This window comes from Vibrio phycocola, from assembly GCF_054404255.1.
In genome coordinates this window covers 57,672-115,342 of the sequence record NZ_JBTAMQ010000001.1, presented here as the reverse complement: position 1 = coordinate 115,342, position 57,671 = coordinate 57,672, and the positions used below count along the sequence as shown (strand labels likewise).

The following is a 57,671-nucleotide window of genomic DNA, read 5'->3' as shown; positions in this document are numbered from 1 at the left end:
CATCATCGGTCACTCCGGGACCAAACAACATCATGGTTATGACATCTGGCGTTAACTTTGGTGTTAGAAAAAGTATGCCCCTACTTACCGGTATCTGCGTCGGCTTTACGATTATGCTGCTTTTAGTCGGATTCGGATTTTCAACGCTGTTTGACCTGTTCCCTCAGTTACACTTTATTATTAAATGCGTCGGCGTCTTATATTTATTATACCTCGCCTACCTTATTGCTCGTTCTGCAGAAGACATTGATTCTGACAACCAGAGCGAACCATTTTCATTTATGAAAGGGGTACTATTTCAATGGGTTAATGCCAAAGCTTGGGTAGTCGCAACGGGTGCGATCGCTGCTTTCACCACTGTCGGTACGAGCTTTTACAGTCAAAATATTATAATAGCGACAACTTTTTTTATTGCCTCATTTCCGTGTGTAGGGTTGTGGCTCGCCTTCGGTGCCTTACTTAAAAATGTTCTAAACGATCCAAAACGTCGCAAGTGGTTTAACCTTTCGATGTCAGGGCTACTCGTACTCTCAGTGGTCCCCGTCGTGTTCGAAATTATAAAGCATATTGATTATTAACAATTCGTCTCAAAACCGGTAGAACAGGAGTCAGACTCATGCTTACAGACATCGTTGGAGAACTTTTTCTTGGCTTAGCCAAATTTATTATTAGAATCTTTAGCGAAGTGGTGATTGAAATATTCATTAAAGGCTTAGGGTATTTGGCGTGTAAGCCATTCAAGAAAAATGCGACCATTACTGATAATACTATTGTACTTGTTGGCTTCGCACTGTGGATTGGTATTATAGGTGTTACCTACCTCATTATTACAAACTGGACATGATGGGATTCAGTATATAGGCAGCGCATTGGCAGTCTCAACATTAGTGAAAAATTGATTGGTGTAAGCCACGAGACACAAGCAAAATATATAGAAATAACATCGTAAATTGAGTCGCTTGGCATAACCCGGTACATTGGAAAATCAACATTGCAAGACATTACGAAGAGCCCAAAACAAGGAGCAAGATTTGGATTACAGCAAGTTAGACACCGATAATTTTTCAGATTGGCAGCAAGTATTAGATGAAACGAAAAAGTCATTATCCTATCAACAATGCTTTAAACTCAAAGCCTACGTTGGAAAATACCAAACCTATTGTGTTGAGAAAAATCCAGATGACGGCGTACCAGAAGAAGTAAAAGAAGCGTTACAAAGATTGAATAAACAGATCCATCACCTTAAAACGTCGCAGAAAAAATCATTTGCCGAATCTTACATGATTCCCATCGTCGCTATTGTTATTGGCGGCATTGTTGGTTTTTGGTTAACACAGTCGTGAGCATAAACAGTATATTTAGATTTGATACTGAATAAGATCAAGTCACTGTTTTGCACCCAGTACGCTTTAGTGAAATAAGATATAAGACATTGTTTAATAATTAAAAGTATTATTGACTTAACGTTCAAAGTTCGAGAACATTAATTTACTTGGAGATTATCCAAGATCACAATAATTTAATTAATGTCAGTTCTTTTAAGAAAATAACGGTTAGGAAAACAATGAAACGTATAATCAACACCGCCTTACTACTCTCTTTCACTGCGTCTTATTCATCTATTGTCAATGCTCATGCCACCCTCGAGGTTCAACAAGCACAAGCCAACTCTACGTATAAAGCAGTAATGCGCATCGGTCATGGCTGTGATGGAAGTGCTACCAACGTCGTTCGTATTCAGATTCCAGATGGCGTCATTAAGGTAAAGCCTAAACCTATTGCTGGGTGGGACATTTCTCTTAAAGAGAAAGAATACAAGAAGGCCTACGAGTATTATGGTTCTAAAGTCACCACAGGGGTATCGGAGATTGTCTGGAGTGGTGGCCATCTGCCAGATAACTATTATGAGGAGTTCATTTTTCGAGCTCGTATTACCGATGACTTTAAACCTGGAGAAGCCGTTTACTTTCCAACAATACAAGAATGTGAAGTTGGAGAAAGCCTCTGGACTACCATTCCTGAGGAAGGCCAAAACGCACATGATATAGAAAGTCCAGCACCTGGACTGACGATCATCAGCAATATAGAGGGTGGACATCACCATTAAACTCAGCCGATGACATACAACAAATAGAGAATATGCAACGTCACTAGAACCGAATTTGATTCTCTTTACCATTGTTCATTTCATAAAAAAAGACGCTCAGAGAGCGTCTTTTCTATTTCATCGAAAAAGTAATTCTAATAGTTACATTTCAGGTGCAGTTGCTGGCCCTAAAGTAAGCTTCGAGAACGTTACACTGTTGTAGTCGTTCGTTAGCTTGTCTTTAGTAAAGTCGCCAGTACCTTCACACGCTGGTGACCACATGCTGTCACTATCGCTTGCACTACATTGACCGTATGCGCCAGCTTTGAAGTAGAACGTTTCCTGTTCGTAAGCACGTGCGAAATCTTTCTCATCAACTTTGCCGAATGCGTCAACATTCTTCGTTAGGTCGATTTGGAATTTCTTGGTACCGAACTTTTCAGTGCTGAACGTTAAGTACATAGTGTTTTGGTAAACGTTAACGCTATAACTAAACTCTTCACCAAGTTTTAGACCGTTTTCTTTAGGATCTGCAGCATTGTCCCAACCATTACCCCAAACTGGGTAGGAGATGTCAGTGCGATCTGGGTGTTTCTTCGCTAGGTTACGCTCATAGTTAAAGAATACAGAACCCGCTTCGTGACCTGGGCGAATTTTATAGAAGATTTTTAGTGGCTCATTACCGTGACCAAAGCCATTTTCAGAGGCGATGATTTTTTTATCTTTACCGGCGTGAATCTGCCCAACAACCACCGAGAAAGCAGGTACTTTGTCTGGATACTTAGCATTTTGAGAAGTGTGGTTCACTTTCAATGTTGCTTCTAATTTTCCGCCGATAGAGCCAAATGACTCAGCGTTTTCATGCGCTGCAAGTACCCAGTTGTTTTTAGGATCTTTGGTTCCAATACTGGTATCAGCACCACGAAGCATTTGACGCAGTTCAGATCGAGCATTCTTTGAGTTCTTTGTCGTAACCGCTTTATTTTGTACTTGGAATACAAGGTGCTTGTTTTCGTCCAAGTAGAAGAAATCTGGGTGAGAGTACGTCAAGATCTCTGGACTTTGGATTTCATCAACCTTCCCGTTTTTATCTTCATCCATTGGAAGAGTAATTTTCCAGTAGGTCATATCAAACACATCCGCAGGTACTGCTGCTTCAGCCATAACATTGGCTGAAACACTGACTAGTGCAGCTAGGCAGAGAGATTTCTTAAACATTATCAATCCTTAATTAAATAATTACACAAAAATAGAAACGTAGTGAGCACAAGAAACTTTTTTAACAACAAAAGCTAGGTAAAGAAGGTCTACTCACAAAGTGGGTCAATTATATTTATATTATTATATGATGCTAATACAAAATAAAAAAATGAGATCCATGAGTACATTCTGGAAGATTTAGTCGCTAAAATAGAGATGTTGGTAATGTTTTTAGTTGAAATTGCCTTTTAATTGAACAACTTAATCACTAAAAATCATATGTAATAGAGTGAATATTCTAATAATAAAGCGGTCGTAAAAAGGCTATACCTGATTCATATTTATTTTCCGAATCGTGTATCATGAGGATAAGTTACCTAATAAATGCACTAGGAGCGGAATGTGAAGCAAACCACTATTTTGTTTGATATCAATGAAACTGTTTTAAACCTCGCGTCACTGAGACCAAAATTTAACGCGGCTTTTGGTGATGAACATTACACCGATACTTGGTTCGCGATGCTGCTGCACACCTCGACGGTATCGATGATAACGGATGTTAAAACTGACTTTGCCATGCTCGCCAAGATTTCATTACAAACCTTAGCGGCGAAACTAAATATTCAACTCACACCCGAGACAATCGCTGATATTTTAGGCGGATTTTCCAGCCTCATTGCGCATCAAGACATAAAGCCCGCCCTTTCTAAATTGCGCAATGCGGGATTTAAAGTCGTTGCCTTGTCTAATTCATCGACCAGCTTAATCACAAAACAAATCCACAATGCAACGCTAAGCGAATACTTCGATGACATTATCTCGGTAGAACAAGCTGGAACATTCAAACCTAGCCATGAAGCATATCAATTTGCCGCCCAAACGCTTGCCCAGGATGTTGGGCAACTTCGATTGGTTGCGACCCATGATTGGGATACACACGGGGCAATGTGCGCTGGCTTAAAGGCGGCGTACATTAATCGCTCCGGTGCTTTATATAATCCTTTGTACCACCAACCAGAGATCTATGAATCAACCATGCAAGCCGTTGTAGATAAGATCATCTCGATAGATAAATAACAGAAAACTCGTTCACAAATACACTGGCTTAAGTCTTTCGTACGAACGAGAACTAAGAGGTTAGGATGACCCCAAAGAAGATATTGCTTGCTGTGATCAGTTACCTCTGTCTAACGACAATTGTATTTGCTAAAGATATGGCAACGACTGCCTACGAAAAGCCGAGCGATAGAGGTGAAACCAGAATAGAAAACAAGCTTAGAATCACAGGCGCCGCAGAGGAAGTTACCACCTTTATTAACCAAGAGATTCAACTTTCTCGTCCTCTGAATTTTATCTTTGGTGGTAACGAAGGTCCTTTATATGACTCCGAATTAAATACCGTTTTCATTCCCTATCATTTTGTTCAAGAGGTTGAACGTCGTTTTAGCGATGACGAATATTCAAAAAATGGCATTAGTGTGCTTGATGCGACGATGAATGCCGTTATTCACACCATGTTTCATGAGTTTGGTCATGCATTAATTTACAACTATCAGCTTCCCATTTTTGGGCGTGAGGAAGACGCTGCTGACTCTCTCGCATCAGTACTGTTGATTGAGTACTTTGAACATGGAGCCGAGATGACCATTAATGCTGCGGACCTATTCGACCTTGAAAGCCGAGATATCGACGTTTACGAAGAAGATTTTCGAAGTGAACATAGCCTAGATATTCAACGCTTCTACGCAACACTATGCCAAGTGTATGGTAGCGACCCAGTCAAATATTCTTATTTAAAACTCGAAAATGGATTCTCAGATCGCCGTGCTCAAATATGTGTTGAGGAATATGAAAGCCTACATAGAAGTTGGCTTAAGGTGTTAAAACCGTACCTTTTGAACGAACAATAACCAAGTGATAAAACGCCTACCTAAACCCGATAGGCGCATTTTCTAAAATGAACACGGCGAAAGTAACTTTAAACTGGCTCTCCAGCTTCATCTTCTCCAACAAAGTCGGTTTCCAAACTTGCTTCTGCTAGCCATTGCTGAATCGCTGGACTGTTTAATTGTTTTTGTTGATATTGCTTTGCTTTGTCAGACAAGGCAATACCATAGGTTTCCATTCTTAACGCTACCGGAGCAAACATCGCGTCCGCAATAGACCACTCACCAAATAACCATTCACCTGGATATTGTTCCATTTGCTGCGACCAAATTTCGTCGATTCGAGCAATGTCACCCAATGTACCTTCAGTAAATTCGACACGACGTTTGGCGCGGCAATTCATCGGTAATTGATTGCGGATATTGACAAAACCAGAGTGCATTTCAGCGGCAATCGCTCGTGCTTTTGCGCGCTCTTGTAATGAATTTGGCCACGCCTTATCTTCTAAATAAGCCTCATTCACATACTCTAAAATCGCCAACGAGTCCCACACCGCTAGGTCGTTATCGACTAACGCTGGCACTTTTGCATTGGGAGCCACACTTTTAAGCGTGGTATAGAAATCTTCGGTAAATAACTTCAATTTCACCACTTCAACATCCAAGTCGTATTGTGCAAATAGCACCCATGCGCGTAGCGACCAAGTTGAGTAGTTTTGATTCCCTATGTACAGTTTCATTTCCATCTCCAGCGTTTTATTGGGTAGAGTTTTAGCTTATGGGATTGTGTTCTGCGTGACTAACGGATAGTTTAAATACAATACATTAATAAATCCGATGGGTAGTAAAAGCGATTATGGATATTGAAGCGTTAAGGAGCTTTTTAGCGTTCGTTGAAACTGGAAGTTTTACTCGGGCAGCCAAACAGATTAATCGAACTCAATCCGCTTTTAGTGCTCAAATGCGCAAGCTGGAAGAAGAGTTGAACGTATCATTATTCGAAAAAGAAGGCCGAAATCTCGTACTCAGTGAAGCGGGCTTATCGCTGCGAACCCATGCCGAGCAATTGGTGAGTTTGCACAATAAAGCGATAAAACAGGTCCAACGTTATGAAGACAAGCGCCCATTTCGCTTAGGTTGTCCTGATGATTACCACGATAAAATTCTGCCTAATGTCGTCAAAGCGTTGCAAATAACAGAACCAACTTGTTCGATTCACATCTTTAGTCAACCAAGTGTGACTTTACGAGCTTGGCTAGATGAAGGAAAGATCGACGCGGCGATTGTAACCCGTTCACCAAACAGTGAAGAAGGGTACTGGTTAGCGAAGGATCACGGCGTGTGGGTTGCGCACAGAGACATTGAATTCAATGATGCTCAACCGCTTCCCCTCGCCTTATTTCAAACCGATTGTAAGTATCATGCTGCTGCAATCGATGGGTTAACCAAAAACAGTATGCCTTATCACTTAGTTGCCTGTTGCAGCAGTTCGTCTGGATTAAACTCGATGGTCAAATCAGGCATTGCTGTGGGAGCTATGGGTCAACTGAGTATGGCGAAAAACCTACGAATCCTCGACAATATGCCACCGCTCCCTGTCGTCGATATTGTCCTTATAACGGGTGCCCAATCTCATCCGTTACTCGACAAAGAGTCGTTAGATCATTTAACCCGTTTTGTGAGTAATAACTAAGTGTGAGCGCTTAATCAACCAAACCTTTTTCTACCGCGTATTTCGCCATCTCTGCGGTAGAATGGACATCAAGTTTATGTTTAATATTTTGGCGATGTGTTTCTACGGTGCGGTAGCTGATATCCAACATTGAGGCGATTTTTTTGCTGCTACAGCCTTGTGCAACTAATTTGAGCACCGCTTCTTCGCGACGACTTAAAGGGTTCGGTTTTTGCGCGGCTGGAATAACTTCGGAAGTAAACAAGGTTTGCGTAGTGGTTTCGCAAAAGTATGTCGATCCAGAGTGAACCGTTTTTATTGCTTGAACCATTTTCTCTGCTGAAATTTCTTTCAACATATACCCAACCGCTCCCGCCTGCATGACATTCATAATGTATTCGCGATTGTCATGCATGGTTAACATTAACACTTTGACGTCGGGAAACTCTTCTTTAATGAGCTTGGTAGCATCAATGCCGTTCATTTTAGGCATGCTGACATCCATCAGTACCACGTCAGGCAAATGCTGTGTCACCACGTCGATAGCTTCTAGCCCATTGCAGGCAGTCGCAACGACATCGATTTGAGGCTCAAGTTTTAGGCGAGCGATAAACCCTTCTAACACCACCTGATGATCATCTACAATGACAATTCTTATCGACCTTTCCATACCATTAATCCATCTAAATTGAGCAACACCGTTATTTCTGTGCCAAATTTTGGCTCACTGGATAGCTCAAACTCGCCACCCATAAACTCGACACGTTCACGCATATTTCGTAATCCGATACCCTTTTTTACCGATGCATCAGTCGCTTGAAAACCAATACCATCATCTCGAATAATTAACTGCAACATTGTTCCCATTTGTTGCAATATCACGGTAATCTTCGACGCTTTTGCATGTTTTTCTATATTGGTAAGTGATTCTTGCGTTACACGATATAAGGTTGTGGCCACTTCTGATTTAAGTTTCCCTTCTTCGGTATCAAACAGGGTTTCAACTTCTATTTCGGTATGAGAGTTAAAATCCTTCAATAACGTTGTCAACGCTGCTTCAAGCCCTAAATCATCTAACGCACTCGGTCTGAGGTTATGAGAAATTCGCCGAACTTCATTAATTGCGGTAGAAAGTGAACTTTGAGACTTATCAAAATGATGGCATAAAGAACCATCCAACGACAAATGCTTCATCTGATTTTTAAGTAACTCGAGGTGGCACTTGCTCGATACCAGTAACTGATTTATACCATCGTGAAGTTCTCGCGCTAAGTGCTTTTTCTCATCTTCCTGAAATGACATGGTTTTATTGACTAACTCAATCAAGTTTCGGTCAGCCAAACGATGTTCGTGAAGATTAATCGCGAGTGTCAGAACAATGATTATCGCGACAGTTACGGCCAAAATGGACACCACAGAAAAGAAGGTCGTTTCAATATTGGTATTTACCGTATCATGCATATGCAGCACATCATTACTGATATCTTCAATATACAAACCCGTTCCAATCATCCACTGCCATTTATCAAGCAATGTAGCGTAGCTGAGCTTCTGCACAATTTCATTGGTGGACGGTTTTTGCCATAAGTAACGATGAAATCCTCCACCAGCTTGGGCTTGATAAATGAGCTCTTCAATAAGAAAGTCACCATTACTATCTTGCAAACCAATCAGGTTTTTCCCGACAAGATCCGGCATGATCGGATGAACGAGATTCACCCCTTCGATATCGTACGCAAAGAAGTAGCCGTCATTGCCGTAGCGCATTTTATTTAATATTTCTTTGACTGCCTCTTTAGCTTGCTCGTCATCTTTTGAAGCATTTTGATAGATCGGCATTATTGCGCCAATCGCGATATCTACGCTGTCTTTAAGTGACGATTCTCGAGACTGAATAAGGTTGTCGCGAAATATTTGGATCTCTTTATTGCCAAGAGATTTGGCCTGATATATAGAGATCCAACTGATACTGGCACTGACCAAAATCAATGGGATGAGAGTCAATAGAATTAACTTTAATTTCAAAGGCATTTCTCTTCCCCCAAAAATAGGAAAACCGCTCGTAGACTACGAGCGGCTCACCATAACAAACAATGTTACTAATTTGTTAGATTCAAGGTTTAATCTAGAATTCGATCACATTCCATATAAACCGGGGAATACTAACAAACTCACTAATACCACCACTTGAATCAAGATAAACGGAATAACACCACGATAGATGTCCATTGTCGTCACCCCTTTTGGTGCTACACCTTTTAAATAGAACAAGCTAAACCCAAATGGTGGCGTAAGGAAGGAGGTCTGCAAATTCATCGCTATCAGGATTGCAAACCACACCATATTGATTCCCATCAACTCAGCGACTGGCGCAATAATCGGCACAATGATGAAACAGATTTCAACGAAGTCGATAAAGAACCCGAGAATCAAAATCACCAACATGACGATAATTAAGAAACCCCATTTTTCTCCTGGAATTTCAAGCATCCACTCTTCGACTAAAAGATCACCGCCGGTATAGGTAAACGCCATTGAAAATGCCGTCGCTCCTAACAAAATAGCAAATACCATCGCGGTAACTTTTACGGTTTCTTTCGATGCGTCGTACAGCATATGAAAACTAAATTGCTTGTATAGCAACGCAAGTATAATCGCACCAGCACCACCTAATGCCGCAGACTCAGTCGGTGTTGCAACACCCGCAAAAATAGACCCTAATACCACAATGATAAGTGCAAGTGGTGGAACCACCGCTTTTAACGCAGTTAAGACTTCTTGACGTCGCGATATCGAATCATCACGCTCAATAGGTTGGGCTGACTCAGGATTCATTTTTGCGTAAATCAATATATAAACAATGTACGCACCGACTAAGACAATACCCGGTCCAATTGCAGCCTGAAATAGATCACCGACCGGGACACCGAGTACATCTCCTAACAGTATTAAGATAATCGAAGGGGGAATGATTTGACCCAATGTACCTGAAGCGCAAATCGTGCCGCATGCAAGACCTTTGTCATAGTTATATTTGAGCATGACTGGCAGTGAGATCAATCCCATCGCAACAACAGAAGCACCAACCACGCCTGTTGACGCCGCCAATAAAGCACCTACTAAGACAGTTGAAATCGCGATCCCGCCTCGTACTCCACCGAATAAACGCCCCATGGATTCCAACAGTTGCTCAGCGAGTCTAGTTTTCTGCAAAACCAATCCCATAAAGACAAACAGAGGTACAGCCATCAGCACGGTATTTTCCATAATCGACTGAATTCGATAAGGCATAAAGGCGAACATCTCAAAACCTTCCGCCCAAACACCGAATAATAGTGCAATGCCACCAAAGGTGAAGGCGACAGGAAACCCTAACAGTAGCGCAAATAGAGCGACAAAGAACATTACGATTCCGATCATGATTGACTCCCCTTCTCTTCGTCAAAATGCCTTTTAGGGCTGATAATATTGTTGATTGAATGCAGCATCATCCCAATTCCACTCAATGCCATAAATCCAAACGATACTGGGATCATCGCTTTAATAATCCAGCGGTATGGCAAGCCGCCTGGATCTCCCGATGTTTCACCAAGTAAATAGCTTTCTTTTGCAAAGTCGATACCGTACCAAGTAACAAGAAGGCAAAAAGGAAGTAAGAAAATTAGAGTGCCGAGTAAGTCGATGATAGACCGTGCGCGTAGCGATAATCGCTCATAAAAAACATCAACTCGGACATGTCCTGCTGCTCGAATCGCATAAGGTACACCAAGTAAGAAAACACTAGAAAATAGATGCCATTCAAGTTCTTGAAATGCTATCGACACATCATTGAAGGCATAACGCATCACTACATCGTAAACAACATTAAGAACTAACAAGATAAATAGGATACTTGCCAACCACCCTAATTTATCGCTAACTCGATTGAGTATTTGTTCCAACTTAATCAGGCTTCTCATTCCAAACTCCAACATGTAGCCAATTTAAAATTGCGCTGCCAGTTATTGACAGCGCTGATTATTATTATCGTGTTTTATTGCAATCTAGAGTTTACTGACTCTCAGCTTGGCTATTGAGGTAAGCACGGTGAGAGATGTCAGTCCATGAACGAACTTGTTCTAAGTAGTTCGCTTGAGACTCTTGTATTTCTTGCGTTAGTGGATCTTTCTCTGCGTGTTGTGCTAACAATTTATCGTTAGCCGCGCGGATTGCAGTCATTACTTCTGCTGGGAAATCTTTCACTTCAACATCTGGATATTCCGTTTTAATTGATACCCAGTTTTTGCCACTTTCGTGTGTCGCTTGAGTATACATATCGTAAGCGGCTGTGCGCATTGAAATTCTCAAAATCTCTTGTAGATCTTCTGGTAACTTCTCATACACTTTTTTGTTCACAAGAAACTGAAGTTCAGTGCCTGGCTCATGCCAACCTGTATAGTAGAACTTCGCTATTTTGTGGAAACCCATACGTAAATCAAGAGAAGGACCTACCCATTCTAACGCATCAATAGTACGGCGTTCAAGTGACGTATAAAGCTCACCAGGGGCGATATTGGTCGGCTTAGCACCAAGCTCTGCTAGAATTTCACCGGCAAAACCTGGAATACGCATTTTCAGACCTTCAAGATCTTTAACCGAGTTGATCTCTTTTTGGAACCATCCGCCCATCTGAGTATCGGTATTACCACCAGGGAAAGAAAGCAAGTTATGTGGAGAATAGACCTTATCCATCAATTCCATACCACCACCGTGGTAGAACCAAGCATATTGCTCAGAAGGCGTCATACCGAAAGGCATAGAGGTAAAGTAAAGGGTGTTCGGAACTTTGCCTTTCCAATAATATGAAGCCGAGTGCCCCATATCATATTGACCAGATTTAACCATATCAAAAACACCGAGCGGTGCTTTATGCTTATTGGATGAATCGATGCGAATTTTCAAGCGACCATTCGACATTTTTTCTGCCATTGCCGCCATGTTCTTAGTTGCGTCGCCAAAGATAGGGAAATTAGGTCCCCACGTTTCAGCAAGCTTTAGACGATACACTTTGTCATCTGCAGAGGCACCGGTTGCTATGATCGCGGTGCAGGTTGCAACGATGATCATTGTCCCTTTGAAGACTCGTTTCACTGATTTTTTAACTAGACTCATTTTTTGCGTCCTTTTTTATTGTCATCATGCTTACCCCCGGTAAGCACACGTGACAACAATGGACAAATTAGTCGTTATAAAATATCGGCGAGAACACGCATTGAAGTAACAAAAAAAAACCAGGTCACACCTAAGTATTACGTATTAATACGTAGGAAATTAGACTTTTAAAATTTAATAATATGATTTTATTTGATTTTAATTTTAGAACCAAAATTATGGATTGTAATTATACGTACGAATTAATAATTGCCACCAATAACATAGTTGTTACTAATTTGTGATCCAAATCTGATTAGATTCAAACGAACACAATCATTTAAGGGCTAGTGATTCATTATATAGAAAATGATCTTTGCTAAATTAAGAGTTAAATTCTAATCAATCCCTTCGAGTTTCAATAATGCTTCCTTGCGCTCAATACCACCAGCATACCCAGTAAGCTTGCCATTAGCCCCCACTACGCGATGACATGGAATAACAACCGACACTGGGTTTTTCCCGTTTGCCGCGCCAACTGCTCGTACAGCCTTAGGTTTTCCAATGGCTTGCGCTATTTGCTTATAACTGCAGGTTTCGCCAAAAGGTATTTGAGCCAATGCTTGCCAGACTTCTTGTTGGAACGGCGTACCTTTTGTATCAATTGGAAGATCAAACGCGCGCCTGTCTTGATTAAAGTATTCACTCAGTTGTCTAATAGCTTGAGTCAGAATTGGATGCTCATCCGCACGCTTTCCAAGCGCATCAGGCATTGTGGTATGAGTATCGAACCAAATCCCCGACACTCCTTTATCTGTGGTTTGAATAACGACTTCACCGAGCTGGCTCGGCATCGTGGTAAAATAGGTCATCATGATTATTGATTCCATAGGTGAAACGTTGCGTAACTTCCCCAAGGGGCTGCGGTCTCTCGATTCAGGTTTGGATAGTGACTCATTCTTTTTTTGACAATTAAGTCGGTATCCAAAAAGCAATTCGGTAAAGACAAACCTCTTAACAATACGTAATTCACTGTCCAAGGACCAATACCTTTGATCGCTAACCATTCATTCGGGTCGCTGTTTGGGTAATCAATCATAAACTGCGCAAAGCGTTTTAAGGTATCTTTTCGGCTCTGAGGCATTTTTAAAAAGCTTAAATCGGTGGTGATGAGATCAGAAGGAGTTGGAAAAGAGATACCGGATTCACTATCGGAGATGTGGTGCACCAGCCTATTAAGCTGACCTATAGCGGCTTTGACGGAGACTTGCTGGCCGATAATGGCTCTGACTCCGGCCTCCCATGGACTCCATACTCCCGGTATCCGAATGCCTTGATGTTTGATTAGGCCTGGCGCATGAGATTCCAAATGTGCTTCAATTATCCGAGTATTAGCGTCTAAATCCAACATTCGACGTACCATTGAAACGAGAGGCGTCAGTATCAAGGCATCATCGAGTTCAACGTCGAGATCGATACATTGAGTGCTTGCATCCAGTTGTAGTTTGAACCACGCGCTTTTCCCCTCAATGATCACATAACGTGAATAGCTCGTCTCGTCGACCATCTCCAAGTCGTCGATCATTCTCAATTGATAAAACTCTAAGATATGTTGCCAGTTAAGATCGCCATTAAACTCAAGGTGAATTTTATGCGTTTCCATCTTTCTCTGTCTTTTGTTGTTCATTAGGAGAAGACAAGCTTACCTCATCTCTCCTAAGTTTGTACGAACTCTACACACTGCGAACATGAAAGACGTGTTCTACGGCAGACACTTTGTTTATTAATTCAAGAGTTGGTTCTTGCTCAATATCCATGATGGTATAGGCAATATCGTCTCGACTTTTGTTCACCATATCCAACACGTTAATATTGAGTTCAGCAAGTAAAGTCAGCACGGTGCCAAGCACTTTTGGCACGTTGTCGTTAGCAAACGTTAGACGAAAGCCGGTAGTACGTTCCATTGCAATGGATGGGAAATTAACCGAGTTAACAATATTGCCGTTCTCAAGAAAGTCGACTAATTGTTTCGCTCCCATAATCGAGCAATTTTCTTCCGCTTCAACAGTACTGGCCCCAAGGTGAGGGAACAAAATAACCTTATCATGTTTAATCAAGGCTTCACTCGGGAAATCAGCGATATAAGCGTCTATTTTACCGGTATCTAACGCTGCAATAATATCGGCCTCAACCACCAATTCACCCCGGGCTAGGTTAATGATTTTTGCGCCATCTTTAATGGCTGATAATGACTCCTCATTAATAAACCCAGTAGTTGCCTCAATAGCAGGTACATGGAGAGTAATATAATCAGATCGCGCTAGGAGCGAGTTTAAGTTTTCGGCACGACTGACTTTCGAAGACAATTGCCATGCTGCTTCAACGCTTAATTTAGGATCGTAACCAATCACGTTCATGCCTAAACCCAAGGCTAAATTGGCAATTTTAGCGCCTATCGCACCTAAACCAACCACACCCAAAGTTTTCCCATCGAGTTCCGAGCCACCATATTGCTTTTTGCCCAATTCAACTTTCTTATGAAGTTCAGCGGCATCGGTAATATCAGCTAAGGAATCGACATAATTCATACTTTGTGTGATGCCGCGAGAGCCCAACAATAAGCTGGCCAATACCAACTCTTTCACAGCGTTAGCATTTGCCCCAGGTGTATTGAAAACGACAATACCTTTGGGAGTATAATCCGCCACAGGAATATTGTTTACTCCAGCGCCAGCACGAGCCACAGCCAATACCGATTCCGGTAATGTTTCGTTATGAAGTTTATGGCTACGTAATAAAATAGCATCTGGGTTATCTTGGCTAGATGAAATATCGTATCGCTCAGCAGGGAAAACACTCAACCCTTTCGCTGCGATGTTGTTGTAGGTTCTTATTTTTTTCATATTATTTTTATGTGTTCCACGTTGTTACAAATGAAGTATCGCTCAATCGAATTATTATTTGTATGAGAATGAAAAAGCGATATTGGTTAACAGAAAGCGTTTCTGTTAACCCTATTTATCTTATTTTTATTATTGGGTGACTTGGTTGTATGCCCAAGTTAGCCAAGGCAGTAACGCTACAAGATCAGATTCTTCAACCGTCGCACCACACCAAATACGCAAACCAGATGGTGCGTCTTTGTATGCGCCAATATCAAAAGCAACCTTCTCTTCACCGAGAAGTTTAATCATGGCTTTAATCTGCTCGTCAGTGGCTTTCAATTGAAAGCAAACGCTTGTATTTGAACAAATATCAGCCGATTGAGCTAAAAAGTCGATCCAATCATTTTCGCTGACAAATTTCGCTAACACCGATAAATTGGCTTCACTTTTTGCAATTGCAGCGGGTAAACCACCAATTTCTTCAATCCAATTTAATGCGTCTAAGTAATCCTCAACACACAATAGAGAAGGCGTATTAATGGTTGCACCTTTGAAAATGCCATCAATCAATTTTCCTTTATTGGTCAAACGGAAAATCTTAGGAAGAGGCCAACTCGGTGTATAAGACTCAAGGCGCTCAACGGCTCTTGGGCTAAGAATCAACATGCCATGAGCCCCTTCTCCCCCAAGAACTTTCTGCCAACTAAACGTTGCTACATCAATCTTCGACCAATCAATGTCCATAGCAAAGACGGCACTGGTCGCATCGCAAATGGTTAAACCTGTACGATCATCGCTGATCCAATCTGCATTTTTCACTTTGACGCCAGATGTGGTGCCATTCCAGGTAAAAATAACGTCGTGATCTGGGTTGGCTTGAGTAAAGTCTGGTACTTCGCCATAACCTGCCGTAAATGAACGCGTATCTTCTAATTTTAACTGCTTAACAACATCGGTTACCCAACCCGCACCGAAAGATTCCCAAGAAAAGAGATCGACTGGACGCTGACCTAATAATGACCACATAGCCATTTCCATTGCTCCAGTATCAGAACCAGGAACAATACCGACCTTATACCCTTCAGGTAACCCCAATAATCGGGCAGTATCATCAATTGATTTTTGTAAACGTGCTTTACCTAATGCACTACGATGCGAACGACCTAATGAATCAGTGCTAAGTTCAGTAAGGCTATAACCAGGTCGTTTGGTACATGGACCTGAAGAAAAATTAGGATTGGTGGGTTTTACACTGGGTTTCATTAAAAATCCTTGATTATGGTTGTCGGGTTATTTCTCAATCACGTTATACGTAAGAACGTACTAAGTGATAGTAATAATTAGTAAAGTTAAAGAGAATAAAAAGAAAATTATAGTTAATTGATACTGCCGTAAATCGCTATGATCATCAATATCAAAAGCCTGCGCCAATTATCAATATTGACTTGTTTTATCTAGAGTAACTGAGACAGGATTAAATTTAAGGTGTTGTTATCACATTGGATCCAACAATGCTTCTGCTTGTGCTACGGAAAGGGGTCTATAAAAGTAATATCCTTGAATTGCATGACATCCAAGGTTGCGAATGAACTGGTACTGCTCTTGCGTTTCAACACCTTCAGCAACAACGTTCAATTCTAAGTTTTTGGCAATAAGTACAATCGCTTCAATGATCGCTTTATTCTTAGAGTTTTCGACGGCATCAATAATAAAAGAGCGATCTATTTTTATCACATCAATAGGATACAGGTTTATACAGCTTAACGATGAATAACCCGTTCCAAAATCGTCCAGTGCGATACTGACACCATACTGCTGGAATCCTTGTAGAGAACGTAGCGCCATTTTTTCATTCTGAATAAGCGCATTTTCGGTAATTTCAAGTAGAATAAAGCCCGGATCAACATCGTATTTTTTCAGAATATTAATATAAGTAGTGAGCAGTGTAGCACTGCATAACTGCATCGCCGATAAGTTGACCGATATCCTTTTAGGCTTAATGCCGCGCTTGCACCAATCACGATAATGAGCACATACAGCCTCAAACACCCACTCATCGATCTGGCCAATCAACCCCAACTCTTCAGCAAGTGAAATAAATTGATAAGGTCCAATTACCCCATATTCAGGACTTTTGATTCTCACTAACGCCTCAAACCCTACAACTAAACCCGTACTCGCCGATACTTGAGGCTGAAGCTCTAAATAGAATCCATCGCTTACAATGGCTTCACGTAAAATAGCTTCATACATGTTCCTTTCGGCATTTTTCTTTTCTATAAACTTGTCATAGAAAACGTATCCATTTCGTCCTTGTGACTTAGCCAAGTACATGGCACTGTCGCCTCTTTGCAGCAGAGTCTGCGTATCGTCACCGTCATATGGATATAAACTTACGCCAATACTCAATGTGCAGTATATGGGTTTTCCATGTACGACGATTGGAGCTTGAGTGTTATTAAATATCTTATTAATAATATCAACAATTTCTTTTTTATTAGTAATATTAGGCAGAATGATGGTGAACTCATCACCACCAAAACGGGCAATGATATCCTGAGAGCGCAGCGCTTCCTTTAATCTCTTTGCTATTTCAACAAGTAGCAAATCGCCAGCGGCATGCCCTAATGAATCATTAATATTTTTAAAGTGGTCCAAATCAATAAACATCAAAGCAAATATTTCATCTCTTGCCTTGCTAAATACAATCGACTCTTTCAACTTCTGTTGAAATAATGTTCGATTAGGCAAAGCTGTCAATATATCTGAATACGCCAATGCTTTTATTTTGTTTTCTTGAAGCTTTTGCTCCGTAATATCCTCAAAAATACCTCGGTACCCACTAAAACGATGACGAATTTCTATTGGGGTTGCCGAAATTAATAAATGGATGACGCTACCATTCCTGTGACGGCACCAGCACTCTTGGTCGGTTAATATTTCTTGGTTACGAATTTTATGAAGAAACTCACTGTCACCCTCAATATCGAAATCGCTAAATACTCGACCAATCATCTGCTCTGGCCTATAACCAACAATATCCGTTACGGATTCAGAGCAGTATGTAAATCTATTCTCGACATTGGTTTCCCATAGCCAGTTGGATGTACTGTGGGCAATATCACTAAATCGCTTTTCAGCGTCAGTCAAATCTTGAATTAATAGCTCATTCTTCAAGGCAGAGCTAATAATCGCTCTCAGGTTTTCAAATGCAGTGCCTTTTTTATTACTAAGATTCGTAACCATAAAACCAATAGGTTTATCTCTAAAAGAGAGGGGGAAAACCATTAAACTATAGCGTTCTTGAATAGTAACATGGCTCTCTGGAATCAAATTTTTCGCAATAAAGTCGTTATCCTTTTCAGACAAACTGTTTTTTATGCCTCCACTCACTGATACCAAATTTTTAGCGACTAACATATCCTCATTAGTATTTTTAAATACCGAAATATGAAACTCAGTTAGATTTAATATATCAATGGCGTAATTCTTAATTTTTGATAAATCAAAAGATGAATTAAGGTCATTAACGATAAAACGAAAGTAATTTAAATAGTAATCTGTTTCAAATAACTGAAATTTTAAAGATAACTGACCAACATCATCTTTAAGATTAACGAGTTGAGTTTGCAGCTCTAATAATGTTTTACTGCGATTAAATTCTAAATATTTCAGCGTTGCACGCTGGAGAATCGTTGCTAATGCTAACCAAGTTACAACGTCTTCAGATTTAATCGAGTTTTCAAGCTTATGAGTTAATGCCAACACAAAATCATCAATACTATATCCGCACACTGCCTGCTTGAATAAATCTAATAAATGATCAAGTTCTTGACGTTCAACACCTCCTTTATATTTTTCAATGACATCAAAAAGATTGGCACGCATCTCTTCAAAAATAGGATCGTCATTTGAGCCTATTGGTGTTTGCCCTAACTCATATGACGTCGACCGAATTTTATATGCCGAAGATTTTCTACAACCACATGATTGCCGAATCACCAAAGAAGTTGGTATCCGTATTTCTTTACTCGGGAGCGCCCCATCAATCTGAGCAATAAGCTCAAGTGCGGCTGCTTGTCCCAACTCAAAAAGTGGTTCCTGCATACTCGTTAACTTTGGAGAAGCAAACATCCCCTCCAATGTGTTCATCGAACCAATCACGGCGAGATCTTCAGGCACTCGAATACCAAGACATTCACAAGCACTTATGACACCTAAAGCCTGATTATCATTTAGTGTGATGACAGCGTCGATGGGGTGACGCTTTTTACGCCAAAAAGACTGAAACTTACTTTTTGACGCTATGCCGTTTAAATCTGAATATATAATCATCTCTTCATCAAACGGGAGATTATATTCAGCCATCAAACGTTTATAAATCTCGCAACGCTGCTCAGATGAGCCGTGTTGTTCTGGCCCTCGCATCAAGCAAATATTTCGGTAACCATGTTCATGGTAAAGGTGAGCTAAGAGTTTGGTAAAACTATCTTCATAATCAGAGACTACATTTGTGTACCCATCAAGATAACTCCCAATATTAACAACAGGGACAGAAGTAAAACGATCAACAAAGCTTTGACTCTCTCTTTCATCGAGATAACGCATATGTGAGCTAAATGGACTAATGACTCCAGCAATAAAGTCCGTATCAATCAGATCGAAAACCTTAGCTCGCGCAAGTGAAAGCGGGGCTGGTGAGTTAATCACACCACCGCAATATCCTATGATATTGTAGTCATGTTGTTCAGCAACATGAGCAGCCCCTCGCATGATTCCTTCTTGAAAAGTCGAAGCTAGTGTTCCTACTAATACTGCTATAGTCGGTCGGGGGTTCTTAGAATTACCTATAGTGACAACTGGGTTTTTAACTCTCATTAACTCGTAAATCCTAAAGCTCTATTTATACATTCATCATCAACGTTCACAATCAGTCAACGACTCTGATGTTGGAAAATTATTGATGGGTTTTTAAGATTTATGTAGACCTTCTATCACTCTTTTATAGTAAAATACCGTATCAGAAACAAGATCCATATTGATATCGGAACAAGTTAGAATGGTTTTTGTGACCTATTGACGAGATTTCAGTTATCAACACTAAAATACGCAAAATTTAAGTTAGGTTGTATCAGTATGTGGGTAAGACAACAGCATCAACACCATGCAATATCAAAAACAATGCACTATGATTTAATGTTAGATATATCAATTAACTATGGAGAGAATCATGCGCTGTGAGTGGTGTAAGATTGGCTTTGGAGCCCTATTTGTACTGGTTGCTGTTTCTATCTTCACGTACCAGTTTATTGAACCCGCAGCCCCAAAAAACATCTCCATTGCAACGGGAAGAACCGATGGCGCCTATTATCAATATGCACTTCGCTACCAGGAGTTGCTAAAGGACGAAGGGTTTGAGTTAGAGGTTGTACCAACCAGCGGATCGGTTGAGGCTTTACAGCTTCTAAATGAAAAGAAAATAGATGTTGCCTTTGTTCAAGGGGGCGCAGCATCGCAAGTCGACACTTCTAACCTTATGACTCTCGGAAGTGTCTATTTTGAACCTTTATGGATATTCTACCGCAGAACGATTTCCCCAACCTATATCTACGATTTAAAAGGCAGCCACATTGCGATAGGTAGTGAGGGCAGTGGAACACGAGCACTGAGCTTACAGCTGCTTAATGAAAATAAACTCAACGATGAAAACACAACGTTATTACCTCTTTCGGGCGACGATGCTATCAAGGCGCTAAAAGCCGGAGAAATTGACGCTCTTTTCTCGGTTATATCTGCTTCTTCTCCGCATATTACCGAATTACTCAGAGATCCTAATATTGAGCTACTCGAAATGCGCCGTGCCTTAGCATACGAGAAGCGCATGCACTATTTAAAAGATCTCCACCTTGGTGAGGGATCTCTCGATCTGGATGAAAACTTACCGAACCAGTCAATTGATATTCTCGGAACCACCGCGACATTGGTCGTTGACAAGGAGATTCATCCGGATTCAATTCGTCTGCTACTTAAAGCCGCCAAAGAAGTTCATTCACCAGCTTCAACGTTTGCTCAGAAAGACCAATTTCCAACACGAGATTTTACCGAAATTGAAATGAGTGAAGATGCAGAACGTTACATTCTCAAAGGCGAATCATTTTTAGAGCGTCATTTACCATTTTCCCTTGCGGGTACCGTTGACCGACTTCTAATTATGATTATTCCGCTTGCAACCTTAATCTTCCCACTGTTTAAAGGCGCAATGCCGCTCTATCGCTGGAGAGTAAGATCGAAAATTTACAAATGGTATAAGTTCGTTCGTAGTATTGATTTATTAATCGAGAAAATGAATGAGACCGAATTAACAACCTCACTCAAACAGATTGAAGATTTAGATTTGGAAGTGAAAAAGGACAGTGATATTCCACTTTCCTACATGGGTGAATATTACGAACTTCGCGTCCATATAGAGCTTATCGACGCAAGATTACGTGAGAAGATCAAACTTGTACGAAAAGATAGTACTGGAAATAGTGAAAAAGAAGCCTCTCAAGCGAGTTGAGGTTGCATCAGTAATTAGTAAATATACACAGCACTGAAGTTAGATTTGGTGCTGTGTATGATAAACAACATCAGTAGATATACACCGCACCAGAGTTAAGTGCATCTCTAGCACTGTCTAATTCAGAGCCATCGGAAATCACACCAGTTGCACTAGTACCCTCGTGAGGAGCCCCCACCACTAAAATGCTACCATCTTCATTCATGCTCAAGCCAATACCAAAGTTATCTTCTTCTTCAGAGTTAGACGCTTTGATATAGGCACTTTGCTCCCAATTTCCGTCTGTATGACTAAACAGATATACCGCACCTACATCAGTTGCATCATCATTCATCTGCTCCGATATATCACTAACAATACCACTGATGCTATTGTCCTCCTGATTTGCACCCACAGCGAGCGTATTGCCATCAGAACTCAATACTACCGCCTTACCAAATCGATCATCTTCGCCGGTATTTGATGCCTTGATATAGGCGGTTTGAGTCCAACTGTTATTGATATAGTCAAACATATAAACCGCTCCTGACTTTACTGCATCATCGTTGTCGTATGTCATCTGTTCAGTTATATCCGTAACGATACCATTGACGCTACTACCCTCGTGATGTGCTGCTACAGCCAATCTTGTTCCATTCGAATTCAATGACACCGAATATCCAAAAAGATCACTCGCTCCAATATTTGAGGCCTTGATATAGGCATCTTGAGCCCAATTACCATTTTCATCACTGACAAACAGATAAACTGCGCCATAATCTTTAACGTCAGCTTCAACGCCAGAGACAAAGTCAGTGACATCGTTATCGAGAACACTAGTGCTATTGTCTTCTCGGAAACTGCCAACGGCTAACGTCTTACCATCAGAACTTAATGCGACGCTACGGCCAAACTGATCTCCTTGTTCAGAATTAGAGGCTTTAAGATAGGCAGTCTGTGCCCAGCTGCCACTCACATCACTAAATAGATATACCGCTCCTGAGTTTAACGCGGTGCCACTGTCTGTGATGTCTGACCCATTATTTTGAACGCCTGTAGCGCCATTATCTTCTAGGTTCGCTGCCACCGCGAGGATGCTGCCATCGGCATTTAATGCTAAGCTCCAGCCGAATCGATCATTTTTCCACGTATTGGAGGCCTTAATATACGCAGTTTGTATCCAACTACCACTCACATCACTAAATAGATATACCGCTCCTGAGTCTTTAGAGTCGGTGGTGTCATTTCCTGTTACTTCTGATTGAACGCCAGTACTTTCATTATCCTCAAAATAAGCTCCCACTGCTAGTGTGCTACCATCACTGCTTAATGCTAAACTCCAACCAAAGTAATCTTCTTGACCTGCATTAGAAGCCTTCAAGTAAGCTACTTGTGTCCAGCGGTCATTGGCATAACGAAAGATGTATACCGCCCCTGAATCCCGGACAGTATCTTCATCACCATCTTCGAGAAATGCGCCCACAGCTAAAGTATTACCATCAGCACTTAATGCGACACTATAGCCAAAAGCATCGTCCGCTTCTGTATTCGATGCCTTCACGTACCCAATCATCTGAGTAACGGTGTCTGCAGTGAGCATCTCTTCATTCGAGAGTTCAATATCAGTTCCATCAGAAGCTAAGATAAAATATTCCGCAGAAACTGCCGCAACTAAACTGTCTACTGTTATTGTTGCGGTTAACGAATCAGTAACAGTTGCGAGAGAATTACAGTCATTGCTTTCATTCGTATCTTTTTGGCAAACAACATAAGCCACTCCAGTATCATCTGATGCCGACGTCCACGTCAGTGTCATCTGTTTAACATCAGAGGTTCCGGCACTAATATCAGAAAGATTGAAAGATGAAAGCGCTGCCGTGTCGGAATGCCCATTACATCCGCTTAGTACTACGGTAAGTAAAAAAATAGGTAGCAAACAATTCATTACCTGCATATTAGATTGATCCTAATTAAGACAAACAACATCAGTAGATATACACCGCGCCAGAGTTAGTAGCATTGCTAGTATCGTCAATTTCGGAGCCATCGGAAATGACCCCACTGAAATCGCCATCATCGCGATAAGAACCAACAACCAAAGTATTACCATCGCCACTCAGTGCCAGACTGTGGCCATAATGATCGTCGTGAGTAGTGGTAGACCCCTTAACATAGGCAATTTGCTCCCAATTACCCGACGATTTACTATACATTGTTACTGCACCGACGGCTTGTTGAGTATCGGTATCATTAACCTCTGAGCCATCGGTTATCACTCCAGTTGCCATGTTTTCGTCACGATACGCCGCTACTGCTAATGTACTACCATCGGAACTCAGTGCGACTCGGTGACCAAAAAAGTCGTCCTTTCCAGAATTCGAAGCCTTAACATAGGCAGTTTGTAACCAACCCTCATCCTCATAACCAAACAAGTACACAGCTCCAACTTGGGTTTCGGTACCAATATCATTAATTTCTGAACCATCAGTTATCACACCTTTTGCGGTATTATTTTCATTACGAGCCCCCACCGCAAGTGTCTTACCATCTGAACTTAATGCCAAGTGACGACCAAAGTGATCATACAAATCTCTGTTACCAGCCTCAACATAGGCATTTGTGTTAGAAGCCTTAACATAAGCAGTTTGTGTCCAATTATTATTGGTATTACTAAAACTAAACACATACACAGCCCCAGAGCTTGTCGCATCACTATTGTCGGTGAATTCAGTCCCATTAATAACTCCCTTTAAATTATTATCTTCTTGAATCGCACCCACCGCTAACGTACTACCATCTTCGCTCAGAGCCACACTACGGCCAAACCAATCTCCATTCGCAGAGTTAGAGGACTTAATATAAGCAGTTTGTGACCAACTACTATCAGAGTAACGGAACAAATATACAGCACCAACATTGTTCTTTGTAGTTGTATCTCCAATGTCTGAATCACCATAAATAATGGTCGACGAGAGATTATCCTCTCCATGCGCCCCAACGGCTAACGCTGTACCATCTGCGCTTAATGCTAAATGCCTGCCAAAGTAGTCTTCTAAACCAGCATTCGAAGCCTTAAGATGGGCAATTTGCTCCCAACCTCCACTCTCATGGCTGAATAAGTACACCGCTCCAGAGTCATCTTCTGTCGTATCTTCAAGGTGTGCACCCACAGCAAGCGTACTTCCATCGTGATTTAAGGACACACTATACCCAAAGTAATCTCCTGTGCTGGCATTGGATGCTTTTAAGTAAGCGGTTTGCTCCCAATGATCGCCATCATAGCTAAATAGGTATACAGCACCTGAGTCTTCTACTGTATCTACCTCATCTGTTTCGGAGCCGTCGGTAATCACACCGGTGGCAGAGTTGTCTTCAGAATATGCGCCCACCGCTAGAGTCTTACCATCTCCACTCAGTGCCACACTATAACCAAAGAAATCTTGTGATCCTGTATTAGAAGCTTTCACATACCCAATCATCTGAGTAACAGTATCTGCCGCTAATGCGTTCTCATTCGAAATCTCGATCTCAATTCCATTGGTGGCTAGGATGAAATATTCCGCAGAGGCGGCCTCGATTAAACTGTCGACGTTAATCGTTGCTGTTAAAGCATCATTCACAAGCTTCAGATCATTACAATCATAATAGGAAGCCGTGGTATCTTTTTGACACACAAAATACGCCACACCAGAATCATCCGATGCCGATGTCCACGTCAATGTCATCTGCTTAACATCGGTCGTTCCGGCTCTAATATTGGTAAGATTGAAGGCAGAAAGCCCTGCTGTATCTGAGTTGTCAGAAAGGCTATCTTCTAGATCTGCAATACTGGACAAAGTATCTTCTAATTCAGAATACTCATTGCATCCACATAGAAAAACAGACACTAACAACGTCGGTATGAAATTCTTAACTAACCGCATAGTGTACAAAAACCCTATATTCATAAAAACTAATGTATTTGGTATAAATATAGGATAGTTCGAGAAAAATGCAGGAATTTAGTGATAATCAACACAGCAAAGAACATATGTTGAATAGAGATAGGTTTAATAAAAATGAGGTCCAAGAAAATCAGCTAAGTTAATGCCATATGAAATTAACACTAACTTGCTGTTTTTTGTTATAAAATTTCAATATTACTGTTATTGGTACACTGGCACATCATAATCTTGTGCTTCATCACTGTATGCTGTGACTATCACATCAGCAACCAAACCCGTTTCGGCCTCGACCTGAGTTTGGAAAAATTGCTTAATCTGTTTGCGTCGACCATGTGCAGCCCATGCCTCTGCATCACGCCAAATTTCATTAAATACGATCGAATACTCACTTCTCGTCGCACTAGGGTGATCGATTTGACGTGTAACACAATATTGTATGCATCCCTCTTCGCGATAAGAGTCTGGTTCTAGCGCTTTCAATACTTCAAACAGCTCTGCCTCTTTTCCCGTCTTAGGTTTAAATTGCGCTAATACATACACTCGGCTTGTCATAATATCTCCTAATCATATTTATTGAAGTGCGCTAATTTGCTTTACTAATATAAGCGCATTCCACTATCAATTTCGTTGCCCAACAATCTCTATAACACTATCGTCTTCGTCTGGTAAATTGAGTAAATTTATACCTTCCACATCTTTTTGTTGAAAGATATGAACCTCTGAATTTAGCCAATCCGCAAACGCACGTATTTTCTCTCGATGAAATGACCCTTTTGGTGCGCACAAATAGTAACTGTATTTCGACTTCACCGCTCGATTACCAATACGCACTAATTTACTCTCGTGAAGATAGCGATAGGTTAAGCTATGTTTCACCAATGCTACACCTTGTGCAGCTAAGGCGCCTTCCATAACAAATTGTGAACCATCATACTTTAACGAAGCTTGAGCACTGCACATTTGCATCTTTTCAAACCACAACCCCCACGTCATATCGGGCCAAACATCTTCGATTAAGTCTGCTTTACTCAAATCGCTAATATCATATAGTGAGAGTTCTTCCTGATAACTGGGGTGACATACAGGGTATAAAATTTCATCCATCAACCAGATTGTTTCTAAATGAGGGTAATTTCCATCACCATAACGAATGCACACATCGATTGAACCATCTTGAAAATCCACCATGTCATAGCCAGGATCTACAAGCATCGACAGTGAAGGGTGGAGTTTACGAAATGCTTTGATTCTGGGGATTAACCAATGCTGAGCAAAGGTAGGGTGAGTAGAAATGGCTAAACGGTTGGGTTGTGGGTCTTGATGGAGCTTTCTTAGTCCATCTTTTAGCTCAGTAAATCCTCTTTGCGCTGAATGATAAAGAATCACACCTTCGGGTGTTAAGGTCACTTTCCGGTGCTGACGAACGAAAAGTTCACATTGCAACGACTCTTCAAGTTGACGTATCTGTTGGCTAATCGCAGCAGAGGTGACAAACAATTGTTCCGCCGCAGCTTTAAAACTGCCTTTTTCAGCAGCAACATAAAAATAGTACATCCCAAGGAGTGGCGGTATTCGTTCTTTCACTTAAGTCATCCTTAATCAACAGCAGAGCTTTCGCACCCCAAAACCAGTTGAATCGTCTAAGTATTGGGTATATGAACATAGAGAGCAAGTGAATAAAACAGAAAAACTAACACTTTCAATAATTAACATTAAAAAGGCGATATGTTCACCGAGAGAGAACAATAAGAGCCCCCCTTCTCGATACTCACACACTATGACAAGATCTCTCAATTGGTTTCACACCTTAAAGTGTATCCAACAACACCTTCCATTGCGTTAAGGTGACATCGCTCTCAATTATTGGAGCACTGGAATGACTATTTGTATGACTTACTCCACAAAACAACCAATTACATGATGTCGAGACGTAAAATCAGGATTGCCATAGATGACTAAAAGTCGGCCTAAGTAATCTGAAATTCAATCCAGACGAATCTCTTTTTACAATAAAAAATGTGCATCAAAATCTAAGTTATCCCGTTGATTATTAGATATAAAACTCGAGTGACATCAAGTTATAAAATGTACGAATACAAGCTTGTCTGATAGGTTTGCTTATTCATATCAATAGGCACTTTTCGCCTAACGATACCTCTCTTTTTCTTAGCTTTCTCATTTGCATGACAAATTGAATTACCACCTATACTCATTCTAACTATTGTTAAACATCAGCTCTTACCAAAAGGTACACGAGGTTATTTATGAATTTGTCGGTTGTTATGAGAACTCTACTCGGGTTCATCCTAATGTTTTGTTTAATTATTACGATTACGTTTATTAGTCAGCTCAATATTCGAAATCTAGAAACACAAATGCATACAACGGTCGGCCAACTCTCGCCCATGGCAGAGCGCGTAAACCAACAATCAGGTTTACTGCTAAACGCCGTTCGTTTAGTCGGACTCCACAGCGCAGAAACTGATGGCACACAGCTCGAACACCTTAAGCAAAATACAAAACAGTCGATCGAGGCGTACAAAACACTAAGCCAAGAACTCACGGAACAAAGCCGAGAATATCCGAAAATCTCAAACCTTCTATCTGAAATAGCCCCGAAAGCTGAACAACTATTCTCACTTGCAAACCAGCAGTTCATAACCCGAGAGCAATGGTTAGTCGTCGATCAAACACTTCAAGATCAAAGTAGTTCATTCTCCTTAGATTGGAGCTACTTCGCCGATGACGGTGAAGCTGTTGTTGGAATGGTGTCGAGTGATTTAGCTTGGCTTGCGAAAGGACTGATCAAAGATGGCGTTATATTAGGAAGAGCCGTCGACCAAGCTTTGTATGCACCTTCAAGCGAAGAACAATTGAGCCACTTAGAATCAATACGCGCACATTATGAGTTGTTACTTAGCAAAAGAGAGCAATTGGATGCCGCTGAACCAGGGAGTGTGGAATTCTTAGACAGCTACTATGAAATTATCGAAGAAGCATTCTCGGCGGAAGGGTTGTTTAACACGATGTCTTCAAGTGGCCAACTGGTTTCTGACCAACAAAACCAACTCACTGATCTAAACGCTACATTGAGTGAGGCACTTGAATTACTCAGCCAAGCCAGCTCGGAAGTATCGGTAGAGCTAGAGCAAGCAGAGGCACTCAGCGTCAAAACAGTAGAGGACAGCATGCTGCAAATGTTAGTCGTGGTCGTTCTTTCTATTGCCGTCGCACTTGCAATTACCTGGAGTGTGACCAGAAGTATCCGAGGACCATTAAAACGTACACTACAGCAAATGCAAAGATTAGTTAGTGGCGATTTCACCCATCAAATTGATGTGCATTCACAAGATGAATTTGGACAAATTGCCAACCAACTTAATACGCTTACCGACCAGCTAAAACAAGTCATCGGTGACATGGTAGGCAGTGCGAAACAACTCGGAGATGCCTCTGACCATGGCCTTGAAGCTAGCGAACAAACCCGTACATTAATTCGAGAACAAAAAAGTCAAACCGAAATCGTTGCTGGCGCAGTAGAAGAAATGGAACAAGGCGTACAAGAAGTCTCATTAGAAGCCAATACTGCACGTGATGAAATCGTTACCGTCAGTGACCTAGCCGAAATTGGACGCAAGTCGGTACAACTGACTCAACAAACCACCATCGAATTGCAACACACTATGACAGATGCCGTCGCTAAAGTTGATCAACTTAAGCAACAATCCGATGCTATCGGTTCAATCCTAGATGTTATTCAGGGCATCGCTGAGCAAACTAACTTACTGGCATTAAACGCCGCTATCGAAGCTGCTCGGGCTGGTGAACAAGGACGAGGTTTCGCAGTCGTCGCTGACGAAGTCAGAAGCTTGGCAGGACGCACTCAAAATGCAACCGTTGAGATTTATGAAATGATTGAAGCTCTCCAGAGTGTCACAGAGTCTACCTCTTCGCTAATGCGCAAAGGCGATAGCATGGTCAACGACTGTCTATCCCATGCTGATGAAAACCAAAACAAATTGGTTGAGATTACAGATTTGCTAGAGAACATTCGTGAACGCAGTCAACATATTGCCTCCACTGCTCAAGATAAGCTCGCGGTAGCTGGGCAAGTTGCTCACAGTGTGCATAAAATCGTTGAACTAGGAGATGCAACATTCCAGGAAGCGGAAAAAAATGAAACTGTCAGCAGAGAACTAAAAGGACAATCAGAGCAACAATTAGATCAAGTGTCCATTTTTAAAATCGCTAATTAGATAGATTTTGTACGTTCACTCATAGCAATAAAGTTCATAAAAATGAGAGAGATGCAATTACGTTTTTGTCATATTAAATGATAATAGTGTGATGAAAGCCATGTAATGGCCAAAATATACATGACGTACAACTTAAAAAGACTAATCTTATTTACATTAAAATTAGCTGAGAGATTTTCATGGATTTACAAAAAATAGCAGCGGATGCAGTAGAACTTGTCACCCCTTCCATTGAAGCGCTTTTTGAAAAGACATGTCGAAAAGAGTTGCATATCGTGGTTGTTGATCCTCGTATAAAACCATGGGAATCAACCTTTGAAGACGCCATTTTATATGAAAAAACATTAGGCAACCCCGAAGAGTGGCAAGTTCCATTTGACGAACTTGCTCGCCAAAAAGCCGCTCAAGCATGGCGTAATAACTCTGCCAATATCTCTCTTCACACACAACACCCTAGCTCACTTCGCTCGGGCGACGTTCTGTATTACGGTTCGTTCGTTTATGGCGATATCGTTGTGGGTTGTAGTGGTGTTGAACCCTGGTTCGATATGCTAGCCGCAAGTTGGGTAGCATTAGCAATAGAACAACTGTGTATCAGTGACTACCAAGAAACAAAACGTACCGACCCTACCAAGCGACTGCTCGATTAGGTAATTAAAACATAATAAGCAAGATGGAGAAGTAGAATGAAAAAGTTGTTGAAAACCGTATTGATGACTGGACTACTATGTAGCTCAGCAGCAATGGCAGCAGACTACCCTGCCAAAAATATTAAGTTAATTGTTCCTTTTGGTGCTGGTGGTGGTACGGATGCTGTAGGTCGTACAATTGCAAACAGTACAAAAGATATTTTAGGTAAATCAATCACTGTTGTTAACCGTACTGGCGGCGCAGGTGCTGTAGGTATGAGCTTTGGTGCGCAACAAAAGCCTGATGGTTACACGCTTACTGTTGTGACTCGTGAAATCGCTTCTCTACCTCAAATGGGCTTAATGCGTCACACTGCTGACGACTTCAAATTAATCCGTATGGTTAACTTGGATCCAGCGGTTGTTCTTGTAAACAAAGACAGCGAATACAACACAATCAACGACCTAATCGCAGCGGCTAAAGCAGCACCAGGTTCTGTGAAATTTGCTTCAACAGCAAAACCAAACTTCTACTTAATGGCGCTTGAAAAAGATCAGAACATTACAATGAATGCGATCCCATACAATGGCGCATCTGAAGCAATCCCTGCCGTACTTGGTAAGCACACCGACGTGACTATGGTTACTCCAGGTGAAGCAATTTCTCAGCTTCGTTCTGGTCAGTTAAAAGCGTTAGGTGTTATGTCTAAAGAGCGTATTGCGTTCCTACCTGATGTCCCTACTCTTAAAGAGCAAGGCGTAGACGTTTCTACTGGTACATGGCGTGGACTGGGTGCACCTAAAGATACTCCAGATGAAGTTATCGAAATCTTAGGTAACGCATTCGATCAAGCAATGGCATCTGATGACTTCAAAGTGTTCATGGAAAAAGGCGCGATGACTATCCATAACATGGATGCAGCTGAGTTTACTCAATTTGTAAAAGATGACAGTGCGGCACTTGGTAGCTTAATCAAGTAATCAAACATCGTTGTCAATGAAATAGAATTCGGCATTAGAGCTCTTAGGCTAATGCCGTCTTTTGATTTTAACGGCTAGATTTAGTTAATTCTTTTGTATATCAAACTGTTAGAAAAATATCGACCAAACCGTCATTCGCTGAATAATGGATGCCACGACTTACGGTTTTACACGCAAATTTATTACTTAATTATGGCTCGTCTTGTGTAGCCATCAAACATGCAGGTGCGTGATGTTTAATCGAAATACTATCTTACCCATGACCGTCATTGTTATCAGTGTCGTTCTGTTGTTTTTAATCAACGACTTTGATTTACCACTGTATCGTGATGCCAGTGTCGGGGCTCAATTCTTCCCGACCATGATTGCGATCATACAAATTATTCTTTGTATTGTATTGATTGCTAAAGATCGCATGAACAAAGAGCCAGCTGAAGAGACTTCCTCCAAGCCAATATTCTCGAAACTTGCTCTCTATGGGATCATATTTTTGCTGAGCTATGCCCTGATTATGCAAGTTTTTGGGTATTTAATTGCGAGTCTAGTTTGCTTTACGGCTTACCTTTTATTCTTAAAAGTTAAAAAGGTTAGCTACTACGTAACAGCGTGGGTTTTCGTATTTTCTGTTTACTACATATTCGGAGAAGTGTTTTTCATCATGCTTCCCGAAGGCACAATGTTTTAGGGAGCTGTTATGTTTGAGTACCTGTTACATGGTTTATCGGTGGCGTTCAGCCCATCCATTTTCCCGCTGCTCCTGTTCGGAGTATTGGGCGGTATTATTTTAGGCGCCCTACCCGGGCTGACTGCAACAATGGGAGTAGCACTTCTGCTCCCATTCACCTTTGGAATGGAACCGACAGCAGCATTAGTGATGCTCATTGGTGTTTATATCGGCGGTATTTATGGCGGTTCTATTGCAGCGATATTGCTAAAAACTCCGGGCACTCCCGCTTCAGCGGCAACCGTGCTCGATGGTCATAGCATGGCCATTAAAGGTGAAGCTGCTCGTGCATTAAGTATCGCAGCTGTTTCGTCATTTATCGGTGGGTTGATTAGTACGGTTATCCTTATCGCGATTGCGCCTCTTCTAGCAGATTTTGCTTTGCGCTTTAACGCTCCTGAATACTTTGCGTTGGCCATATTTGGATTAACCATCATTGCGAGTATCTCCTCAAAAAGTATCCTAAAAGGCTTACTTGCAGGTTGTATTGGCTTGCTAGTTGCGACGGTTGGACTTGATCCGATCAGCAGTGTACCGAGATTTACTTTTGGCGTGCTCGATCTTTATAGTGGAATCAACGTTATCCCAGTATTGATTGGTTTATTTGCATTGTCTGAGGCACTTGGTCAAATCGAAAAACTGTTTGATAAACAAGACGACTTAAATAAAGATTTCAGCTACAAATTACTGAGTAAAAAAGACGTAAAAACACTCTTACCAACTGCGGTAAAAAGTGGCCTAATCGGAACATCAATTGGTTCAGTACCTGGCGCAGGCGCGGATATTTCTGCATTCGTTTGTTATAACGAAGCCAAACGGGTTGCAAAAGATCCTGATGAATTCGGCAAAGGCTCTGTTCATGGCCTAGCGGCAGCCGAAGCGGGCAACAATGGTGTAACGGGTGGTTCTCTCGTTCCATTGCTTACATTAGGCGTTCCGGGTGATGCTGTTGCGGCTGTATTGTTAGGCGCACTTATCGTACAGGGTTTAACTCCAGGGCCATTACTATTTAGCCAAAACCCAGAAGTGGTTTACGGTGTATTTAGCTCGATGTTGGTCGCCAATATTGTAATGTTATTGGTTGGTCTGTTCGGTATTCGCTTCTTCTGTCGCATTATCGAAGTGCCAAAAATCCTAATGATTCCAATGATCATTTTCTTGTCTGTCATTGGCGCTTACGCCATTAATAACTCAATGTTCGACATTGGTATTGCGTTAACATTTGGTGTGTTGGGCTATATCTTTACCAAATTAGATATTCCCCTTTCTCCAATACTGTTGGCCATTATCCTCGGGCCTATGGCAGAAACTAACTTGCGGAAATCGCTACTGATGTTTGAAGGTAGCTGGTCTTTCTTATATGAACGGCCAATCGCGGCGGTCTTTATTTTAATGGCTGTCTTCTCGGTCTATTCAACAATGAAGTTGAAAAAGTCGAAAATTGCCAAGCTCCCCGATTAGTACTATATACCTGTAATCAAAGCACTCATTTATTGGGTGCTTTTTTTTGTTTGCCCTCTATCTGCTCCAAGCGATGCATCACAATAGTGATTAGCGCACCATTTTGTTTCCACTTTCTTCTAGTCCTTCCAGGGTTGCTCTCTATTCCTCCAGCTTCATGCGCTAATAGCGTGCATTAATCCACGTAACCAATTGTTATTTAAAAAGTTAATTCATTTGCCGTTTATCGATAGGGGATTGGAATGAATATCGCAATTAGCCACCTTAGTGACGAATTTATTTTTAAGCAAAAAAAGACATCTCATCATTTTTTGCTTTTGTTTTCTGCGAAAAGGAAATCTCATGCCCGGTTTTATTGTTGCCTACGTGAAGTACGTCGATAAGTTTAATCGACTCATAGGCCGCTTTATGATGTACGGAATCTTCCTGATTGTGGGCGTTCTAATGTGGTCCTCGATATCCAAAACCTTTTTCATGCCCTCTCTTTGGACCTTAGAATCTGCACAATTCATGATGGTCGCCTATTACATTCTTGGCGGTGCTTATGCTATCCAGTTAAAAGCGAATGTCCGTATGGATCTTTTCTATGGCGAATGGTCAGTGAAGACGCGAGCATGGATGGATGCCTTCATGGTTTTTTTCCTCATTTTTTATCTGTGCGTTCTGCTCTACGGCGGTTTAGAAAGTATGCTCTATTCACTCGAATATGGTCAGAGAAGCCGCTCTGCTTGGCGACCTTATTTGTGGCCGATCAAAGCCATAATGTGTTTTGGGTTTGTCATGATGATCCTTCAATCCATTTCACAACTGTTTAAAGATATTGCAACTATTCGCGGAGTAGAAATCAAATGAGTTATGGCACGATCGCAATAATGATGTTTTCGTTGATGATGTTGCTGATGGCAACGGGACAACGAGTATTTGCCGCCATCGGTGCTGTTGCAGCTATCGCAGCCATGATGTTATGGGGAACCGGTGGTGCAGAAATCCCCTTTACTGCCGCAATTAAATTAATGAACTGGTATCCAATGCTTACGCTGCCGATGTTCATTTTCATGGGTTACGTTCTTTCCGAATCCAAAATAGCAGATGACCTATATAAAATGTTCCATGTTTGGATGGGGCCAATGCCAGGTGGTCTTGCCATCGGTACTATCGGATTAATGGTATTGGTATCAGCGATGAATGGATTATCCGTTGCTGGAATGGCAATCGGAGCTACGATTGCGTTACCTGAACTCCTGAAACGAAACTATGACAAAAAGATGGTAACTGGAGTCATTCAAGCGGGATCTTCGCTCGGTATTCTAGTGCCTCCTTCGGTTGTGCTTGTGTTATACGCAATGATCGCACGTCAACCAGTAGGGCAACTTTGGTTAGCCGGAATCGTCCCTGGGTTAATTATGGCGGTACTATTTATCGTATACATTGCGGTTCGTTGTCACTTGAACCCCAAACTAGGGCCAGCACTTTCAGAAGAAGAACGCAATGTTTCAAAAGCGGAGAAATTTCGTCTTTTAGGCGCTGGCGCACTTCCATTGGGTATCTTTGCTGTGATGATGGTTCCTTTTGTTAGCGGTTGGACGAGCTTAGTTGAGAGTTCAGCAATTGGCGCAATGGCCGCCTTTCTAGCCGCAATACTCAAAGGCCGAATGACCAAACATGTCTTTGAAAACTCGGTAAGAAATACACTCGCCATCTCTTGTATGTTCATGTGGATTATCTTGGCGGCTCTTGGCTTTGGCGCTGTATTTGATGGCCTTGGTGCAGTTAAAGCCATCGAAAGTGTGTTTACCGAGCAATTGGGCTTGAGCCCTTGGACTATTCTGATTTTAATGCAACTTTCGTTTATCGTTCTCGGCACGTTCCTCGACGATACAGCCATGTTGGTGATTGTTGCGCCACTGTACGTTCCATTGGTGCACGCCCTCGGCTTTGACCTCATTTGGTACGGTGTGCTTTATACCATGACCTGCCAAATTGCTTACATGACACCACCATTTGGCTACAACCTATTTTTAATGCGCGCGATGGCTCCACCAGAAATATCGTTACGTGATATTTACGGATCAGTTGGACCGTTTGTCGGAATAATGATCTTTTCATTAATTCTGATCATGATTTTTCCAGACCTAGCATTATGGCTACCTGAATACGTATACGGGAAGTAGTCATTTGGCTTCTTTCCCCTTTTTATCGACCCTTTTCTACAGAAATAAGAGCGACAAGGCAGACATTGTTCTGCCCTAACTATCCACCGGAGGGATAACAATGAATTCAAGACGTAAGTTTTTAACCGGCGCAGCCGCACTGACTGCAGGTACCGTACTCGCACCTGCTAAAACCTTTGCAGCAAGCCCAAAGATTACATGGCGCATGCAAACTTATGCAGGTCCAGCACTCGCAGAGCACGTCATTAAGCCCGCGATCGAAGCATTTAACCGTATTGCGGGTGAAGAGATGCAAATCGAGCTCTATTTTGCCGATCAATTGGTTCCAACTGGAGAGCTATTTCGAGCGATGCAAAAAGGTATCATTGATGCCGTTCAGTCAGATGATGACTCAATGGCATCACCGACGGAAGTCACAACATTCGGTGGGTATTTCCCATTCGGTTGTCGCTATTCTTTAGATGTTCCTGTGCTGTTCAATCAATACGGTTTAGGCGAAATCTGGGCAGACGAGTACGCAAAAGTGGGCGTAAAACACATTTCTGCTGGCGCATGGGATCCATGCCACTTTGCAACCAAAGAACCTATCAATAGCCTAGAAGATCTCAAAGGGTTGAAGATATTCACTTTCCCAACAGCAGGTCGTTTCTTAACGAAGTTTGGTGTTGTTCCTGTGTCTATTCCATGGGAAGACGTTGAAGTTGCGATTCAAACAGGCGAAATCGACGGTATTGCATGGTCTGGTATTACCGAAGACTACACCGTAGGTTGGTCTAAAGTAACCAACTACTTCCTAACCAATAACATTTCTGGTGCTTGGGTCGGTTCATTCTTCGCCAATATGGATCGTTATAACGAACTGCCAGAACACCTAAAAGAGCTACTTGGTCTATGTCTAGACACCTCACACTACTATCGTCAATGGTGGTACTGGGGCGGCGAAGCGAAACTACGTGTTGAAGGCGAAGACATGAAGCTGACTACTATTCCAGATGAAGAGTGGGCGACTGTAGAAGCAGAGGCTGAAGCGTTCTGGGATGAAATCGCGAAAGAATCGCCGGTGAAAGCCAAAGTGGTAGAGATATTTAAGAAATACAATGCCGATATGGTGAAAGCGGGTCGACCTTACCGCTATAGCTAACACGACTTTGTGATTGAACTTCACACCCAGTAAGTCGATATAATTAGACCAACCAAAGAGGGCTCATCGCCCTCTTTTACTTTTTGTGTTATTCGGTTAATCACGCTCAATAGAAAACGGCGACCACGCTTGGCAAGTTGGCATCACTTCAACCCGATTAATACAGATATGATCCGGTAACGTGGCAATGTGGAACATCTGCTCCGCAATATCCTCGGCGCTCAATGCTTGGGCACCACGATACAGGTCATCAGAGGCTTGTTGATCACCTTTGGTGCGAACTAACGTAAATTCAGTCTCAGCGATTCCCGGTGCTAAGTCGGTCACTCGCACTCCTGTTCCAACTAAATCGCAGCGTAAGTTGTAACTGAATTGCTTAACAAACGCCTTGCTAGCACCATAGACATGGCTGCCCGGATAAGGCCATTCTCCCGCAATCGAACCTGTATTAATGATTGTCGCACCGGCACCGGTTTCAATCAGCGTTGGCAGAAGCGCGTGCGTAACATTGACCAAACCTTTAATATTGGTATCAATCATGGTGTGCCAATCGGCCAGGTCCACCTCTGGTGCAGGGTGAGGAGCTAAAGCGAGGCCTGCGTTATTCAATAGAACCTTTACCGCTTTAAACTTTGCTGGAAGCTGTTCTATCACTTGTTTTACGGCGTCTGCATCACAGACATCTAATTGAGCATAATGAACCGGTACTTGAGAAGACAGTTCTTTCGCCAATTCGACCAACCGAGCCTCTCTTCGGCCCGTAATGACCAACGACCAGCCATCTTGTGCAAACCGTTTGGCCGCGGCTTTTCCAAACCCAGACGTCGCGCCAGTAATAAATACAACCTTAGACATAAAAACTCCCTCTTCTATAACACTCGTTCATCGACATAGTATTCACTTGTTTGTCTTTCGACCATACTCGGGAATTTCTATTTGAACAAGCCTCAAGTAGAGAGAGCCGTTATATTACTTATCATCTAACATCGATTACGCATGTACCAAAGTTTGGATTTTTGAACTTATTGACGATGCACGTTTTCTAGCGTTGTCTTTTAACCAAGCTTTCTCATGGAAAAAGTAAGCAACCGAGTTAATTGCAGGTTCAATCGTTGCCATCATACCGCCAATGAATGCATCTCCAGTAATCACGTAAGTGACCAAAAATGCGACGCTAAAGTGGATAATTGCAAAACTCGCGGTTTTAATTTTGGTATCTGCTCTACGTTGTTTTAAAGCTGGAACACGTGACCATACTTTTTCGTGGAAATAAAATGCAACCGTATTAATTGAAGGCTCAATCATAGCGATCATGCTACCGATCAAAATATCGCCAGTGAGTACAAAAGCAACCGCGGTCGCGATACTGAAGTGTATTACTGCAAATGTGATTGTCTTGATCATAATATTGTCCTCTGAGTCATTTCATTCTATGGATATATTATTGCGAATGATTCTCAATTAATAAAATAGAATTACTCTATTAGTTCAATAGACAAAGACGTTCACACTCCTATCAGATGGGGCACTCTCGAATTAGGTTGTTACTTTAAAAAGCGAATGTTCGGGTTTCTTTCATAATTACGGGCAGTTACACTGTGCATTACGGTGAAACTCTAAGAAACCAATCATTAATCAAGGCAATATCATTATGCGTTTACTCTGTTTGTCTCTCGGTGCTCTACTCATTAGCACTAACGTGGTTGCTGAAACGTCACTTATTGACCAGCGCATAAAAGAAGAAAAGAAGATTCAGGAAACTCGATTCTCAATTATTCCGCACAAGCCAAACTACATATTGCCGATCACGTATAGCGATCACCTTCAAGACAGTAAGGTTTATCAAGATATCTATCTCAATGATGAATCATTACAGCCCCTTGAGATCACCTTCCAAATTAGTTTCAAGATTCCATTGCTCACTGGAGTTATCGACTCACCATATTCACTATTTTTCGGTTATACCCAGAACTCCTATTGGCAGGCGTACAACACAGATAATTCATCCCCTTTTCGTGAGACAAACTATGAACCCGAATTATTTGGTACTTGGGCTCCCGATATGGAATTGCCGAATGATTGGAAATTCAAAGTGGCGACACTCAACCTTACTCACCAATCCAATGGTAGAACGGAGCCGCTATCACGCAGTTGGAACCGTATAGAAAGTAGCTTTGCCTTTGAAAAGGACAACCTTGCCGTTATCGTCAATCCATGGATTCGCATTAAAGAAGATTCTGACGATGATGATAACGCCGATTTATTGGACTTTTATGGTCACGGCAAAGTGAGCCTAATTTATAAACACGACGACAATACGTTTACTTTCACAAGCCGTAATAACCTAGAAAGTGGCTTCAGCAAAGGCTCGACTGAATTGAACTGGAGCTTTCCCGTCGGCGGTGGGATTCGTGGCTATCTCCAAGTCTTTTCTGGTTACGGCAACAGCCTGATTGAATACAATGAATATACCAATGTCGTTGGCGTAGGGATTTCGCTCACAGACTGGTTGTGATTCTCTTTCCTAAGATGGTTAAAGCACAGATAAATCATAACGCAACCTTAGACATCTCAGAACACAGGTTGCGTTATCGCAATTAACACCAATTCTTTAAACTCTCCGCTTCCATACTCCCTCAAATTCGCATCTACTCTCATTTCAGTGTACGATACCATCATGAACGATCGTTCAAAGTAATTTTTCCAGACTCATCATCTGGCGTATTAACGTATAGCAGGGTAAATCTATGAAGAAGAAAATCAAACTTGATATCGTATCGGACGTTGTCTGCCCATGGTGTATTGTTGGCTATAATAATTTGCGTGCAGCTATCACTGAACTGGGGCTCGAAGACCAAATTGACGTTGAATGGCAACCCTTTGAGCTCAACCCTGATATGCCAGCGGAAGGGGAACACCTACGAGCCCATGTGGCGAGAAAATACGGGGCATCACCCGAAGACAGTGCTCGAGCAAGAGAAAACATTGCCGCGAAAGGTGCAAAACAGGGATTTCAATTTAACTATTTTGATGACATGAAAATGGTGAATACCTTTGAGGCGCATATTCTTTTAGAATTTGCCAAAGAAACGGGAAAACAGACTGAACTAAAACTTCGCTTATTCTCTGCTTTTTTCTCAGAACAGAAAGATGTCTCTGATCGAACGGTACTCCTCGAAGCTCTCAATATGGTTGGGCTTGATGGCGAAGAAGGCATCAAACGCCTTGACGATAAACACTACCAAGATGAAGTGCGCAAAACGCAGAAAGAATGGATAAATGCAGGTATTTCGAGCGTGCCGACAGTCATTTTCAATCGTGAAAGTGCGGTTTCAGGTGCTCACCCTGTGAGCAGTTTTAAGCAGATTTTGTCTGAACTTTCTGCAGGCTAACCACTTTTTAAATGACTGATTTATTAAATAAAAAGACCGTAAGTATACCTTAAATATTTACGGTTTTGTTTCTGATTTTTAATAAAATAAATCATTAATTACCATATTAAAAATAAACACAATCTTGTATTAAATATGACAAATAGAGTTTTATTTAATTTGTTAACGTTAATTTAAGATATTTAACCACATCATGTGAATTTATTGTCAAACATCCACCTAAGTTATCGACATCACAATTATTTCATGTAAATTCCCGAAATGAAGTTTGTTTTATAATGAATTTATTTTTACCTGGATTCTAATAAACAATACAGTTTTTAATAACATTAAATAGTTACAATATAGATATCTAATATAATTGTACCAATGTTCGGTGTAACAATGAGTGATAGAGTTCAGCATATTGATGTAGCTAAAGGTATTTCAATTTCTCTGGTAGCCTTTTTCCATACTGGATTAGGGCACATTTTCCCTGCTATAACCGAACCTGTATCTATATTTCGAATGCCGCTATTTTTCTTTTTATCAGGCGTTTTCTTTTCGTTTAACTCGAAACCAAGAGACTTTATAATTAAAAAGTCTGAATCATTATTGAAACCCTATTTTTTCGTTCTTTTTATTGTATTAATTTTTCATATATTAACAGGCAAGGAAAATATATTATCAAAACTTGTTAGCATATTATATGGCAATGGCTCTAGTGAACTCGGAATTTGGATTCCTTTATGGTTTTTAACGCATCTATTTGCTGTTTACTGCTTTTCATATCTAATATGTAAAACTGCTCAACACTTTAAGTTATCGTGGGCAACTCAATTTATATCTCTTATTTTCCTCTTATTTATTAGCCCTACATTTATCGATCTATTTTGGAATAAAGATATTGAAACATCACCCTATTCTTTTCTTTCTCTAGGTCTTCCTTTTTCTTCAGACTTGCTTCTTATATCATCTTCTTACTTTATTTTGGGTCATTTATTGAGAAAGCACATAATTAATTTCTCCCCAAGTAAGTATATAGTCATCGCTTCTATCGTATTGTTTCTCGCAATCGTCAATTTCACAGACGCTCATATAAACCTTCACGACAGATCATATCTCAATCCATTTTATGCAACCGCTGGGGCAATATTTGGTATATATATCGTGCTGACGATTTCCTGGCTCTTATCTAAAAGTGAGCGATTGAGTTTCACACCACTTTCCCTTGGAGCATCTAGCCTTTTTATTCTTATTTTTCATGTACCTATTAATGACACTGTTGCCACCTATTTAGCCAGTATCATAGAGAATGAAACGATCGTTATTACTGCGAGATTATTCTCTTATCTGCTGTGTATTTTTATTCCTCTAGGGATTAAATGGATAGTGGTGAGAAATAACATCCTCGCGTTAGGGTTTTATCCCATTAAATCAAATAAGTTAGTGCAAAAGCTGCGTTTCAATAATTGGCGTGTGACCAAATCAATGTAATGTCTTAATTTAATCAATCATAAAAAAACCTAGCACTTAGCTAGGTTTTATAATCTTTTTTACCAATAAAATATTATTTACGGATAATCATTTGCTCACGCTCTGGGCCTACCGAAACCATTACAATTGGCACGCCCATTAACTCTTCAATACGTGTCACGTAATCTTGCGCACCTTGTGGAAGGCTTTCAAACGTTCGGCAACCTGTGATGTCTTCATCCCAGCCTTTCATATTTTCATAGACAGGCTTAAGATCTGCCGTTTGTGGCCAAATAGGATTTTCACTGTGTTCACCATCATAGGCGACGCAAATTCTTAAATCTGTCATTCCTGTTAAACAGTCAATTTTGGTCAAAGCAATCTCGGTCGCTGCTTGCAGTTCAACACCATTTCGAGTCGCAACGGCATCAAAATACCCCATATCACGTGGGCGACCAGTCGTCGCGCCAAACTCATTCGAACTTTCGCGGAAGTTGTCTTGCTCTTCCATTGCAGTGACGAGTGTTCCCGTCCCTACCGATGAACTGAATGACTTAGCAACCGCAATAACGCGCTCTGGTCTCAATGCCGGCAAACCACTCCCAATACCGGCATACGCCGCGGTAACATTGGATGAGGTTGTCCATGGGTATTCGCCATACACAAGGTCACGGCCCGCACCCAATTGAGCTTCAAACAATAAGTTCGAATCGTTTGCTTGCAGTGCTTTTAGTGGCTCGGTGACATTGCAGATAAAGGGTCTCCAAGATTTGGTCACTTCTAACAGCCACGCCGTCAGTTCTGCCGCCGTCTCTGTGTAATCACAGCTTGGGTATAATGCTTTCAACTGAGGCATTTTCCAATCGAGCATAAATTGAATTCGCTGCTCGAGTACATCCGGCTGGTTCAACCAACCCACTAAAATGCCTTTCTTCATAACGCGATCGCCATAAGCAGGTGCAATACCTTGGCGAGTTGAACCGTACGCTGCATCACCCAGTCGTTGCTCTTCTAACGTGTCTTCAAGTGCGTGCAGTGGAAGACATAAAGTAGCACGATCTGAGATACATAAATTTACATCTACACCTGCGGTTTTTACTTCATTGATTTCTTGAGTCAATGCTGCAGGGCTGATTACCATGCCAGGGCCAAGAACCGCGATACAATTCGGATTAAAGATACCACTTGGCAACTGGTGTAATTTGAATGTACCAAAATCATTTACAACCGTATGACCGGCATTGTTTCCGCCTTGAAAACGAATACTGGCAGACGCATCTGATGCTAAAAAGTCAACGATACGGCCCTTACCTTCATCACCCCAATTGGCACCCACAACAACAATAGACGACATAATATTTCTCCGAATTGATTAAGAAATCATCTTAGTCCTGTCGAATAAATAAGAGAAATTAATTATAATAATTAACTTGATAAGCATCTCATATATCTAGAATATTGAGATCAATGCTCTAATGAGGGGAAATTATGCTTGATATCCATTGGCTTAAAACATTTGTCACGTTAGCAGAATATAAACATTTTGGTAAAGCGGCTGTGGCTCTGCACATGACTCAACCTAATGTGAGTTTACACCTGAAGCAGTTAGAACTGGCCACGAATGTCAAACTGATCGAGAGAAGCCCATTTCACCTCACCCAAGCCGGCGAACGGCTTTTAGAAAGCAGTGTAAAGACACTTCAGGAATTACAAGTTTGCCAAGCGGATCTGAATGCTCTTAATGATCTCGACAAAGGCATTATTACTATTGCGGCGAGCGACATCATTTCTCGTACTTTGCTTATTGAAGCTTTCAAACTATTTAAAGAGAAGTATCCAGGAATCGATATTGCACTGTTAAATACGACGTCATCACAAGCTTCTGAGTTGGTCAAAAAAGCAGAAGCAGACCTTGGGTTTGTCATCTCACAAAAACAAACCCAACCATTGCACTTCGTTGAGCTGCAGCAAATAAAGTGGGTTGCATTCGGCAATGGATTCGAACGAAACACAGAACAGGACACAGAGTTAACCCTTATATTATTGGGTCACGATACTCGTACCAGAGATCTTATTGATAGTGCGCTACCTACGCTCAACCTTTCAAATTATCGGGTAATGGAGGTGGGGAGTGTCGATGCACAAATTGATTGGGCAGAGGCTGGTTTTGGAATTGCCATTGTTCCAGAATTCGCTTTATCGACTCAACGTCATCTCACCTCTTCGGTCACGCCCTTACCAGATTTCCCAACAACGGAGCTAGGCTTCATCGTGCGGCAAAACCAAATTTTATCCAAAGCAACCAAGCAACTTCTTAATTGGGTTAATGATGGGATATCTTCACTTCAAAAGCGTGGATAGGAATAACATGAGGGAAGTCAGTTGAGTAATTCGTGGGATAGATAAAGGGACAATAATACGTTGTAACTGTCAGTATTGCTCTGACTTCGTATATTGCCCCTTTATGGTGTCTTATTTGAGTTTAAATTGCTCCGCAAGATCTTGTAATTTAGTAGCCAGAGTAGTTTGCTCTTTTGCAGTCACTAGAATCTGCTCTCCACTTACTACGGTAGCACTTACACTATCACCAATAGACTGCGCTCTTGACGCAATATCGGCAGTAACGACCACCTGCTCTTGAGATGCCGTTGCAATTTGTAATGCCATATCATCGATTGTTTCAATCGTGGCTACGATTTCGGTTAGTTTACCTTGTACTTCACCCGCTTTAGTTACACTCTCTGTTACATCTGACATAGCGTCATTAATTTGGGTATACGCGTTCGAGCTATCATGCTGGAGAGTAGAAACCATTTTTTCAATTTCTTGGGTAGAACTTTGAGTACGCTGAGCTAGTGAGCGAACTTCATCGGCCACAACTGCAAAACCACGACCTAAATCACCTGCTCGAGCAGCTTCAATCGCTGCATTTAGAGCCAGCAAGTTGGTTTGCTCTGCGATGCCTTGTATGACTTCAACAACTCTCGAAATATCACTGCTGCTTTGATGTAAGTTTGAAATCGTCTCAGATACAACTTCAATTTTCGTATTAACTGCTTTGATAGACGCTTCAGACCCTTCAACACTCCCAGCACTTCCTAACACTTGCTCTTTAGCCTGACTTGTTCTTTCTGAGGTATTTTGAATATGTTGAGCAACTTCTTCAACTGAGGCACGCATCTGCTCTATCGCAGTGACCACTTGCATCACATCCGAATGTTGAGCTTGAAGGTTCTGTGCATTTTGAGCAACCGTAACCGTCGATTCCTCAGCACCAGAAGCCAATTGAATACTTGAACTTCGTATTAAATCAATCGCTCCAGTCAGCACACCTAACATTTCATTTAAGTTGTTAGAAATATCACCGAGTTCATCATCAACCACAACAGAACAACGTCTAGTAAGATCTTTCTGCGACGCAAGTGTCATGGTTGTATTCAAACACATAAGTTGCGCGTTCATGTCGCGTAATAACTTATAGCCGATAATCGAGGTCATCGAAACCAACACAATCGTCAGGATAAGAAAGAACCAGAAATCTCTCGTATCACTCGCCAGCTCATCTTCCGAACGTAGAATTAGATCAGCGGTAAGAATGTCCTCTTCTTTCTTTAGCAAATCAATTCGTTTGGTTGAAGCTGCAAACCATGCACTCGCATCTTGGTTCATTTCTCCTGCAAAAGCGCTAGCTCGATATTTTTCCACTTCTTTAAAAATATCTGACGACTCCATCTTTTCGAATCCAGCAGAAATTTCTTGGTCTGAATACGCTTTAAATGTCGTAAAGTACGTATTTTGTTCGCTGACTAAAGTAACAAACTTACGATACATTCCATCAGAAAATGCCCCCACACTAAATACATTCGACAAGACTGCCCGTTCAATACCTGAACGCTCCTTACCTTGTAAAAATTCATAGTATGCGGCAAGCTTCCGCGTCATTTCGACAATTTCAGAGAGTTTTTCTGCCTCGACCGCAATGCTAAGCAGGTACTGATTAAGCTTGGAGTAGTATTCTATAGCGGTTCCTGCGGATGTATCAAAGCTAGTAATACCTGAACGCATAGCACTCAACTCAGACAACATAGTCGTTGCCTTTTCCATCGTCGACCAAACCTTGGGGCTTCCTTTAAGAAAATCCCCCTGCTCAGACAGGAACGCTGTTAAATCCGCGAGTTTACTATCTGTTTTTAACCTATGAGCTGGTAACTGATCGGCGAATTTAGTCCCGTTTGACCCCAAATAGCCCGCAGACATTCCTCGTTCTTTCTGAAGTTCATGTACTAATCGACTGTTGTATGCTGCAAGCTCTATATACACATGAACTCGATCCGCCGCATTTTTTAAGTTATAGGAAGAGTAAATTTTACTGCACGAGAAATACAGCATCGTCAGGAGTAGAGGCACAAAGACAAGCACCAGCTTTTGTTTGATTGAAAGTTGCATAATACCTAGCCATTTTAATGTTATAATTTTGTTATAACATTAAAGCTAGCACAATAAATGCTATCTACCATCATTCTGTATAAAAATTAGTCTCTAATTTATAGGAATATAAATATGATTAATAATTTTTAAAATAATCAATGAGATATAACTTCAGTATTAACAATACTCGAGAATACCAATGACTACCATCAATAGTTATCATTGAAACAATATAACCAACCGCTCCAGGAAAAACAAATAACCCATTGATTATTATAAATTAATTTATTATTAATAATAACAATACACATACTAAGGAAATAGCCTGTAATTATTTATTTACACCAAACCTGAATAAGCATCACATTGATGAATATTAACTAGGTTGCAAATTTCTTAATACTATTGAATCGTGTTTTTAATATAGTTGTATTATTTAACTGAGTAAATTAAATACCGATAATTTAAGAAATAGAAACACGATCATACTTAAAACGATGGTTAATAATACATTCTTAGTTTTCCACATAATAAAAGCGGTTAGTAGAGCGCCAATTAAATAGGGGTTATTCAACGTGAGTCTAAGATCCCCATCTGGTAAGAATACAATCGGAGCCCATAACGCCGTTAAAACAACAGGCCCGGTATAACTTAATACTCGCTGAGCGTGATAGCTTAACTTTAATGGCACTTTTGGCTCAAGAAACAGATAGCGGCTTAGGAATACAATTGCTGTCATTGCCAAAATAGATAGCATATTCATTTTGAGCCTCCTTCTACAAATCGTCTAGCTTTCCACTGTTTCATCATCAATTCGCAAATATAACCACTTCCTATACCCATTAACGATGCAATCATTAATCCCCCTTCTAAGTGGTAATATGAGGAATAACTGGCTGCTACCATAGTAACCAAAACCGAAAACACTATAGGTAAAGATTTGATCTGAGGAATAATAATGGCAATGAAAGTCGCGGCGACCGCAAAGTCTAAGCCATACTCCCCCAAGGATGGAATGTGACTGCCAGCGACAATGCCGATAAAACTTGCGATATTCCAGACAATGTAGAAAGACCCACCAGCACCCAAGGCATACCACCGATTAAATTCACTTTCCGTCTGTCCACTGCAAACAGCAAACAATTCATCAGTTAGCAAAAAACCGAGCAATGCCCGCCAACGTCCCGATAATCCACTGATTTTTCTTCGCATCGACACACTGTATAGAAAATGCCGAGAGGTAATAAAAAACGTGGTCAATAGCATCGTGGCAAGTCCAACTTCTTCTTTGAACATTCCAGCCGCGACTAACTGTGCTGCACCTGCAAATAAGACTGCTGACATTGCTTGTGCTTCGAGCCCCGAAAGCCCTGCTTCAATGGCGTATGATCCTGCTAGAAATCCCCATGGGACAACCGCTACACTAAGAGGAAACATGGCTAATACACCCCGCCAAGCATGGGTTCGTCGACTTGTTAATTGGGTTTTACTCGGTTGCATCTATATCATTCTTCCAATCATTATCCGGTAATTTATAGCGCTTAATTTAACGATTAAGGTTCAGTACAAATTGTACGAAATTGCTTAGTTCATTTTTAGGTATTGCCCGGGAGTGTAGCCATTGGCGTTTTTAAAATGTCGATGGAAGTGACTTTGATCGTGAAAACCACACTCTTGTGCCGTATTTGAAATCGAGTGACCTTGCTTGAGCAGCTTTCTCGCTAAGCGAAGTCGCGATTGGATTTGATAGGCATGAGGAGGAAGACCAAACTCTTTTTGAAATGAGCGAATCAAATGGAATGGGCTTACAGCAGACATATTTGCCAGCTCTTCGAGCGAGACATCCACCTGAGGAAGGTCATCCAAAAACTCTTTAACTAACCGAACCTGTTGTTGGATCTTGGTCGTATTTAGGCTGGGTGGCTTAGCCTTAGCGTGCTTTCCCATCAACTTAATCATGGTGCTGTAGATTAACGACTCTCGAAGTAATCGATTATCCGAGTTTTGTAGCGTATTGAATACAAGCCGGAGTTGACTTGCTAGTTCAGGGTCCTCAACCACCGCTTTTGGAAAATAAGGGATACCATGGTTTGGTAAATATAACTCTTTCGATATGGTTTCAAGTTGTTGAGGAAGAGGATACATCGCTCGATAGGCCCAGCCACCTTCTGATGCAGAGTGCCCACTGTGGACTTCATCGGCATTGACCAGAATAATTGTATTTTTAGGGGCGACATGGTGTCCACCAGTGCGATAAAAACGTTGGGCTCCGGTTTCAATCAACCCAATGGTATAGCCTTCATGACTATGACGAGAGAAGTTTTGTTTGTCATATTGAGCATCTAAAATCTCCAAGCCGCCAAGCTCAGCTGCGATCTTATAGTCAGCACGCTCTTTGCTTTTTTTATGACTTACCATCGGTTTATCCACATACATCGCTAACGGTTGTTTCGAGTGTACCCTAATGCTTCCGATAACTTTTGTACAAAGTTGCTATTTGACCGCTTAAATTTACATTCTATTTTCCCAAACGACTTCCCAATCAGGTTAATGTCTAGTTTGGCTGTACAGTAGTCAATATATCCGCTTTGCCATTGTTGATTTTCATCATTAACATTGGTTTTATTGCATCACCATTTTTATCGAGAGTGATATTCCCAGAAATCCCCATAAAATTCTCAGTAGCCGCAATCTGGTCTCTTATCGCTTTTCGATCCAAAGAATTCGCACGGGTAATCGCCGCAAACAACATCATTGCCGCATCATAACCTTCTGCGACAAAATTCGAAAGTTGGTGAGCTTGACGATAACGCTCTACAAACGCCAACGATTCCAGTGTGTTGAGGTTTTTATCCCAGTGGGAAGCATAGTAACCTTCGTCCAAAGTATTGCCACCAAGGCTATAAAATGTATCGTGTGACCAAGTGTCTCCGCCGATAAATTTTGCGTTTATCCCCATTTCGCGCGCCTGTTTTACGATATAGCCACTCTCTTCATGTCCTGAAATAAACAAAACATCAGGCGCCAACGTTTTCACTTGCTTAAGCAACGGAACAAATTTGGTTTGGTCAGATTTATACTTTAAGACCAACGAGATAACACCACCAAGTGATTCATAGTGTCTCTCAAACACGTCAGATAAACCCACGCTGTAATCACTATGAACGTTCTGAAGAATGATCGCTCTATGCCCAGCAAAGTGCTCATAAGCAAAATTCGCGAGTACTCGTCCTAAATAAGGCTCCGACACACAGGCTCGAAATATATAGTCGCCGATTTTAGTTATTTTAGGGTTGGTTGAATCAGGTGTGATCATCGGGACTTTTTTACTTTGAAGATAAGGCGCAATAACCATAGAATGGTCACTCCAAGATGCACCAATCACAGCCAAAACACCATCTCTAACCGCTTGTTTTGCCGCAAGTAAACTTTGAATTGGTGTACTGTGGTTATCGTATTCAATCAGTCTAATTTTCTTGCCTAACACTCCGCCGAGGCTATTTATCTCATCAGTTGCAAACCTAACTGATTCAAACAGAACCTGATTATCCTCAGCAGCTTGACCCGTTTTGGCAAAAATTGCGCCAATTTTAATCTCATCACTCGCAGAAACAGGCCAAATAAATAACGTAATAATGAGCAAAATGACACGCAGGGATCGGTTCATAAACACTTCTATCAAACAGTAATTTGTTCATTTGACGCTAGCATATCAAACGTATTTATTCCATGTTCGCCATTAATTAACACACGCTATGCCCTTGGAAATACTATGTTTATGCTTTTTGACAAATGACCTAATAGTGCCTCCGACTGTTGTTTTTATGCTCAAGTGCTATACTGAATTTGTTTGGAATAACAAGGAGATTCAAATGGCTCAGGATGAGAGTGGCCAAAAATCGAAAGAATTATACATTGCATTAATTAGCGTACACGGACTCATTAGAGGTGAAGAACTAGAATTGGGACGTGACTCCGACACCGGAGGGCAAACCAAATACGTCGTAGATTTAGCAAAATCACTCGCAACGCAAAATGAAGTTGCACGCGTTGAACTTGTCACTCGACGAATCAACGACCCAAAGCTAGACCCCATCTATTCACAACCCGTCGAACCACTAGCAGAAAACTGTCAAATAGTCCGCATTGATGCTGGCCCCGATGATATTTATCTTCCTAAAGAGCAACTGTGGGAATACCTCGACAGTTTTGCCGACAACTTACTCGATTACTTTCGCAACCAACCGCGCATGCCTGACATACTTCACAGTCATTATGCCGATGCTGGATACGTTGCAACCAAACTCAACCTTCAAACGGGTATCCCGCTGATCCATACCGGGCACTCGCTAGGACGAGATAAACGCAAACGCTTACTTGCCGGCGGGATGAGTCGTCAAGAGTTAGAAGATAAGTACCATTTCAGACGACGCATTGATGCAGAAGAAGATGTTTTAGCCAACGCCGACATGGTCATCACCAGTACGTTTCAAGAGATCAATGACCAATATGATCTTTATGATTTTTACAAACCGGAGACGATGACGGTTATCCCGCCCGGAACCGCGTTGGAGCAGTTTCACCCGCCTCAGCTGGGCGAATCAGCCTCTATGATTCGAAAATCCATCACTCGATTCCTTTATGACCCCGACAAGCCAATGATTGTCACAATCTCTCGCCCCGACCCGAGAAAAAACATCAGTACTCTGATACAAGCATACGGCGAATCACCTGAGTTACAGGAACTGGCTAATCTGGTTATCGTAGCCGGGAATCGTGACGATATTCGAGAAATGGACGACGGTGCTCAAAGCGTCTTTACTGAGATCATGATTTTAATAGATTACTACGATCTCTATGGCAAGGTTGCCATTCCTAAGCATCATCAAGCAGACGAAGTGCCTGGCATTTATCAAATGGCAGCGTCATCAATGGGGGTGTTTGTTAACCCAGCAATGACAGAACCGTTTGGACTGACTCTGTTAGAAGCAGCCGCATGTGGCTTGCCGTTTGTCGCAACGGAAAATGGAGGTCCCGTTGATATCGTAAAAAACTGCGAGAGTGGAATATTGGTCGACCCACTTAGCTCAGATCAAATTGCCGATGCTATCAAGCAGCTTTTGCAAGATCGCGATTTATGGAAACAGCATTCTGATAACGGTATCAAAAATGTCGCGAGTAAATACTCGTGGGATCACCACACCAAGCAGTACCTCAACGAATTAAAGACTGTCATTTCCAATCCAATACTTCCGAAGCAACAGACCGAGATTCGTCGTGCATCTCGTCATTTACCGCGAATGATTGTATCGGGTTTGGACAGAACACTTCTCAGCAACACCGATGGCTTACAACAGTTTTCGGCGTTAATTCGCAGTCATCGTAAAGAATGTGCATTTGGTATAGCAACATCTCGACGTTTGGATCGTGTGTTGGCACTGATTAAACAATTCGATATTCCTCGACCTGATATTTTGATATGCAGTTTAGGTACTGAAATCTATTACACCAGAGCACTTACCGCGAGTAGTGATTGGAGTAACTACGTTGACCATAACTGGAATCCGAAAGCCATTAAGCGAATCATGTCCAAATTTGGTGATAACATTAAACTTCAGCCTCATATTGAACAGAGTCGATTTAAAATCTCCTATGAAATTTTATCCGATGAGATTGGCTACCAAGATATTGTTACCGCTTTGCGTCAAGACGAGCAAACTGTGAATGTTTACCTTTCTAACGACAACCTTATCGACATTATCCCAGCTCGAGCCTCTAAAGGCCTAGCCCTACGTTATGTTGCAAGACTTTGGGAGATCCCACTCGAGAATATTCTAGTTTCTGCCGGCTCAGGTAGTGATGAAGATATGCTGCTGGGTGGAAACATGCAGAACGTAATTGTACGTAATCGACGTCATGAACAATTATCAGATACGACCGCTCAAGATTCCATATACTTTGCAGAGCACTCTAATGCACTTGGTATCCTAGAAGCCATCGACCACTATAACTTTTTTGGAAAGGAAAATAATAATGAGTGATCAATGGATCATTTGTACCGACCTTGATCGCACTTTACTGCCAAATGGAGATCAAAAAGAGTCTAGTCAAGCTAGAGAACAATTTAGACAATTAGCGGCACACCCCGGCACGATAATCGTGTATGCATCTGGTCGTGATGCACAATTGGTTGAAGATGCCTTGGCGGAATGGGACTTACCCTTCCCCGACTATTTAATCGCCGATGTGGGGTCAACAATTTATACCCGTGAGCAAGGTACTTGGCAAAAATGGGAGAGCTGGCGACAGACATTACGTCAGGATTGGAATGCACTATCTCCTGAACAAATTTTTCAGCGTTTGCCTCAAATAGATGGCCTCCGGCTTCAGCCACCGCATCAGCAGGAAGAGTTTAAGCTAAGCTTCTTTGTCGAACCAACTGAACTACTGCCGAAGATTTCAGAGTTATTGGTTGAAACGTTAACCGAGCTAGATATCGCAAGTAATTGCATTCCAAGTATTAATGAGCATGAAAATCATGGGCTTATAGATATTTTACCCGCTAAAGCAAACAAACTATTAGCCATACGTTTTCTTGTAAACACTTTACAATTAAATGCTGAACAACTTCTTTATTCCGGTGATAGCGGAAATGATATGGAAGTCTTGGCGAGTGAGTACAAATCCGTTCTCGTCGCCAACGCAACACAGGAAGTGAAGGAACTGGCACTACGAGAAGCTCAAAATCACAATAATAGTGATAGCCTCTACCTTGCCAAGGGTGATTTACCTGGACTCAACGGCTGCTATGCTGCTGGAATCATTGAAGGATTTGATCACTTTTTTCCTGAATTTAAACGCCAAGTCCCATCGAAGTAGGGAGTAATATTATGCTAGATAAATCTGTTTTTCTTTTCGGGGAAGTCCTGTTTGACTGCTTCCCAGGACAAACTCCAGTTCTTGGAGGTGCGCCCCTCAATGTCGCATGGCACCTAAAAGGATTTGGCGTTGAGCCCAATCTCGTCACTGCAATCGGTAACGACCCACTCGGAAATCAATTACGGGATAAGATGTCGAAATGGGGATTGTCTCTGGAATTTGTTCAAACCACGCCGCATCACCCGACTGGAATTGTTGATGTTTCATTCGAAGATGGTGAACCACAATATGAAATTACCTCACCAGTCGCATGGGATTATATCGACAAACAATTGGTTCCAGTTCCCGATGATGCTCTGATTTACCACGGTAGCCTAGCAACACGTAATCATGTCTCACAAGAGGCACTGACCCAGCTATTAGGACAAAACAAAGACGGCAAAATCATCGACGTCAATCTACGCCCTCCATTTTGGGAGCGTGAACAAGTCTTGAGCTCGTTGCATTACGGACTGTTGGTGAAGTTGAGCCTTGAAGAGTTATATATATTGAGTGATGAGCCCGACCTTCCATGGGATGAGCAAGCGCTTCAATTAAAACGTTCTCTCGATATAGTCAACATCCTCATTACCCGAGGTGGTGATGGTGCCACATTATTTGATGCGACTGGCGAACGCCATGATACAACCAGCGACACTCAGATAGTACGAACCATCAATAGTACTGTCGGCGCTGGAGACGCATTTACCTCAGTCATTATTCTCGGCATGCTGAATAATTGGTCATGGCATTATACTATCGAGTGTGCCCACCAATTTGCTGGGTATATCGTGACTCAGCAAGGTGCGATTGTTGAAGACATTACCATCTATCAAGATTTTATTAACTTATGGAATATCTAAGGAGGGGCTGAATCTATGTATGAACAAGTATCTCATACGATCCTTAACAAGATCCTCGATGACCTAGCTCCTTCGATTAAGAACAAACACCTACGTTTTTTCTATAGTCGATTAGGCGCAAACTTCTACGCTATTCACTCGCTATTTGAACGTCTGTATGGGGATAGAGAAGATTTCTACCCACAACTCAGCCGTTTGGTCGAAGTCCTTGCGATTAACTATATCAATCGTGATGTCTCTCTACGAGAAAAAGACCGACTACGTGAAGAAAACCACGAATGGTTCCTCGACCAAAATTGGGTCGGTATGGCACTTTACGCCAATGGTTTTGCGGGCGATCTAAAAGGGCTTAAGAAAAAGATAAATTACTTTAGCGAAATCGGTGTCAACCTGGTTCATATCCTACCCATTATGGAGTGTCCGATGGGCAAAAGTGATGGCGGCTACGCGGTGAGTGATTTCCGTAAAGTCGACAGTCGGGTCGGTAAAAACGAAGAACTTGAAGCTATTATCGACGAACTGGGCAAACAAGATTCTCTCATTGCGTTAGATATGGTGGTTAACCACACCTCAGATCAACACGAATGGGCGAAACGTGCTTTAGCGGGTGAAAAAGAATATCAAGATTGCTTCTATATGTTTGATAATCGAGATATTCCCGATATGTTCGAATACGCGATGCCCGACATATTCCCAGAGCAAGATCCAGGCAACTTTACCTACAACGAAGAAATGAACAAATGGGTAATGACCGTTTTTCATTCCTATCAATGGGATCTGAACTACACCAACCCTGCTGTATTTATCGAAATGCTCGAGAATATCTTCTTCTGGGCAAACAAAGGTGTCGATATCTTACGCCTTGATGCGGTCGCTTTTTTATGGAAAAAAATGGGAACCGCCTGTCAAAATGAAGACGAAGCACACTTAATTCTGCAACTGTTTAAAGACTGCTGTCAGGTCGTTTCACCTGGCTTACTCTTTATTGCTGAAGCAATCGTTGCCCCATCTGAAATCATTAAATATTTTGGTGAAGATGCCGTTGTCGCAAAAGAGTGTGAAATCGCGTACAACGCAACTTACATGGCTTTGATGTGGGATGCAGTAGCCACCAAGAATGCGAAGTTACTTAACCAAGGGATAAAAAATCTTCCCGGGAAATTGGATCGCGCCACTTGGTTAAACTATTTGCGATGCCACGATGATATAGGTTTTGGCTTTGATGATAACGATATTCAATGGGTTGGCTATGACGCTCCATCCCACCGACGTTTTCTAAAAGATTACTTTATTGGTAATCACGATACCTCGATTGCAACTGGACAAGTCTTTGGCCAAAACGACAAAACCGGTGATGCTCGTATTTCTGGGTCGTTAGCGTCTTTAGTGGGATTAGAGAAAGCTCTCGAACTTGATGACAAAAAACTCATTGATGGTTGTTGCAACCACATTGTTTTATTGCATAGCTTAATCATGTCATTTGGTGGTATTCCACTGCTGTATTACGGTGACGAAATCGGAATGCTAAACGACTATTCCTTTGAGCTAGACGAACAGAAAAAGCAGGATTCACGCTGGTTACACCGCCCTACCTTTGACTGGGATGAGATGGAAGCAAGACGTCAACAAGGGTCAATTCAACATCAGATTTTCAGTGAAATACAGAAATTAATCTCCATTCGTAAAGAGACGCCCGCCTTTGCCGATTTTAACAACCGAGAAGTGATGGAGCTGGATAATGATGCTATGTTTGGCTTTATTCGCTATGACGTCGTCAATCCATCGAAAAAGGTGTTTGTGGTCGCGAATATGTCACCAGATCCGCAAAAAATTCCGCTTGAAAAAATCACTCAAAGTAGCTTTATACGTCCAACTGATCTCATTGACCTGTGGAGTGGTGGTTCACCCACCGCCTATGGTGATGAAATTATTGTTCGTGGGTTCCAGTTCTACTGGTTGACTCAAGAATAACCCAATGAGCGCCACGCAAGTTTGTTACTTACGTGGCGCTCATTGATTATGATGATTTGTATTTGTGCAGAAGATTGATTGGGATATGACAATAATCATTCGGTGAATTGGTGAGTCTATCTTGGTGCTCATCGTCACTTTTTACGTAGTTCACAAGCGGAAGTACCTCGACGACAATCTTACTTGCATCCTCTCTTTGCTCGATGAATTGCTTAGCTTCAGTAAGGTCATCCGCTATTTTACTGTAAACACCTGTTCGGTATTTCCGACCGACATCTTCACCTTGCTTATTCACGCTGTAAGGATCGATGATCTCAAAAAAGTAGGTCATCAACTGCTCGATACTGACAAAATCTGAATCGTATTGTGTACGTACACATTCAGAGTAGTCGTCGTAATCGCCTTGGGTGGATGTGTTACAGGTGCCATTTGCCCGGCCTGCTTCTGTTGAGATAACACCCGGCAAATGTTTCATAAACTCCTGAACGCCCCACAGGCATCCTCCCGCAAAATAGATTTCCTTTATCATGCCTTCCACTTCTTATTATTTACTTAGTTCAGCATCCTATTTGGCGGAACATAATTTGTTAGCCAAGTGCTTTCTGAAACATGGGTTTCTGAAGCATGACTTTCTGATAAATGACCATCTGACAGCTGAATATCAACCTGCTTAGCTTCGAACCTATGGACTTCCGGTCGTTTAGTATCGAATCTGTGTGTCTCTGCTCTGAGCGTATCAGGAAGATAAACTGGCGTTCTCACAGATTCTGGATTCACAAACCGTTCGATATTCATTAATGATTCCGTTTGATGCTGAGCTCTTGGATCAGAGTTTCGTACCAATATTGCCGGCAGCCCCATCTCTTCAGCACCTTTAATATCGGTACCGTAGCTGTCACCTATCATCCACGCCGCATCATAACGCCCTATGAGCGATAATGCTCGATAAAAGCTGTTGTTATTTGGCTTTTCAAATCCGACATGAGCGGATGTGATGATCTCTTTAAAATGATGCGCTAAACCAAGGTTAGACACGATAGACGACAGCTCTGGAACATTATTAGAAAAAATAAAATGGGTCCAGCCACTTTGAGTTAGTTCGGCTAACGTTTCTTCTACATCATCGTAAACAGACCAACGAGAAGGCTCAATATAAGCGTCACGTACTTTACTGGCTAATTTCATCGCTGAAGTGTCATCAAGACCGATCCCGCAAAAGGCGTTTGCAAAAATTGGGTGCAGTTCGGTCCACCATTGATCACTTCCCTTCACTCCATGAGTCACCTCTGGAGAATGCCACGGAAAGCCACTTTGTAAATATAAGCTTAACGTCTTTCTATCTATTCCCGGCAAAGGACAATAGGTTTGCAACACGTCATACAGTGCCCCAGACCACATCCCTTTTCGGTACGCTAAAGTCCCATCAAAATCCCATAATAATGCTTTCATTTCTTATATACCTTTATCCTTATGCTCGTGATAGCGGTGCCATCATCTCAAAACGGTTTACGTCATTTAGTGAATAAGAGTTAATGAGCTAAGCCAGTATTTTCTCTTCATCATCTGACGCTTGATGATTCTTTTCATCTTCCTTTTTCAACATCGGTGGGACGACCCACATGAAATACGCGATCGCAAAAATAAGCGTGATCGAATTGGAGAAAAACATGGTGTACCAAATCCCATATTCAGCTACTGAAGGGATAAAATAGTAGAACATTAAAATACCCGGAATTCGCAAACCCCAAAGGCGAACAATCGTGATAGCAAACGAGAACATCGTTTTCTGAAAACTGTCAAAAATGGCTTGTAAGGTGTGAAAAATAGACCACGCAATAACAGTCCAACCCACAAGAGAAACATAGTTAATGACGTTGGCGTAGGTTTCTGGATCATCCGGTGTAAGGAAGCTTGCAATCGGGTATTTGATCAATTGAATC

The 57,671-nt window shown here is 41.6% G+C and carries 50 protein-coding genes and 2 pseudogenes (2 of these 52 cut by a window edge); 24 read left to right on the top strand and 28 right to left on the bottom strand.

Annotated elements, in window-relative coordinates; all coding sequences use genetic code 11:
- From ACXJY6_RS00525 to ACXJY6_RS00510, 4 genes are all read left to right on the top strand, one after another.
- A protein-coding gene (locus tag ACXJY6_RS00525; RefSeq protein ID WP_458766776.1) for a LysE family translocator crosses the window boundary here: on the top strand, positions 1–578 show its 3' portion. 37 nt of this gene lie to the left of the window's left edge; the window shows 578 of its 615 coding nt (coding positions 38–615); its start codon lies off the left edge, out of view; it ends in the stop codon at positions 576–578.
- Positions 579–616: 38 nt separating this feature from the next.
- Entirely contained in the window at positions 617–844 is a 228-nt protein-coding gene (locus ACXJY6_RS00520) for a hypothetical protein (protein ID WP_458766774.1), read from the top strand.
- A gap of 187 nt (positions 845–1,031) precedes the next feature.
- A complete protein-coding gene (locus tag ACXJY6_RS00515) occupies positions 1,032–1,343 on the top strand; it encodes a hypothetical protein (RefSeq protein WP_456051161.1) in 312 nt (103 codons plus the stop codon).
- 221 nt (positions 1,344–1,564) lie between these two features.
- Entirely contained in the window at positions 1,565–2,107 is a 543-nt protein-coding gene (locus tag ACXJY6_RS00510) for a YcnI family copper-binding membrane protein (RefSeq protein ID WP_458766772.1), read from the top strand.
- 141 nt (positions 2,108–2,248) lie between these two features.
- Here the strand turns inward: ACXJY6_RS00510 and ACXJY6_RS00505 are convergent, their stop codons facing one another.
- Positions 2,249–3,304, bottom strand: a complete 1,056-nt coding sequence (locus ACXJY6_RS00505; RefSeq protein ID WP_456051159.1) for a polysaccharide lyase family 7 protein — start codon at positions 3,302–3,304, stop codon at positions 2,249–2,251.
- A gap of 384 nt (positions 3,305–3,688) precedes the next feature.
- On the opposite strand from ACXJY6_RS00505, the gene ACXJY6_RS00500 reads away from it, so the two are divergent.
- Together ACXJY6_RS00500 and ACXJY6_RS00495 are read left to right on the top strand one after the other, a co-directional pair.
- A complete protein-coding gene (locus ACXJY6_RS00500) occupies positions 3,689–4,363 on the top strand; it encodes a haloacid dehalogenase type II (RefSeq protein ID WP_458766770.1) in 675 nt (224 codons plus the stop codon).
- A 65-nt stretch (positions 4,364–4,428) separates the two neighbouring features.
- Positions 4,429–5,196 (top strand): DUF4344 domain-containing metallopeptidase, encoded by a 768-nt coding sequence (locus ACXJY6_RS00495; protein WP_458766768.1) that lies wholly within the window; start codon positions 4,429–4,431, stop codon positions 5,194–5,196.
- 68 nt (positions 5,197–5,264) lie between these two features.
- On the opposite strand, the gene ACXJY6_RS00490 is transcribed toward ACXJY6_RS00495, so the two are convergent.
- Positions 5,265–5,912, bottom strand: coding sequence for a glutathione S-transferase family protein (locus tag ACXJY6_RS00490; protein WP_458766766.1), 648 nt, complete (start codon positions 5,910–5,912; stop codon positions 5,265–5,267).
- Positions 5,913–6,028: 116 nt separating this feature from the next.
- Here ACXJY6_RS00490 and ACXJY6_RS00485 point away from each other — a divergent pair, with 116 nt between their 5' ends.
- Positions 6,029–6,865: a LysR family transcriptional regulator gene (locus tag ACXJY6_RS00485; protein WP_456051155.1), complete on the top strand. Its 837-nt coding sequence runs from the start codon at positions 6,029–6,031 to the stop codon at positions 6,863–6,865.
- Between the two features lie 10 nt (positions 6,866–6,875).
- Here ACXJY6_RS00485 and ACXJY6_RS00480 read toward each other — a convergent pair whose 3' ends face one another.
- From ACXJY6_RS00480 to ACXJY6_RS00435, 10 genes are all read right to left on the bottom strand, one after another.
- Entirely contained in the window at positions 6,876–7,514 is a 639-nt protein-coding gene (locus ACXJY6_RS00480; RefSeq protein WP_456051154.1) for a response regulator, read from the bottom strand.
- Positions 7,499–8,875 (bottom strand): cache domain-containing protein, encoded by a 1,377-nt coding sequence (locus tag ACXJY6_RS00475; RefSeq protein WP_456051153.1) that lies wholly within the window; start codon positions 8,873–8,875, stop codon positions 7,499–7,501. The genes ACXJY6_RS00480 and ACXJY6_RS00475 overlap by 16 nt, the downstream gene beginning before the upstream one ends.
- 105 nt (positions 8,876–8,980) lie before the next feature.
- Positions 8,981–10,264 (bottom strand): TRAP transporter large permease, encoded by a 1,284-nt coding sequence (locus ACXJY6_RS00470; protein WP_456051152.1) that lies wholly within the window; start codon positions 10,262–10,264, stop codon positions 8,981–8,983.
- Positions 10,261–10,803, bottom strand: a complete 543-nt coding sequence (locus tag ACXJY6_RS00465; RefSeq protein ID WP_456051151.1) for a TRAP transporter small permease subunit — start codon at positions 10,801–10,803, stop codon at positions 10,261–10,263. The genes ACXJY6_RS00470 and ACXJY6_RS00465 overlap by 4 nt, the downstream gene beginning before the upstream one ends.
- Before the next feature lie 91 nt (positions 10,804–10,894).
- Positions 10,895–11,995, bottom strand: a complete 1,101-nt coding sequence (locus ACXJY6_RS00460; RefSeq protein ID WP_456051150.1) for a TRAP transporter substrate-binding protein — start codon at positions 11,993–11,995, stop codon at positions 10,895–10,897.
- Positions 11,996–12,372: 377 nt separating this feature from the next.
- Positions 12,373–12,849 (bottom strand): methylated-DNA--[protein]-cysteine S-methyltransferase, encoded by a 477-nt coding sequence (locus ACXJY6_RS00455; RefSeq protein WP_458766763.1) that lies wholly within the window; start codon positions 12,847–12,849, stop codon positions 12,373–12,375.
- Positions 12,850–12,851: 2 nt separating this feature from the next.
- Complete coding sequence (locus ACXJY6_RS00450; RefSeq protein ID WP_458766761.1) at positions 12,852–13,637, bottom strand: DNA-3-methyladenine glycosylase family protein; 786 nt, start codon at positions 13,635–13,637, stop codon at positions 12,852–12,854.
- A gap of 70 nt (positions 13,638–13,707) precedes the next feature.
- A complete protein-coding gene (locus ACXJY6_RS00445) occupies positions 13,708–14,877 on the bottom strand; it encodes a phosphoglycerate dehydrogenase (protein ID WP_456051147.1) in 1,170 nt (389 codons plus the stop codon).
- A gap of 129 nt (positions 14,878–15,006) precedes the next feature.
- Entirely contained in the window at positions 15,007–16,122 is a 1,116-nt protein-coding gene (locus ACXJY6_RS00440; RefSeq protein ID WP_458766760.1) for a phosphoserine transaminase, read from the bottom strand.
- 231 nt (positions 16,123–16,353) lie between these two features.
- Positions 16,354–19,737, bottom strand: a complete 3,384-nt coding sequence (locus ACXJY6_RS00435) for an EAL domain-containing protein (RefSeq protein WP_458766758.1) — start codon at positions 19,735–19,737, stop codon at positions 16,354–16,356.
- A gap of 352 nt (positions 19,738–20,089) precedes the next feature.
- Here ACXJY6_RS00435 and ACXJY6_RS00430 point away from each other — a divergent pair, with 352 nt between their 5' ends.
- Positions 20,090–21,418 (top strand): TAXI family TRAP transporter solute-binding subunit, encoded by a 1,329-nt coding sequence (locus ACXJY6_RS00430; RefSeq protein ID WP_458766756.1) that lies wholly within the window; start codon positions 20,090–20,092, stop codon positions 21,416–21,418.
- A 70-nt stretch (positions 21,419–21,488) separates the two neighbouring features.
- Here the strand turns inward: ACXJY6_RS00430 and ACXJY6_RS00425 are convergent, their stop codons facing one another.
- The 4 genes from ACXJY6_RS00425 to ACXJY6_RS00410 all read right to left on the bottom strand — a co-directional run bounded on the left by ACXJY6_RS00425 (position 21,489) and on the right by ACXJY6_RS00410 (position 26,925).
- Positions 21,489–23,351, bottom strand: coding sequence for a hypothetical protein (locus ACXJY6_RS00425; protein ID WP_458766754.1), 1,863 nt, complete (start codon positions 23,349–23,351; stop codon positions 21,489–21,491).
- Between the two features lie 31 nt (positions 23,352–23,382).
- Positions 23,383–25,320 carry a hypothetical protein gene (locus tag ACXJY6_RS00420; protein ID WP_458766752.1) on the bottom strand — a complete coding sequence of 646 codons (1,938 nt, stop codon included), beginning with the start codon at positions 25,318–25,320 and terminating at the stop codon, positions 23,383–23,385.
- Positions 25,321–25,542: 222 nt separating this feature from the next.
- Positions 25,543–25,893 (bottom strand): putative quinol monooxygenase, encoded by a 351-nt coding sequence (locus tag ACXJY6_RS00415; protein WP_456051141.1) that lies wholly within the window; start codon positions 25,891–25,893, stop codon positions 25,543–25,545.
- A gap of 66 nt (positions 25,894–25,959) precedes the next feature.
- Positions 25,960–26,925, bottom strand: a complete 966-nt coding sequence (locus tag ACXJY6_RS00410; RefSeq protein ID WP_456051140.1) for a LysR substrate-binding domain-containing protein — start codon at positions 26,923–26,925, stop codon at positions 25,960–25,962.
- A gap of 725 nt (positions 26,926–27,650) precedes the next feature.
- Here ACXJY6_RS00410 and ACXJY6_RS00405 point away from each other — a divergent pair.
- The 8 genes from ACXJY6_RS00405 to dctP all read left to right on the top strand — a co-directional run bounded on the left by ACXJY6_RS00405 (position 27,651) and on the right by dctP (position 36,704).
- Positions 27,651–29,597, top strand: a complete 1,947-nt coding sequence (locus ACXJY6_RS00405) for a methyl-accepting chemotaxis protein (protein ID WP_458766750.1) — start codon at positions 27,651–27,653, stop codon at positions 29,595–29,597.
- 179 nt (positions 29,598–29,776) lie between these two features.
- Positions 29,777–30,247: a hypothetical protein gene (locus tag ACXJY6_RS00400; protein ID WP_458766749.1), complete on the top strand. Its 471-nt coding sequence runs from the start codon at positions 29,777–29,779 to the stop codon at positions 30,245–30,247.
- Between the two features lie 36 nt (positions 30,248–30,283).
- Positions 30,284–31,207 carry a tripartite tricarboxylate transporter substrate binding protein gene (locus ACXJY6_RS00395; RefSeq protein WP_458766747.1) on the top strand — a complete coding sequence of 308 codons (924 nt, stop codon included), beginning with the start codon at positions 30,284–30,286 and terminating at the stop codon, positions 31,205–31,207.
- A gap of 232 nt (positions 31,208–31,439) precedes the next feature.
- A complete protein-coding gene (locus ACXJY6_RS00390) occupies positions 31,440–31,892 on the top strand; it encodes a tripartite tricarboxylate transporter TctB family protein (protein WP_456051136.1) in 453 nt (150 codons plus the stop codon).
- A gap of 9 nt (positions 31,893–31,901) precedes the next feature.
- On the top strand, positions 31,902–33,392 hold the full coding sequence (locus ACXJY6_RS00385) for a tripartite tricarboxylate transporter permease (RefSeq protein ID WP_456051135.1): 1,491 nt from the start codon (positions 31,902–31,904) through the stop codon (positions 33,390–33,392).
- Positions 33,393–33,734: 342 nt separating this feature from the next.
- Positions 33,735–34,244 (top strand): TRAP transporter small permease subunit, encoded by a 510-nt coding sequence (locus ACXJY6_RS00380; RefSeq protein ID WP_456051134.1) that lies wholly within the window; start codon positions 33,735–33,737, stop codon positions 34,242–34,244.
- Positions 34,241–35,563 carry a TRAP transporter large permease gene (locus tag ACXJY6_RS00375; protein WP_456051133.1) on the top strand — a complete coding sequence of 441 codons (1,323 nt, stop codon included), beginning with the start codon at positions 34,241–34,243 and terminating at the stop codon, positions 35,561–35,563. Before ACXJY6_RS00380 ends, ACXJY6_RS00375 begins: the two co-directional genes overlap by 4 nt.
- 100 nt (positions 35,564–35,663) lie before the next feature.
- Positions 35,664–36,704: a TRAP transporter substrate-binding protein DctP gene (gene dctP / locus ACXJY6_RS00370; RefSeq protein WP_456051132.1), complete on the top strand. Its 1,041-nt coding sequence runs from the start codon at positions 35,664–35,666 to the stop codon at positions 36,702–36,704.
- A 96-nt stretch (positions 36,705–36,800) separates the two neighbouring features.
- Here dctP and ACXJY6_RS00365 read toward each other — a convergent pair whose 3' ends face one another.
- The gene (locus ACXJY6_RS00365; RefSeq protein WP_458766744.1) at positions 36,801–37,559 is read right to left on the bottom strand and encodes an SDR family NAD(P)-dependent oxidoreductase; all 759 of its coding nucleotides are present in this window, start codon (positions 37,557–37,559) and stop codon (positions 36,801–36,803) included.
- 135 nt (positions 37,560–37,694) lie between these two features.
- A complete protein-coding gene (locus ACXJY6_RS00360; protein WP_456051130.1) occupies positions 37,695–38,108 on the bottom strand; it encodes a DUF2061 domain-containing protein in 414 nt (137 codons plus the stop codon).
- Positions 38,109–38,355: 247 nt separating this feature from the next.
- Between ACXJY6_RS00360 and ACXJY6_RS00355 the strand changes: the two genes are divergently transcribed.
- From ACXJY6_RS00355 to ACXJY6_RS00345, 3 genes are all read left to right on the top strand, one after another.
- Positions 38,356–39,219: a phospholipase A gene (locus tag ACXJY6_RS00355; protein ID WP_458766742.1), complete on the top strand. Its 864-nt coding sequence runs from the start codon at positions 38,356–38,358 to the stop codon at positions 39,217–39,219.
- Positions 39,220–39,451: 232 nt separating this feature from the next.
- Positions 39,452–40,096: a DsbA family oxidoreductase gene (locus ACXJY6_RS00350; RefSeq protein WP_456051128.1), complete on the top strand. Its 645-nt coding sequence runs from the start codon at positions 39,452–39,454 to the stop codon at positions 40,094–40,096.
- A gap of 384 nt (positions 40,097–40,480) precedes the next feature.
- Positions 40,481–41,572: an acyltransferase family protein gene (locus ACXJY6_RS00345; protein WP_458766740.1), complete on the top strand. Its 1,092-nt coding sequence runs from the start codon at positions 40,481–40,483 to the stop codon at positions 41,570–41,572.
- Between the two features lie 73 nt (positions 41,573–41,645).
- Here the strand turns inward: ACXJY6_RS00345 and ACXJY6_RS00340 are convergent, their stop codons facing one another.
- A complete protein-coding gene (locus tag ACXJY6_RS00340; protein WP_456051126.1) occupies positions 41,646–42,905 on the bottom strand; it encodes an adenylosuccinate synthase in 1,260 nt (419 codons plus the stop codon).
- Positions 42,906–43,039: 134 nt separating this feature from the next.
- Between ACXJY6_RS00340 and ACXJY6_RS00335 the strand changes: the two genes are divergently transcribed.
- Positions 43,040–43,912, top strand: coding sequence for a LysR family transcriptional regulator (locus ACXJY6_RS00335; protein WP_458766738.1), 873 nt, complete (start codon positions 43,040–43,042; stop codon positions 43,910–43,912).
- Positions 43,913–44,023: 111 nt separating this feature from the next.
- Here the strand turns inward: ACXJY6_RS00335 and ACXJY6_RS00330 are convergent, their stop codons facing one another.
- The 6 genes and pseudogenes from ACXJY6_RS00330 to ACXJY6_RS00305 form a co-directional block, all read right to left on the bottom strand.
- A complete protein-coding gene (locus ACXJY6_RS00330; RefSeq protein WP_456051124.1) occupies positions 44,024–45,997 on the bottom strand; it encodes a methyl-accepting chemotaxis protein in 1,974 nt (657 codons plus the stop codon).
- A gap of 418 nt (positions 45,998–46,415) precedes the next feature.
- On the bottom strand, positions 46,416–46,742 hold the full coding sequence (locus tag ACXJY6_RS00325; RefSeq protein ID WP_456051123.1) for an AzlD domain-containing protein: 327 nt from the start codon (positions 46,740–46,742) through the stop codon (positions 46,416–46,418).
- Positions 46,739–47,479, bottom strand: coding sequence for an AzlC family ABC transporter permease (locus ACXJY6_RS00320; protein ID WP_458766735.1), 741 nt, complete (start codon positions 47,477–47,479; stop codon positions 46,739–46,741). The genes ACXJY6_RS00325 and ACXJY6_RS00320 overlap by 4 nt, the downstream gene beginning before the upstream one ends.
- An 84-nt stretch (positions 47,480–47,563) precedes the next feature.
- Positions 47,564–47,881 (bottom strand): annotated as a pseudogene (locus tag ACXJY6_RS00315) (helix-turn-helix transcriptional regulator); the annotation flags it as partial.
- Positions 47,882–47,943: 62 nt separating this feature from the next.
- A pseudogene (locus ACXJY6_RS00310) lies at positions 47,944–48,397 on the bottom strand (AraC family ligand binding domain-containing protein); the annotation flags it as partial.
- Between the two features lie 136 nt (positions 48,398–48,533).
- Complete coding sequence (locus ACXJY6_RS00305) at positions 48,534–49,646, bottom strand: ABC transporter substrate-binding protein (RefSeq protein ID WP_458766733.1); 1,113 nt, start codon at positions 49,644–49,646, stop codon at positions 48,534–48,536.
- A 205-nt stretch (positions 49,647–49,851) separates the two neighbouring features.
- Between ACXJY6_RS00305 and ACXJY6_RS00300 the strand changes: the two genes are divergently transcribed.
- Genes ACXJY6_RS00300 through ACXJY6_RS00285 form a run of 4 tightly spaced genes read left to right on the top strand, consistent with a single transcriptional unit; the run spans position 49,852 to position 55,731 of the window.
- Positions 49,852–52,020, top strand: coding sequence for an HAD family hydrolase (locus ACXJY6_RS00300; RefSeq protein ID WP_458766732.1), 2,169 nt, complete (start codon positions 49,852–49,854; stop codon positions 52,018–52,020).
- Complete coding sequence (locus tag ACXJY6_RS00295; protein ID WP_458766730.1) at positions 52,013–52,858, top strand: HAD-IIB family hydrolase; 846 nt, start codon at positions 52,013–52,015, stop codon at positions 52,856–52,858. The genes ACXJY6_RS00300 and ACXJY6_RS00295 overlap by 8 nt, the downstream gene beginning before the upstream one ends.
- A gap of 11 nt (positions 52,859–52,869) precedes the next feature.
- Positions 52,870–53,760, top strand: coding sequence for a carbohydrate kinase family protein (locus ACXJY6_RS00290; protein ID WP_456051118.1), 891 nt, complete (start codon positions 52,870–52,872; stop codon positions 53,758–53,760).
- 15 nt (positions 53,761–53,775) lie between these two features.
- Positions 53,776–55,731, top strand: coding sequence for an alpha-amylase family protein (locus ACXJY6_RS00285; protein WP_456051117.1), 1,956 nt, complete (start codon positions 53,776–53,778; stop codon positions 55,729–55,731).
- 46 nt (positions 55,732–55,777) lie between these two features.
- Here ACXJY6_RS00285 and ACXJY6_RS00280 read toward each other — a convergent pair whose 3' ends face one another.
- The 3 genes from ACXJY6_RS00280 to ACXJY6_RS00270 all read right to left on the bottom strand — a co-directional run.
- Positions 55,778–56,257, bottom strand: coding sequence for a peptide-methionine (S)-S-oxide reductase (locus ACXJY6_RS00280; RefSeq protein ID WP_458767416.1), 480 nt, complete (start codon positions 56,255–56,257; stop codon positions 55,778–55,780).
- A 26-nt stretch (positions 56,258–56,283) separates the two neighbouring features.
- Positions 56,284–57,180, bottom strand: coding sequence for an HAD family hydrolase (locus ACXJY6_RS00275; protein WP_458766729.1), 897 nt, complete (start codon positions 57,178–57,180; stop codon positions 56,284–56,286).
- 88 nt (positions 57,181–57,268) lie between these two features.
- Positions 57,269–57,671 carry the 3' portion of an MATE family efflux transporter gene (locus tag ACXJY6_RS00270; protein ID WP_458766727.1) on the bottom strand. The gene runs 998 nt beyond the window's last position, so the window shows 403 of its 1,401 coding nt (coding positions 999–1,401); its start codon lies off the right edge, out of view — the gene reads right to left on this strand; the stop codon is at positions 57,269–57,271.

What these genes read in the sequence shown, in the direction of transcription:
- ACXJY6_RS00520 (WP_458766774.1), top strand. Translation starts at nt 617, where the DNA reads ATGCTTACAGACATCGTTGGAGAACTTTTTCTTGGCTTAGCCAAATTT.
- ACXJY6_RS00510 (WP_458766772.1), top strand. Translation starts at nt 1,565, where the DNA reads ATGAAACGTATAATCAACACCGCCTTACTACTCTCTTTCACTGCGTCT.
- ACXJY6_RS00505 (WP_456051159.1), bottom strand. Translation starts at nt 3,304, where the DNA reads ATGTTTAAGAAATCTCTCTGCCTAGCTGCACTAGTCAGTGTTTCAGCC.
- ACXJY6_RS00495 (WP_458766768.1), top strand. Translation starts at nt 4,429, where the DNA reads ATGACCCCAAAGAAGATATTGCTTGCTGTGATCAGTTACCTCTGTCTA.
- ACXJY6_RS00490 (WP_458766766.1), bottom strand. Translation starts at nt 5,912, where the DNA reads ATGAAACTGTACATAGGGAATCAAAACTACTCAACTTGGTCGCTACGC.
- ACXJY6_RS00485 (WP_456051155.1), top strand. Translation starts at nt 6,029, where the DNA reads ATGGATATTGAAGCGTTAAGGAGCTTTTTAGCGTTCGTTGAAACTGGA.
- ACXJY6_RS00480 (WP_456051154.1), bottom strand. Translation starts at nt 7,514, where the DNA reads ATGGAAAGGTCGATAAGAATTGTCATTGTAGATGATCATCAGGTGGTG.
- ACXJY6_RS00475 (WP_456051153.1), bottom strand. Translation starts at nt 8,875, where the DNA reads ATGCCTTTGAAATTAAAGTTAATTCTATTGACTCTCATCCCATTGATT.
- ACXJY6_RS00470 (WP_456051152.1), bottom strand. Translation starts at nt 10,264, where the DNA reads ATGATCGGAATCGTAATGTTCTTTGTCGCTCTATTTGCGCTACTGTTA.
- ACXJY6_RS00465 (WP_456051151.1), bottom strand. Translation starts at nt 10,803, where the DNA reads ATGAGAAGCCTGATTAAGTTGGAACAAATACTCAATCGAGTTAGCGAT.
- ACXJY6_RS00460 (WP_456051150.1), bottom strand. Translation starts at nt 11,995, where the DNA reads ATGAGTCTAGTTAAAAAATCAGTGAAACGAGTCTTCAAAGGGACAATG.
- ACXJY6_RS00455 (WP_458766763.1), bottom strand. Translation starts at nt 12,849, where the DNA reads ATGATGACCTATTTTACCACGATGCCGAGCCAGCTCGGTGAAGTCGTT.
- ACXJY6_RS00450 (WP_458766761.1), bottom strand. Translation starts at nt 13,637, where the DNA reads ATGGAAACGCATAAAATTCACCTTGAGTTTAATGGCGATCTTAACTGG.
- ACXJY6_RS00445 (WP_456051147.1), bottom strand. Translation starts at nt 14,877, where the DNA reads ATGAAAAAAATAAGAACCTACAACAACATCGCAGCGAAAGGGTTGAGT.
- ACXJY6_RS00440 (WP_458766760.1), bottom strand. Translation starts at nt 16,122, where the DNA reads ATGAAACCCAGTGTAAAACCCACCAATCCTAATTTTTCTTCAGGTCCA.
- ACXJY6_RS00435 (WP_458766758.1), bottom strand. Translation starts at nt 19,737, where the DNA reads ATGAGAGTTAAAAACCCAGTTGTCACTATAGGTAATTCTAAGAACCCC.
- ACXJY6_RS00430 (WP_458766756.1), top strand. Translation starts at nt 20,090, where the DNA reads ATGCGCTGTGAGTGGTGTAAGATTGGCTTTGGAGCCCTATTTGTACTG.
- ACXJY6_RS00425 (WP_458766754.1), bottom strand. Translation starts at nt 23,351, where the DNA reads ATGCAGGTAATGAATTGTTTGCTACCTATTTTTTTACTTACCGTAGTA.
- ACXJY6_RS00420 (WP_458766752.1), bottom strand. Translation starts at nt 25,320, where the DNA reads ATGCGGTTAGTTAAGAATTTCATACCGACGTTGTTAGTGTCTGTTTTT.
- ACXJY6_RS00415 (WP_456051141.1), bottom strand. Translation starts at nt 25,893, where the DNA reads ATGACAAGCCGAGTGTATGTATTAGCGCAATTTAAACCTAAGACGGGA.
- ACXJY6_RS00405 (WP_458766750.1), top strand. Translation starts at nt 27,651, where the DNA reads ATGTTTTGTTTAATTATTACGATTACGTTTATTAGTCAGCTCAATATT.
- ACXJY6_RS00400 (WP_458766749.1), top strand. Translation starts at nt 29,777, where the DNA reads ATGGATTTACAAAAAATAGCAGCGGATGCAGTAGAACTTGTCACCCCT.
- ACXJY6_RS00395 (WP_458766747.1), top strand. Translation starts at nt 30,284, where the DNA reads ATGAAAAAGTTGTTGAAAACCGTATTGATGACTGGACTACTATGTAGC.
- ACXJY6_RS00390 (WP_456051136.1), top strand. Translation starts at nt 31,440, where the DNA reads ATGTTTAATCGAAATACTATCTTACCCATGACCGTCATTGTTATCAGT.
- ACXJY6_RS00385 (WP_456051135.1), top strand. Translation starts at nt 31,902, where the DNA reads ATGTTTGAGTACCTGTTACATGGTTTATCGGTGGCGTTCAGCCCATCC.
- ACXJY6_RS00380 (WP_456051134.1), top strand. Translation starts at nt 33,735, where the DNA reads ATGCCCGGTTTTATTGTTGCCTACGTGAAGTACGTCGATAAGTTTAAT.
- ACXJY6_RS00375 (WP_456051133.1), top strand. Translation starts at nt 34,241, where the DNA reads ATGAGTTATGGCACGATCGCAATAATGATGTTTTCGTTGATGATGTTG.
- dctP (WP_456051132.1), top strand. Translation starts at nt 35,664, where the DNA reads ATGAATTCAAGACGTAAGTTTTTAACCGGCGCAGCCGCACTGACTGCA.
- ACXJY6_RS00365 (WP_458766744.1), bottom strand. Translation starts at nt 37,559, where the DNA reads ATGTCTAAGGTTGTATTTATTACTGGCGCGACGTCTGGGTTTGGAAAA.
- ACXJY6_RS00360 (WP_456051130.1), bottom strand. Translation starts at nt 38,108, where the DNA reads ATGATCAAGACAATCACATTTGCAGTAATACACTTCAGTATCGCGACC.
- ACXJY6_RS00355 (WP_458766742.1), top strand. Translation starts at nt 38,356, where the DNA reads ATGCGTTTACTCTGTTTGTCTCTCGGTGCTCTACTCATTAGCACTAAC.
- ACXJY6_RS00350 (WP_456051128.1), top strand. Translation starts at nt 39,452, where the DNA reads ATGAAGAAGAAAATCAAACTTGATATCGTATCGGACGTTGTCTGCCCA.
- ACXJY6_RS00345 (WP_458766740.1), top strand. Translation starts at nt 40,481, where the DNA reads ATGAGTGATAGAGTTCAGCATATTGATGTAGCTAAAGGTATTTCAATT.
- ACXJY6_RS00340 (WP_456051126.1), bottom strand. Translation starts at nt 42,905, where the DNA reads ATGTCGTCTATTGTTGTTGTGGGTGCCAATTGGGGTGATGAAGGTAAG.
- ACXJY6_RS00335 (WP_458766738.1), top strand. Translation starts at nt 43,040, where the DNA reads ATGCTTGATATCCATTGGCTTAAAACATTTGTCACGTTAGCAGAATAT.
- ACXJY6_RS00330 (WP_456051124.1), bottom strand. Translation starts at nt 45,997, where the DNA reads ATGCAACTTTCAATCAAACAAAAGCTGGTGCTTGTCTTTGTGCCTCTA.
- ACXJY6_RS00325 (WP_456051123.1), bottom strand. Translation starts at nt 46,742, where the DNA reads ATGAATATGCTATCTATTTTGGCAATGACAGCAATTGTATTCCTAAGC.
- ACXJY6_RS00320 (WP_458766735.1), bottom strand. Translation starts at nt 47,479, where the DNA reads ATGCAACCGAGTAAAACCCAATTAACAAGTCGACGAACCCATGCTTGG.
- ACXJY6_RS00305 (WP_458766733.1), bottom strand. Translation starts at nt 49,646, where the DNA reads ATGAACCGATCCCTGCGTGTCATTTTGCTCATTATTACGTTATTTATT.
- ACXJY6_RS00300 (WP_458766732.1), top strand. Translation starts at nt 49,852, where the DNA reads ATGGCTCAGGATGAGAGTGGCCAAAAATCGAAAGAATTATACATTGCA.
- ACXJY6_RS00295 (WP_458766730.1), top strand. Translation starts at nt 52,013, where the DNA reads ATGAGTGATCAATGGATCATTTGTACCGACCTTGATCGCACTTTACTG.
- ACXJY6_RS00290 (WP_456051118.1), top strand. Translation starts at nt 52,870, where the DNA reads ATGCTAGATAAATCTGTTTTTCTTTTCGGGGAAGTCCTGTTTGACTGC.
- ACXJY6_RS00285 (WP_456051117.1), top strand. Translation starts at nt 53,776, where the DNA reads ATGTATGAACAAGTATCTCATACGATCCTTAACAAGATCCTCGATGAC.
- ACXJY6_RS00275 (WP_458766729.1), bottom strand. Translation starts at nt 57,180, where the DNA reads ATGAAAGCATTATTATGGGATTTTGATGGGACTTTAGCGTACCGAAAA.